The 54,908-nt window shown below is 65.3% G+C and carries 55 protein-coding genes and 1 riboswitch (2 of these 56 cut by a window edge); of the genes, 16 read left to right on the top strand and 39 right to left on the bottom strand.

The window, feature by feature from the left end; translation table 11 throughout:
- Both nadS and FSZ13_RS14810 read left to right on the top strand, forming a co-directional pair.
- Nucleotides 1–213: the 3' portion of a NadS family protein gene (gene nadS / locus FSZ13_RS14815; protein ID WP_145481007.1), read on the top strand. It extends 84 nt beyond the left edge of the window; only the last 213 of its 297 coding nucleotides appear in the window; the start codon falls outside the window, past its left edge; the stop codon is at nt 211–213.
- A gap of 133 nt (nt 214–346) precedes the next feature.
- Nucleotides 347–1,303 carry a cation diffusion facilitator family transporter gene (locus FSZ13_RS14810; RefSeq protein WP_145481005.1) on the top strand — a complete coding sequence of 319 codons (957 nt, stop codon included), beginning with the start codon at nt 347–349 and terminating at the stop codon, nt 1,301–1,303.
- 12 nt (nt 1,304–1,315) lie between these two features.
- Here FSZ13_RS14810 and FSZ13_RS14805 read toward each other — a convergent pair whose 3' ends face one another.
- A complete protein-coding gene (locus FSZ13_RS14805) occupies nt 1,316–2,146 on the bottom strand; it encodes an AraC family transcriptional regulator (RefSeq protein WP_145481003.1) in 831 nt (276 codons plus the stop codon).
- 111 nt (nt 2,147–2,257) lie between these two features.
- Here FSZ13_RS14805 and FSZ13_RS14800 point away from each other — a divergent pair, with 111 nt between their 5' ends.
- Nucleotides 2,258–2,683, top strand: a complete 426-nt coding sequence (locus FSZ13_RS14800) for an organic hydroperoxide resistance protein (protein ID WP_145481001.1) — start codon at nt 2,258–2,260, stop codon at nt 2,681–2,683.
- A gap of 167 nt (nt 2,684–2,850) precedes the next feature.
- On the opposite strand, the gene mmsB is transcribed toward FSZ13_RS14800, so the two are convergent.
- From mmsB to FSZ13_RS14775, 5 genes are read right to left on the bottom strand one after another with little or no spacing between them, the layout of a single operon-like run.
- Nucleotides 2,851–3,741: a 3-hydroxyisobutyrate dehydrogenase gene (mmsB, locus tag FSZ13_RS14795; protein ID WP_145480998.1), complete on the bottom strand. Its 891-nt coding sequence runs from the start codon at nt 3,739–3,741 to the stop codon at nt 2,851–2,853.
- Nucleotides 3,738–4,913 (bottom strand): enoyl-CoA hydratase/isomerase family protein, encoded by a 1,176-nt coding sequence (locus FSZ13_RS14790; protein WP_145480996.1) that lies wholly within the window; start codon nt 4,911–4,913, stop codon nt 3,738–3,740. Before FSZ13_RS14790 ends, mmsB begins: the two co-directional genes overlap by 4 nt.
- Nucleotides 4,910–5,710 carry an enoyl-CoA hydratase gene (locus FSZ13_RS14785; protein WP_145480994.1) on the bottom strand — a complete coding sequence of 267 codons (801 nt, stop codon included), beginning with the start codon at nt 5,708–5,710 and terminating at the stop codon, nt 4,910–4,912. The genes FSZ13_RS14790 and FSZ13_RS14785 overlap by 4 nt, the downstream gene beginning before the upstream one ends.
- A complete protein-coding gene (locus FSZ13_RS14780) occupies nt 5,707–6,873 on the bottom strand; it encodes an acyl-CoA dehydrogenase family protein (RefSeq protein WP_145480992.1) in 1,167 nt (388 codons plus the stop codon). The genes FSZ13_RS14785 and FSZ13_RS14780 overlap by 4 nt, the downstream gene beginning before the upstream one ends.
- Before the next feature lie 25 nt (nt 6,874–6,898).
- On the bottom strand, nt 6,899–8,404 hold the full coding sequence (locus tag FSZ13_RS14775) for a CoA-acylating methylmalonate-semialdehyde dehydrogenase (protein WP_145480990.1): 1,506 nt from the start codon (nt 8,402–8,404) through the stop codon (nt 6,899–6,901).
- 113 nt (nt 8,405–8,517) lie between these two features.
- Here FSZ13_RS14775 and FSZ13_RS14770 point away from each other — a divergent pair, with 113 nt between their 5' ends.
- Nucleotides 8,518–9,888 carry a helix-turn-helix domain-containing protein gene (locus FSZ13_RS14770; protein ID WP_145480988.1) on the top strand — a complete coding sequence of 457 codons (1,371 nt, stop codon included), beginning with the start codon at nt 8,518–8,520 and terminating at the stop codon, nt 9,886–9,888.
- A 321-nt stretch (nt 9,889–10,209) separates the two neighbouring features.
- Here FSZ13_RS14770 and FSZ13_RS14765 read toward each other — a convergent pair whose 3' ends face one another.
- The 12 genes from FSZ13_RS14765 to FSZ13_RS14710 form a co-directional block, all read right to left on the bottom strand.
- Entirely contained in the window at nt 10,210–12,093 is a 1,884-nt protein-coding gene (locus FSZ13_RS14765) for a patatin-like phospholipase family protein (RefSeq protein ID WP_145480986.1), read from the bottom strand.
- Between the two features lie 77 nt (nt 12,094–12,170).
- Nucleotides 12,171–12,713 carry a lipocalin family protein gene (locus FSZ13_RS14760; protein WP_145480984.1) on the bottom strand — a complete coding sequence of 181 codons (543 nt, stop codon included), beginning with the start codon at nt 12,711–12,713 and terminating at the stop codon, nt 12,171–12,173.
- Nucleotides 12,714–12,733: 20 nt separating this feature from the next.
- Nucleotides 12,734–13,807 (bottom strand): SAM-dependent methyltransferase, encoded by a 1,074-nt coding sequence (locus FSZ13_RS14755; RefSeq protein ID WP_145480982.1) that lies wholly within the window; start codon nt 13,805–13,807, stop codon nt 12,734–12,736.
- Nucleotides 13,804–14,598, bottom strand: coding sequence for a DUF1295 domain-containing protein (locus tag FSZ13_RS14750; RefSeq protein WP_145480980.1), 795 nt, complete (start codon nt 14,596–14,598; stop codon nt 13,804–13,806). Before FSZ13_RS14750 ends, FSZ13_RS14755 begins: the two co-directional genes overlap by 4 nt.
- A complete protein-coding gene (locus FSZ13_RS14745) occupies nt 14,595–15,149 on the bottom strand; it encodes a DUF2878 family protein (RefSeq protein ID WP_145480978.1) in 555 nt (184 codons plus the stop codon). The genes FSZ13_RS14750 and FSZ13_RS14745 overlap by 4 nt, the downstream gene beginning before the upstream one ends.
- Before the next feature lies 1 nt (nt 15,150).
- Nucleotides 15,151–16,407 carry an SAM-dependent methyltransferase gene (locus FSZ13_RS14740; RefSeq protein WP_145480976.1) on the bottom strand — a complete coding sequence of 419 codons (1,257 nt, stop codon included), beginning with the start codon at nt 16,405–16,407 and terminating at the stop codon, nt 15,151–15,153.
- Entirely contained in the window at nt 16,404–17,171 is a 768-nt protein-coding gene (locus tag FSZ13_RS14735; RefSeq protein WP_145480974.1) for a DUF1365 domain-containing protein, read from the bottom strand. Before FSZ13_RS14735 ends, FSZ13_RS14740 begins: the two co-directional genes overlap by 4 nt.
- On the bottom strand, nt 17,168–18,448 hold the full coding sequence (locus tag FSZ13_RS14730; protein WP_145480960.1) for an NAD(P)/FAD-dependent oxidoreductase: 1,281 nt from the start codon (nt 18,446–18,448) through the stop codon (nt 17,168–17,170). The genes FSZ13_RS14735 and FSZ13_RS14730 overlap by 4 nt, the downstream gene beginning before the upstream one ends.
- A gap of 1 nt (nt 18,449) precedes the next feature.
- Nucleotides 18,450–19,409 (bottom strand): acyl-CoA desaturase, encoded by a 960-nt coding sequence (locus FSZ13_RS14725; protein WP_145480958.1) that lies wholly within the window; start codon nt 19,407–19,409, stop codon nt 18,450–18,452.
- A 95-nt stretch (nt 19,410–19,504) separates the two neighbouring features.
- Nucleotides 19,505–20,281, bottom strand: a complete 777-nt coding sequence (locus FSZ13_RS14720; RefSeq protein WP_145480956.1) for an anti-sigma factor — start codon at nt 20,279–20,281, stop codon at nt 19,505–19,507.
- Nucleotides 20,278–20,847: a sigma-70 family RNA polymerase sigma factor gene (locus tag FSZ13_RS14715; protein WP_145480954.1), complete on the bottom strand. Its 570-nt coding sequence runs from the start codon at nt 20,845–20,847 to the stop codon at nt 20,278–20,280. Before FSZ13_RS14715 ends, FSZ13_RS14720 begins: the two co-directional genes overlap by 4 nt.
- 70 nt (nt 20,848–20,917) lie before the next feature.
- Entirely contained in the window at nt 20,918–21,697 is a 780-nt protein-coding gene (locus FSZ13_RS14710) for a hypothetical protein (RefSeq protein WP_145480952.1), read from the bottom strand.
- A 269-nt stretch (nt 21,698–21,966) separates the two neighbouring features.
- Here FSZ13_RS14710 and FSZ13_RS14705 point away from each other — a divergent pair, with 269 nt between their 5' ends.
- The 5 genes from FSZ13_RS14705 to pncA all read left to right on the top strand — a co-directional run bounded on the left by FSZ13_RS14705 (nt 21,967) and on the right by pncA (nt 26,758).
- Nucleotides 21,967–22,203 carry a type II toxin-antitoxin system RelE/ParE family toxin gene (locus tag FSZ13_RS14705; protein ID WP_145480950.1) on the top strand — a complete coding sequence of 79 codons (237 nt, stop codon included), beginning with the start codon at nt 21,967–21,969 and terminating at the stop codon, nt 22,201–22,203.
- Between the two features lie 41 nt (nt 22,204–22,244).
- Complete coding sequence (locus FSZ13_RS14700) at nt 22,245–22,556, top strand: HigA family addiction module antitoxin (protein WP_343183777.1); 312 nt, start codon at nt 22,245–22,247, stop codon at nt 22,554–22,556.
- Nucleotides 22,557–22,596: 40 nt separating this feature from the next.
- A riboswitch (cobalamin riboswitch) is annotated at nt 22,597–22,828 on the top strand.
- A 210-nt stretch (nt 22,829–23,038) separates the two neighbouring features.
- A complete protein-coding gene (metE, locus tag FSZ13_RS14695) occupies nt 23,039–25,336 on the top strand; it encodes a 5-methyltetrahydropteroyltriglutamate--homocysteine S-methyltransferase (protein ID WP_145480946.1) in 2,298 nt (765 codons plus the stop codon).
- Nucleotides 25,337–25,402: 66 nt separating this feature from the next.
- The gene (locus FSZ13_RS14690) at nt 25,403–26,074 is read left to right on the top strand and encodes an epoxyqueuosine reductase QueH (RefSeq protein ID WP_095362649.1); all 672 of its coding nucleotides are present in this window, start codon (nt 25,403–25,405) and stop codon (nt 26,072–26,074) included.
- A 57-nt stretch (nt 26,075–26,131) separates the two neighbouring features.
- Nucleotides 26,132–26,758: a bifunctional nicotinamidase/pyrazinamidase gene (gene pncA, locus FSZ13_RS14685; protein ID WP_145480944.1), complete on the top strand. Its 627-nt coding sequence runs from the start codon at nt 26,132–26,134 to the stop codon at nt 26,756–26,758.
- 123 nt (nt 26,759–26,881) lie between these two features.
- Here the strand turns inward: pncA and FSZ13_RS14680 are convergent, their stop codons facing one another.
- Entirely contained in the window at nt 26,882–27,793 is a 912-nt protein-coding gene (locus FSZ13_RS14680; protein ID WP_145480942.1) for a CPBP family intramembrane glutamic endopeptidase, read from the bottom strand.
- Nucleotides 27,794–28,542: 749 nt separating this feature from the next.
- On the opposite strand from FSZ13_RS14680, the gene FSZ13_RS14675 reads away from it, so the two are divergent.
- Entirely contained in the window at nt 28,543–29,361 is an 819-nt protein-coding gene (locus FSZ13_RS14675) for a hypothetical protein (RefSeq protein ID WP_145480940.1), read from the top strand.
- A gap of 101 nt (nt 29,362–29,462) precedes the next feature.
- Here FSZ13_RS14675 and FSZ13_RS14670 read toward each other — a convergent pair whose 3' ends face one another.
- The 3 genes from FSZ13_RS14670 to FSZ13_RS14660 form a co-directional block, all read right to left on the bottom strand.
- Nucleotides 29,463–30,125, bottom strand: a complete 663-nt coding sequence (locus tag FSZ13_RS14670; protein WP_145480938.1) for a type 1 glutamine amidotransferase domain-containing protein — start codon at nt 30,123–30,125, stop codon at nt 29,463–29,465.
- Nucleotides 30,126–30,156: 31 nt separating this feature from the next.
- Nucleotides 30,157–35,757, bottom strand: coding sequence for an autotransporter-associated beta strand repeat-containing protein (locus FSZ13_RS14665; RefSeq protein ID WP_145480937.1), 5,601 nt, complete (start codon nt 35,755–35,757; stop codon nt 30,157–30,159).
- Nucleotides 35,758–36,006: 249 nt separating this feature from the next.
- Nucleotides 36,007–36,606, bottom strand: coding sequence for a TetR/AcrR family transcriptional regulator (locus FSZ13_RS14660; protein ID WP_095362551.1), 600 nt, complete (start codon nt 36,604–36,606; stop codon nt 36,007–36,009).
- 75 nt (nt 36,607–36,681) lie between these two features.
- Here FSZ13_RS14660 and bdcA point away from each other — a divergent pair, with 75 nt between their 5' ends.
- Both bdcA and FSZ13_RS14650 read left to right on the top strand, forming a co-directional pair.
- On the top strand, nt 36,682–37,392 hold the full coding sequence (bdcA, locus tag FSZ13_RS14655) for an SDR family oxidoreductase (RefSeq protein ID WP_145480935.1): 711 nt from the start codon (nt 36,682–36,684) through the stop codon (nt 37,390–37,392).
- A 253-nt stretch (nt 37,393–37,645) separates the two neighbouring features.
- Nucleotides 37,646–38,089 carry a RidA family protein gene (locus FSZ13_RS14650; protein WP_145480933.1) on the top strand — a complete coding sequence of 148 codons (444 nt, stop codon included), beginning with the start codon at nt 37,646–37,648 and terminating at the stop codon, nt 38,087–38,089.
- Nucleotides 38,090–38,183: 94 nt separating this feature from the next.
- On the opposite strand, the gene FSZ13_RS14645 is transcribed toward FSZ13_RS14650, so the two are convergent.
- From FSZ13_RS14645 to FSZ13_RS14635, 3 genes are all read right to left on the bottom strand, one after another.
- On the bottom strand, nt 38,184–38,660 hold the full coding sequence (locus FSZ13_RS14645) for a DUF1348 family protein (protein ID WP_025875918.1): 477 nt from the start codon (nt 38,658–38,660) through the stop codon (nt 38,184–38,186).
- 63 nt (nt 38,661–38,723) lie between these two features.
- On the bottom strand, nt 38,724–39,293 hold the full coding sequence (locus FSZ13_RS14640; protein WP_145481200.1) for a TetR/AcrR family transcriptional regulator: 570 nt from the start codon (nt 39,291–39,293) through the stop codon (nt 38,724–38,726).
- Between the two features lie 109 nt (nt 39,294–39,402).
- Complete coding sequence (locus FSZ13_RS14635) at nt 39,403–40,272, bottom strand: SDR family oxidoreductase (RefSeq protein ID WP_145480931.1); 870 nt, start codon at nt 40,270–40,272, stop codon at nt 39,403–39,405.
- A gap of 97 nt (nt 40,273–40,369) precedes the next feature.
- Between FSZ13_RS14635 and FSZ13_RS14630 the strand changes: the two genes are divergently transcribed.
- Nucleotides 40,370–41,266, top strand: coding sequence for a LysR family transcriptional regulator (locus FSZ13_RS14630; protein WP_145480930.1), 897 nt, complete (start codon nt 40,370–40,372; stop codon nt 41,264–41,266).
- Nucleotides 41,267–41,359: 93 nt separating this feature from the next.
- Here FSZ13_RS14630 and FSZ13_RS14625 read toward each other — a convergent pair whose 3' ends face one another.
- The 7 genes from FSZ13_RS14625 to FSZ13_RS14585 all read right to left on the bottom strand — a co-directional run bounded on the left by FSZ13_RS14625 (nt 41,360) and on the right by FSZ13_RS14585 (nt 47,475).
- Nucleotides 41,360–41,878: a hypothetical protein gene (locus FSZ13_RS14625; protein ID WP_145480928.1), complete on the bottom strand. Its 519-nt coding sequence runs from the start codon at nt 41,876–41,878 to the stop codon at nt 41,360–41,362.
- 58 nt (nt 41,879–41,936) lie between these two features.
- On the bottom strand, nt 41,937–42,221 hold the full coding sequence (locus FSZ13_RS14620; protein WP_145480926.1) for a hypothetical protein: 285 nt from the start codon (nt 42,219–42,221) through the stop codon (nt 41,937–41,939).
- A 147-nt stretch (nt 42,222–42,368) separates the two neighbouring features.
- Complete coding sequence (locus tag FSZ13_RS14615; protein WP_145480924.1) at nt 42,369–43,610, bottom strand: ankyrin repeat domain-containing protein; 1,242 nt, start codon at nt 43,608–43,610, stop codon at nt 42,369–42,371.
- 961 nt (nt 43,611–44,571) lie between these two features.
- Complete coding sequence (locus FSZ13_RS14605) at nt 44,572–44,883, bottom strand: hypothetical protein (RefSeq protein WP_145480922.1); 312 nt, start codon at nt 44,881–44,883, stop codon at nt 44,572–44,574.
- A 58-nt stretch (nt 44,884–44,941) separates the two neighbouring features.
- On the bottom strand, nt 44,942–45,271 hold the full coding sequence (locus FSZ13_RS14600) for a hypothetical protein (RefSeq protein ID WP_145480919.1): 330 nt from the start codon (nt 45,269–45,271) through the stop codon (nt 44,942–44,944).
- 502 nt (nt 45,272–45,773) lie between these two features.
- The gene (locus tag FSZ13_RS14595; RefSeq protein ID WP_145480917.1) at nt 45,774–46,115 is read right to left on the bottom strand and encodes a low molecular weight protein tyrosine phosphatase family protein; all 342 of its coding nucleotides are present in this window, start codon (nt 46,113–46,115) and stop codon (nt 45,774–45,776) included.
- A 772-nt stretch (nt 46,116–46,887) separates the two neighbouring features.
- On the bottom strand, nt 46,888–47,475 hold the full coding sequence (locus FSZ13_RS14585) for a hypothetical protein (protein WP_145480913.1): 588 nt from the start codon (nt 47,473–47,475) through the stop codon (nt 46,888–46,890).
- A 177-nt stretch (nt 47,476–47,652) separates the two neighbouring features.
- On the opposite strand from FSZ13_RS14585, the gene FSZ13_RS14580 reads away from it, so the two are divergent.
- Entirely contained in the window at nt 47,653–48,660 is a 1,008-nt protein-coding gene (locus FSZ13_RS14580; protein ID WP_145480911.1) for an alpha/beta hydrolase, read from the top strand.
- 110 nt (nt 48,661–48,770) lie between these two features.
- Here FSZ13_RS14580 and FSZ13_RS14575 read toward each other — a convergent pair whose 3' ends face one another.
- Complete coding sequence (locus tag FSZ13_RS14575; RefSeq protein ID WP_145480909.1) at nt 48,771–49,310, bottom strand: NMCC_0638 family (lipo)protein; 540 nt, start codon at nt 49,308–49,310, stop codon at nt 48,771–48,773.
- A gap of 308 nt (nt 49,311–49,618) precedes the next feature.
- Here FSZ13_RS14575 and FSZ13_RS14570 point away from each other — a divergent pair, with 308 nt between their 5' ends.
- Both FSZ13_RS14570 and FSZ13_RS18775 read left to right on the top strand, forming a co-directional pair.
- A complete protein-coding gene (locus FSZ13_RS14570; protein ID WP_095362538.1) occupies nt 49,619–50,119 on the top strand; it encodes a carboxymuconolactone decarboxylase family protein in 501 nt (166 codons plus the stop codon).
- Nucleotides 50,116–50,400, top strand: a complete 285-nt coding sequence (locus tag FSZ13_RS18775; RefSeq protein WP_260844193.1) for a cupin domain-containing protein — start codon at nt 50,116–50,118, stop codon at nt 50,398–50,400. Before FSZ13_RS14570 ends, FSZ13_RS18775 begins: the two co-directional genes overlap by 4 nt.
- 217 nt (nt 50,401–50,617) lie before the next feature.
- Here FSZ13_RS18775 and FSZ13_RS14560 read toward each other — a convergent pair whose 3' ends face one another.
- The 6 genes from FSZ13_RS14560 to FSZ13_RS14535 form a co-directional block, all read right to left on the bottom strand.
- The gene (locus tag FSZ13_RS14560) at nt 50,618–50,995 is read right to left on the bottom strand and encodes a putative quinol monooxygenase (RefSeq protein WP_186308956.1); all 378 of its coding nucleotides are present in this window, start codon (nt 50,993–50,995) and stop codon (nt 50,618–50,620) included.
- 49 nt (nt 50,996–51,044) lie between these two features.
- Nucleotides 51,045–51,713 carry a carboxymuconolactone decarboxylase family protein gene (locus tag FSZ13_RS14555; protein ID WP_145480907.1) on the bottom strand — a complete coding sequence of 223 codons (669 nt, stop codon included), beginning with the start codon at nt 51,711–51,713 and terminating at the stop codon, nt 51,045–51,047.
- A 97-nt stretch (nt 51,714–51,810) separates the two neighbouring features.
- Nucleotides 51,811–51,999: a hypothetical protein gene (locus FSZ13_RS18645; protein WP_222116621.1), complete on the bottom strand. Its 189-nt coding sequence runs from the start codon at nt 51,997–51,999 to the stop codon at nt 51,811–51,813.
- 1 nt (nt 52,000) lies between these two features.
- Complete coding sequence (locus FSZ13_RS14545) at nt 52,001–52,441, bottom strand: (R)-mandelonitrile lyase (RefSeq protein ID WP_145480905.1); 441 nt, start codon at nt 52,439–52,441, stop codon at nt 52,001–52,003.
- A gap of 304 nt (nt 52,442–52,745) precedes the next feature.
- Nucleotides 52,746–53,954: an MFS transporter gene (locus tag FSZ13_RS14540; RefSeq protein ID WP_145480903.1), complete on the bottom strand. Its 1,209-nt coding sequence runs from the start codon at nt 53,952–53,954 to the stop codon at nt 52,746–52,748.
- Nucleotides 53,951–54,908 carry the 3' portion of an alpha/beta hydrolase gene (locus FSZ13_RS14535; protein ID WP_145480901.1) on the bottom strand. Its footprint extends 101 nt past the window's final position, so the window shows 958 of its 1,059 coding nt (coding positions 102–1,059); its start codon lies off the right edge, out of view — the gene reads right to left on this strand; its stop codon occupies nt 53,951–53,953. Before FSZ13_RS14535 ends, FSZ13_RS14540 begins: the two co-directional genes overlap by 4 nt.

Below are 54,908 nucleotides of genomic sequence, written 5' to 3'. Positions count from 1 at the left end.
GAGCTGCGTGTCAGTGCTGTCCAGGTGCGGGAAATTCGCAAGGCTACCGGCCTCTCCCAACAAAAGTTCGCGCGCGTCATTCACGTGGACGTAGGCACGCTGCGAAATTGGGAACAAGGGCGGCGGGATCCCACCGGTCCTGCCCGTGCGCTGTTGCACGTCATCATGAAAAACCCGAAAGAGACACTCCGCGTGCTGGCCGAAGCAGGTTGACGACGAACCTTAAGAGCCGCAGCGCGCAAGGAGCTAATCCGTTCCAACGAAGGCCCTATTGTTGGCCACCGCCTGACACTGTTCCGCCTCCCCGACGGCCCTCAAGGAGCGAACAAGGAATTCCCGAATTGCCATGAGCGCCCTTCCCACCACCACCTTCGACAGCACCACCGAACAAGGAGTGCTGCGCCTGTCGATCGCCGCCTCTTTCGGTGTCGCGGCCATTGCCGTCGCCTTCGGGCTTTATGCCAATTCGTCGTTGATCATCTTCGACGGCATCTATGGCCTGATTGATGTGGTGATGACCTGGCTGTCGCTGCTGGTGGTGCGGTTGATCAGCATGTCCACCAACGTGGATTCACTGCAGTCGCGATTGAACCAACGGTTCACCATGGGCTTCTGGCATCTGGAGCCGATCGTGCTGGGGGTTAGCGGTACGTTGATGATCGGCGCGGCGATCTATGCAGGTGTGAATGCGGTGGACGCCCTGTTGTCCGGTGGTCGCGAGATCGCGCTGGGGCCGGCCATCGTGTTCGCGTTGATCTCCATCATCGTCGAAGGTGGCCTGGCGCTGTTCGTGCGCCGTGCCAATCGCACGATCGGCTCAGAGTTCATCGCGCTGGATGCGAAGAACTGGGTCGTGGCCGCGAGCATGTCGGCTGCCTATCTGGTCGCCTTCGGTGGCGGCTGGTTGCTGCGCGGCACCGAGTGGGCGTGGCTTGTGCCCTACATCGACCCGGCCATCCTGCTGCTGGTCTGCCTGTTCGTGGTGGTCGCGCCGCTGGGCACGGTCCGCCAGGCGCTGTCGGACATCCTGTTGATCACGCCCGTCGAGCTGCAGGCGCATGTGGACGAGGTCGCACGCGGCATCGTCGCCAAGTACGGCTTCATCGAGCATCGCAGCTACGTGGCCAAGGTGGGGCGTGGCGATCAGATCGAATTGTTCTTCGTGGTACCGGCGAATGACCCGCCGCGACAGCTGGTCGAATGGGACCAGCTGCGTGATGAGATCGGCGAGGCGTTGGGGGAAGAATCGACCGACCGGTGGTTGACGATCATGTTTACCACTGACCGCGAGTGGACGATCTGATCGGTTGGTAAGTCATGCAACCTGCAGCCCCTGCTTCCACTGCCGCGGCGACTGCCCGGTCTGCGACTTGAACGCGCGCGACAGGGCTGCTTCACTGCCATAGCCCACATCAATCGCGATCCGCTTGAGCGGTTGTCCTTTACGCAGCGCCTGCTGCACCAGGCGCGTGCGCCAGCCCTGCAGGTAGTGGCCGGGGGTGCTGCCGATGGTGTCGCGGAAGCTGTCGGCGAAGGCGCTGCGCGACATGCCGGCACGCTGGGCGAGCGATTCCAGGGTCCATTCCTGCGCGGGCTCTTCGTGCATCGCTACCAGGGCGTGACGCAGGCGCGGGTGCGCCATGCCGGCCAGCAGGCCGACCCGTAACTGGCCGCTTTCCATCAGCGCGCGCAGGATCTGGATCATCACCACTTCGAACAGCCGGTCCAGCAGCGCCTGGCGACCGCAACGCTGGGCGAAGGCTTCTTCGAACAGCACCGAGAGGATGGGCTGGCCACCGTACAGTTCGGCGAGCGGCAGGCAGATCACCGGCGGCAGTGCGGCGGAAACCGGGTTGTTGCCGCCGCCCTCGAACTGGAGGTGGGCGCAGGCGAAGTCGGCGCCGGTCTCCGGGTCGGTGACGAAGCGGTGGGCGAGCGGGCGTGGGTATACCAGCACGCTGGGCTCGGTGATCTCGATGACGCTGCCGTCGGCGTGCTCGACGCGGACCTGGCCGTCCCGGATCAGGTGCAGCTGGCCACGCTCGCCGTCGGCTGCGAGGTCGTTGATGCCGCACAACGCGCCGGCGTGGAAGACTTCGGCATTGACCGCGAAGCGGCCGAGCAGGGATTGCAGGCGGTCGACCATTTCGGACTCCAGATCAAGTTTGCTGGATGATATGTTGCCACACGTCCGAACCGGTGGCGCACAGTACACCTCACCAACCGGTCCATTCCTTACACAGCCAGGAGCATTCCCATGTCGATTGAAAAGGTTCTTTACACCGCACACGCCACCGCCACCGGCGGCCGCGAAGGCCGCGCCACCTCGTCGGACAACGTGCTGGACGTGCAGCTGTCCACCCCGCGCGAGCTGGGCGGCGCCGGCGGCCCGGGTACGAACCCGGAGCAGCTTTTCGCGGCGGGCTATTCGGCCTGCTTCCTGGGCGCGCTGAAGTACGTGGCCGGCCAGGCCAAGGTTGCGCTGCCGGCCGACACCAGCATCACCGGCAACGTGGGCATCGGCCAGATCCCGACCGGCTTCGGCATTGAAGTGGAGCTGCAGATCAGCGTGCCGGGCCTGCCGCGTGAGCAGGTGGAGGAGCTGGTGCAGAAGGCGCATGTGGTGTGCCCGTATTCCAACGCGACCCGCGGCAATATCGATGTGACGTTGACCATCGTTTGATGGGAGAGCGTGCCGACCAACGGTCGGCACCTACCGTGGTCGAGACGTCGGTAGGTCACGACCGTTGGTCGTGACGAAAAAAATGGGCGGATGCCGGTCGCGTTGACCGTGCATCCGCCCATCCCACCGCGGTGGATCCCGTTTCCGGGATGCATTCGTTGTCCCGGTTATTTTTCCGGGGTTACCAGCTGCACTACGCTGGAGAAGTCGAGCTTGCCGCGGCCGGCCTGGTGGTTCATCGAGTACAGGTTGCGGGCCAGTTCGCCCAGCGGGATCGAGGCGCCCACGCTCATGGCCGCTTCCACGGCCAGGCCCATGTCCTTGAGCATGAGGTCGCTGCCGAAGCCGCCGCTGTAGCCGCGCGAGGCGGGGGCATTTTCCAGCACGCCCGGCCACGGGTTGCACACTTCGGTGGCCCAGCTGCGGCCGGTGCTGACCGCCATCATCTGCGACAACACCTTCGGGTCCAGGCCGTGGGCCACGCCCAGGGCGATGGATTCGCCGGTCACCGCCATGATCACGCCCAGCGCCATGTTGTTGCACAGCTTGGCGACCTGGCCGGCACCGCTGGCACCGACGTGGAAGATGTTCTTGCCCATCGCCTGCAGCAGCGGGCGCGCACGCTCGAGTGCGTCGGCTTCGCCGCCGACGATGAAGGTCAGGGTGCCGGCAGCAGCGCCGGCGGTGCCGCCGGAGACCGGTGCGTCCAGCATCTGCAGTCCGCGTGCGGCAGCGGCTTCGGATACTTTGCGTGCGGTGGCGGGCGCTATGGTGCTGCAGTCGATGACCAGCGCGCCACCAGGAATGTCGGCCAGCAGGCCGTCGTCGCCCAGGTACACGCTTTCGACGTGACGGCTGGCCGGCAGCATCGAGACGACCACTTCGGCGTCGGTAAGGGTGTCCAGCGCCGAACTGGCGGCGGCGGCGCCGGCGTCGACGGCGGCCTGCACGGCGGCGGGCACCAGGTCGAACACGCGCACGGCGTGGCCCGCTTTGGCCAGGTTGGCGGCCATCGGGCCACCCATGTTGCCCAACCCGATGAATGCAATACGGCTCATGCAAGGCTCCTCTCAGGAACGGTGGCGCCGAGGTCGGCCAGCGGATGCGTGGCGGCGTTCCAGGGCGAAACGAAAAAGGTCTGCGCCCACTGCGGGGTCGCTTCGGCCAGCGTGGCCGGCTGCCAGCGCGGGCTGCGGTCCTTGTCGATCAACAATGCGCGGATCCCTTCGGCGAAATCGCCGTGGGCGGCGCTGTGCAGGGCGGCGATGTATTCGAGGCGGTAGACGTCGGCCAGCGACGCACCGGCGGCACGCTGCTGCAGTTCCCAGGCCAGCCGTGCCGAACCCGGTGCGCCGGCGGCCAGCGTCGCCTGCGCGGTCTGCAGCCAGGCATCGTCGGTCTGCAGCGCGCTGATCGCATCGACCACGGCGGTCACGTCGTCGCCTTCGCACAGCGCGTCCACCGTGGCGGCGTTGCGCAGCAGCGGGCCGGTGGCCGCGTCGCTGGCGTGCTCCTGCAGCAGGGCGCTGAGTTGTTCGTGGTTGCGCTTGGCGTCGTCGCTCCAATGTACCTGCGCCAGCGCATTGAACACGTCGGCACGCTGGGCCTCGGCAACGTGGATGTCGGCCAGGCCGGCGTAGATGGCATCGCCCGCGTTGAGCGGTGCGCCGGTGAGCGCCAGGAACAGGCCGCCCTTGCCCGGGACGCGCGGCAGCAGCCAGCTGCCACCGACATCCGGGAACAGGCCGACGGTGATTTCGGGGAACGCCAGTTTCGAGCGCTCGCTGACCACGCGATGGCTCGCGCCGGACATCAGGCCGATGCCACCGCCCATGACGATGCCGTGGCCCCAGCACAGGATCGGCTTGGCATAGGTATGGATGAGGTAATCGACGCGGTATTCCACGTCGAAGAACTCGGCGGCATAGGCGTTGTCGCGCACGTCGGTGGCGCCGGCGTCGCGGTAGGCGCGCATGCTCTGGTACAGGCTGTGCAGGTCGCCGCCGGCGCAGAATGCCTTTTCGCCAGCGCCCTGCAACACCACCAGCGCGATGCCGTCATCGGTCGCCCAGGCGGTCAGGCGCTCGTGCAGCAGGTGCGCCATGGGCAGCGAGAACCCGTTGAGGGTGCGCGGCGCGTTCAGCGTGGCGATGCCGATGCGCTTGCCATTGGCGGCGGGCTGTTCTTCGAACAGCACCGGCGCCTCAACGTTGGCCTCGGTGGTGCTCATGCGTTCTTCCACTGCGGTGCGCGCTTTTCCAGGAAGGCGTTGACCCCCTCGGCCTGGTCGGCGCGGTCGAACAGGTCGACGAAGGCTTCGCGCTCAGCGACCAGCGCCGAGGCGTGGCTGATGCCACTGCGGGTGGCCTGGACCAGGGTCTTGCAGGCCGCCACGCTTGACGGGCTCTGCTTGCCCGCCTTGTTCGCCCACTCGATCGCCAGCGCCCTGGATTCGCCCTTGCCGACTTTTTCTTCGGCCAGGCCAATCCGCACGGCGGTATCGGCGTCGATGCGCTCGCCCAGCAGGATCAGGCGCTTGGCCCAGCCCTCACCGACCAGGCGCGGCAGGTTCTGGGTGCCGCCGGCGCACGGCAGCAGGCCGACGGTGGCCTCCGGCAGCGCGACCTGGGCGTGTTCTTCGATGATGCGCAGGTCGCAGGCCAGGGCGCATTCCAGCCCGCCGCCCATCGCATAGCCGTTGATCGCGGCGATGGACACGCCACGGAAACCGGACAGCGCTTCGAAGGCTTCGCCGAAGCGGCGCGCGGCCTCACGGGCCAGTGCCTTGTCGCCGGAGGCGAACTGCTTGAGGTCGGCGCCGGCGGAGAAGAACTTCTCGCCGCCACCGGTGATCACCAGTGCGTAGATGCTGCTGTCGGCATTGAGCGCGCCGACCAGGTCGCGCAGCGCGGACAGGCTGTACACGGTCCAGGTATGGGCCGGCGGGTTGTCCAGGGTCACCACGGCGGTGTGGCCGTCGGCCTCGACCTTCAGGCCCACGTGTTCCTGTTTGCGCCAATCCATCATCGCAGTTCCTCTTCGGTGTTGAGCAGGTGGCGGGCCACGATCACACGCATGATCTCGTTGGTGCCCTCCAGGATCTGGTGCACGCGGCTGTCGCGCAGCAGGCGTTCGATCGGGTATTCGCGGATGTAGCCGTAGCCGCCGTGGATCTGCAGGGCATCGTTGCAGACCTGGAAGCCGGCGTCAGTGGCGAAGCGCTTGGCCATCGCGCACCACACGTTGGTATCGCTTGCACCGGCGTCGAGCTTGCGCGCGGCGGTGTGCACCATCTGGCGTGCCGCCACCAGCTGGGTGGCCATGTCGGCCAGCTTGAACTGCAGTGCCTGGAAATCAGCCAGCGGCTTGCCGAACTGGCGGCGCTCGCCCATATAGCGGCGCGCGGCGTCCAGCGCACCCTGCGCGGCACCCAGCGAGCAGGCGGCGATATTGATGCGGCCGCCGTCCAGGCCCTTCATCGCCAGCTTGAAACCGCTGCCCTCTTCGCCCAGCAGGTTGGCCACCGGCACGCGCACGTTTTCGAAGGTGATGCCGCGGGTGGGCTGGCTGTTCCAGCCCATCTTCTCTTCCTTGCGCCCATAGCTGATACCGGCCAGGTCGGCCGGCACCGCGATGGCGCTGATGCCGCTGGCACCCGGACCCCCGGTGCGCGCCATCACCACCAGCAGTTCGGTGGCACCGGCGCCGGAAATGAAGGCCTTGGAGCCATTCAGCACGTAATGGTCGCCATCGCGCACGGCGGTGGTCTTGAGCGACGCCGCATCCGAACCGGCACCCGGTTCGGTGAGGCAGTACGAGGCCAGCTTGGTGCCCGAGGACAACGCCTGGCCCCAGTCGGCGCGCAGCGCTTCGGTGCCCCAGCTGGAGACCATCCACGAGGCCATGTTGTGGATGCTGACATAGGCCGCGGTGGACGGGTCCACGTTGGCGAGCTCCTCGATGACGACGGCGGCGTCCAGACGGCTCAGGCCGCTGCCACCGACTTCAGGATCCATGTACAGGCCACAGAACCCAAGTTCCCCTGCCTTGGCGATCGCCTCGCGCGGAAAGATGCCCTCCGCATCCCATCGCGCGGCGTGCGGCGCCAGTTCTGCCTGGGCGAAGTCACGCGCGGCCTCTCTATAGGCCTGCTGCGCTTCGTCGAGTTCCGTCGTCATCGAGTTGCTCATAAACACTCCGTGCCCTTGCAGGCGCTTACTTCAGGCTGATCGTGGTGTTGACGCCGTGACCCAGGGTCTCGTCGTCGAACCAGCGCGCGGTGATGGTCTTGGTCTGGGTGTAGAACATGACCACCTGCTTGCCATACGGACCCAGGTCGCCCAGCTTGGAGGCGCGCGAACCGGTGAACGAGAACAGCGGCACCGGCACCGGGATCGGCACGTTGATGCCGACCTGGCCGACGTCGATTTCTTCCTGGAAGCGACGGGCCGCGGCGCCGGACTGGGTGAACAGCGCGGTGCCGTTGCCGTTGGGGTTGCTGTTGATCAGGTCGATGGCGTCGTCCAGCGTTTCCGCTTCCAGGATCACCAGCACCGGCCCGAAGATTTCTTCGTCGTACACGCGCATGCCCGGCTTGACGCCGTCGAAGATGGTCGGGCCAACGAAGTTGCCCTTCTCGAAACCGTCCACCTGCGGGTTGCGGCCGTCGAGCACCAGCTTGGCGCCCTGTTCCACGCCGGAGGCGATCAGGCTTTCCACGCGCTCGCGGGCGGCGCAGGAAATGACCGGGCCGACGTCGGTACCGGCCACGCTGCCGGCGCTGACCTTGAGGGTCCTGGCCTTGGCGACCAGGTCCGGCACCCACTCGCGCGCTTCACCGACCAGCACCAGGGTGGAGGCGGCCATGCAGCGCTGGCCGGCCGCGCCGAAGGCGGCACCGACCATGGCGTTGAGGCTCTGTTCCTTGTTGGCGTCCGGCAGCACCACGGCGTGGTTCTTGGCGCCCATCATGCACTGCACGCGCTTGCCGGCCAGCGAGGCGCGGTTATACACGTGGGTGCCGACGCGGGTGGAACCCACGAACGACACGGCCTTGATGTCCGGGTGGTCGCAGATCGCATTGACCACTTCCTCGCCGCCGTGCACGACGTTCAGCACGCCCTTCGGAATGCCCGCTTCCAGCGCCAGTTCGACCAGGCGCATGGTGACCATCGGGTCCTGTTCGGACGGCTTGAGGATGAAGGTGTTGCCGGTGGCGATAGCCATCGGGAACATCCACAGCGGGATCATCGCCGGGAAGTTGAACGGGGTGATGCCGGCGCACACGCCGAGCGGCTGCAGCAGGGTGTAGGTGTCCACGCCGTTGGCGACGTTGTTGGCCAGTTCGCCCAGCTGCAGGTTGCCGATGGCGGCAGCGTGCTCGACCACTTCCAGGCCGCGGAACACGTCGCCTTCGGCGTCGGGCACGGTCTTGCCCTGCTCGGCGCTGAGGATGTGCGCCAGCTCGCTCATATGCTCGCGGATGAGCTGCTGGTACTTCAGGAAGATGCGCGCGCGGGTGCCGATGGGGGTCTTGCGCCAGGTCTTGAAGGCTTCCTTGGCCGAGGCCACGGCCGCGTCCACTTCGCCCACGGTGGCGAACGGCACCTGGGCCAGGACGTCCTGGGTGGCCGGGTTGACCACGTTCTGCCAGTGCGAGCTGGCCGATTCGACGAACTGGCCATCGATCAACATGCGGATACGGGGCGCTGCAACAGTCATGGCAATACCGGCGGGGTGCGAAAGGTGATTGGCATTATTCACAGGCCGGCCCTCGATTTCCGGGCTGTCTGCGCTTAATCTGGCCAACGCCCGCTACGATTCTTGTTAATTCTGTGAATAGCCAGCCTCCCCAACGCCAGATCGGCCTACGGCTCCTCCGCCTGCGCGAGCAGCGCGGCTACAGCCAGGCCGAGCTCGCCCGGGCGCTCGGACTGTCGGCCAGCTACCTGAACCAGATCGAGCGCAACAAGCGCCCGCTGACCCCGGCGGTGCAGTCCAGGCTGCGCGAGGTGTTGGGCGACGTTTCCGGCCTGTTCGATGTAGATGAGCCCGGGGCGCTGCAGGAAGCGTTGGGCGAGACGCTGCGCGACCTGGGCCTGGATGAGGTGAGCAGCACCGAGCTGCGGGCGATGGCGGGCAACCTGCCGCAGATCAGCCGGGCCCTGCTCGACCTGCACCGCCGCCACCTGCTGCTGCGCGAACACGCCGCCGCGCTGGAGTTCCAGCTGGGCGACCCGCAGGCCGGGCAGGCGCTTCCGGCCGGCGACCAGGTACGTGACTTTTTCAACCGCATGCACAACCACATTCCGGAGCTGGACGACCTGGCCGAGCAGCTGTTCGGCGAATGGGGACTGGTGGCCGGGCACGTGGCGCCGCGCCTGCGCCAGCTGCTGGCCGACCGCCACGGGGTGCTGGTGGAAGTGGCACCGCTGCAGGCCGGGCGCGAGAAACGCGTGTACGACGGCGGCAGCCGCACGTTGTGGCTGCCCGATTACCTGGAACCGGGCCAGCAGGCGTTCCAGATGGCCGCCGAGCTGGCGCTGCTGGGCTATGCGGCGCAGATCGATGCAGTGATCGCGCGCGCCGGTTTCCGCGAGCCGGAGCAGATCGCGCAGGCGCGCATCGGCATGTCGAATTACTTCGCTGGCGCGCTGGTGATGCCGTATGCGCAGTTCCTGCGCGCGGCCGAGCACAACGCCTACGACATCGATGCGCTGGCGCATCGCTTCGGGGTGGGTTTTGAAGCGGTGTGCCACCGGCTGAGCACGTTGGCGCGGCGCAGTGCGCCGGGGCTGCCGTTCTTCTTCATCCGCGTGGACCGCGCCGGCAATGTGTCCAAGCGCCACTCGGCCACTGATTTCCACTTTTCGCAGGTGGGCGGTTCGTGTCCGCTGTGGATCGTGTACGAGGCCTTCAACCAGCCGGGGCGGGTGCTGACCCAGACCGCGCGCATGCCCGACGGGCGCCGCCACTTCTGGCTGGCACGGCAGGTGAGCAGCGGCCCGATCGGCCACGGCCAGCCGCGCAAGACCTTCGCGGTGGCACTGGGCTGCGACCTGCAGCACGCCGAGCGGCTGATCTATTCGCGAGGATTGGATATCCAGAGCCCGGGCAATTCGGTATCGATCGGCCCGGGCTGCCGGGTATGCCCGCGCGAGGATTGCATGCAGCGCGCGTTCGCGCAGCTGCCCGGGCGCGCGTAGGGGCTGGCGTGCGTGGGCGGTGAGAGCGTACCGACCAACGGTCGGTACCTACCGGGGGTGGCGGAAGTTACGGTTGTTCACGCATACCGGTAGCGCACGACCGTTGGTCGTGCGGCGGTGAGAGCGTACCGACCAACGGTCGGTACCTACCGGGGGTGGCGGAAGTTACGGTTGTTCACGCATACCGGTAGCGCACGACCGTTGGTCGTGCGGCGGTGAGAGTGTACCGACCAACGGTCGGTACCTACCGGGGGTTGCGGAAGTTACGGTTGTTCACGCACACCGGTAGCGCACGACCGTTGGTCGTGCGGCCGTGAGCGGTCAATAGCTGGGGGTCACCTTCATCTGTGGCAACGGGCGCGGGGCGCCGTCGGTGAGGTCGGGGCCGAGGTCTTCCCAGGTCTGGCCCTGTTCGACCATCAACCGCCACAGCTGCTGCGATTCGCGGCGCTTTTCTTCCGAGCCGAACCGGTACGACGGCGGCGGTGGCGCGCCATGCGCGACCGATGCATAGGCCTCCTGCCAGGCGTCGACGCGCTGCGCTGGGTCGTCGGTGCGCGCCACCTCCAACGTGTAGCGCTGGTACGCCGACGCGAGATTCCGCCAGCGGATCCAGTAATGGTTGGCGAACGAGAAATCACAGAAGCGCTCGCCGGCCACGCTGCCCTTGGCGGCGATGCGGCTGAGCACCGCCTGCGGCATGTCCAGGTTCATGCCGCCTTCGTCGCCCTGCAGGGTGACGTGCACGATGCGGTCGCGGTAACCGGGCGCGCGTGCCTGCAGCACGTCGCGCCAGTTCTGCATGGTCGACACGATGGAAAACAGGAACCCGGACATCTCCGCCGCCGCCAGCGGCCGCGCGATGGACTGATAGCTGCGTTGCCAGCCATGGCGGTTTTCGGTGGGCAGGAACACCGCGGCGTTGATGGCGCCGGGTGAGTCGGGCGCGGCACGCAGCGGTTCGGCGGTGTGCGGGTAGACCAGGTTGATGCCGAAGGTCGGCCAGCGCGGCAGCGCGGCGTCGAACAGGTGGATGGGGAAGTTGCTGCTGATGCCGCCGTCGGAGAACCAGCACACGCGGAACGCGGTGATCGCCGAGCCGCTGCCGTGGCCACCACTGGTGAGGCCTTCGGTGCTGTCGGCCACGTTGCGGTCGCCGTGCTCGGGCGCGGGATCGGCCATCGGTTCGCAGCGGCGCTCGCGCCGCGCCGGCTCATGCAGCGGCACCGCGCTGATCAGCAGCGGAAAGCTCAGGCTCATGCGCGTGGCCACCAGCACCGGCAGCTGCTCGCCTTCGGGCAGCCGGTAGTAGTCCACGCCGTCGACCTGCTGCGGCGCGCCGGCGTGGGCCAGCAGCCAGGCCACCACGCTCGCCGGGAACAACTGCGCGAACTCTTCGCGACGGAACCAGAAGTGCGATGCACCGAATGGCAGCGTGCGCGGCTCGGTGTGCGAAACGCAGGTGGTGATCATCTGCAGGCTGATCGCATGCTCCCCTGCCGGCTCGCCGCTGTAGCGCGGGGCGTTATGCAGGTCGGCGAAGGTCAGCGGCTGGTCCAGCGGCTTGCCCGCCAACGCCTGCAGCTGCGTGTGCAGCCAGTCGGTCAGCGCGGGATGGTCCGCGCCGCCCTGGGTGGACCCGGAGCACAGCCCCAGCAGGTTGCGCCGCGCCACGCGCGCCACGCGCAGCGCCGCGGCCAGCACGCCGGCCCCGTATGCGCACAGCAGCGACGGCAGCAACGTCGCCCACATGCCCTCCACCCCCGCCGCCAGCCAGCCGATGCCGAGCAGCACCACCAGCGCGGCCAGCAGTTCCAGCGGGGCGATGGCGAACACGGCCGCCGCCAGGCACAGGAGCTTGCGCGGCAGGCCGGCCTTGCCGGCCAGCATCACCAGCAGCCGGTAGGCAGTGCGCGCGCCGTATGCCGGCTGGAACAGGCTGTAGATGAAACCGCGCCGCGACAGCTGGGTGGAGACGTCGGCCAACCCGGCAAAACCGGCCTGTGGCCCCATCGGTTCGCCGACCCGGCAGCGCCGATCGCCCAGTGCGGCAGCGGCAGCCACGGCGGCGGCGATGGCCCCGGCCGAGGTGCCACCGATGTTCTTGAAGCGGTATTCCCGGGCCAGCGACAGCACCGCGTTGGGGTACACGATGCCGCTGGTGATGCCGCCCTTCATGACCAGATCGCAGTACTTGTCCGCCATTGCGCCGCCCTCCTCCGCCTTGGGCACCAGTATCGCCCAAGGCCTTCTCAGGGCCTGAGAACCCCGCCGCAGTTACGTCATCGACGGTTGCCGGCGGCCGACTGCGGCACCCGGCGCACCTGCGACAGGTCGTAGCCCAGCGCGGCGATCCGGGTCATGGCCTTCTGGTAGTCCTGCTCGGAGATCTGCGGGGTGCGCGCCATCAGCCACATGTAATCGCGCTTGCTGCGGCCGACGATGGTCTGCTGGTAGTCGTCGTCCAGGTAGACGATCACGTACTCGGCCTTGATCGGCCAGACGAACTGCATGCCCCACTCCGCGCCGTGGGTGCCTTCCTTGACCGTGCCGATCGGGTGCATGGTCTTGATCGGTGCCTCGAAGCTGCCCTTGCGGTAGCGGAAGGTGGTCTGGATACGGCCATCGGGACGCAGTGCGTAGGACTCCACCGCGTCGAACGCCTCACGCTCGGGCCGGCTGGGGATATGCGCGATCACGTACCAGTCGCCCATGAAGCGCGGCACGTCTACGTGGGCCACCGGCGGAATGGGGCGGGTGCTGCTGCTGCAGCCGCCGAGCAGCATGCCGGCGGCGAGCAGGGGAAGCAGGTGTCGTAGCGTCATGGCGATATCCTCGGCGTGGGTCAGGGACGTTCGAACAGGTAGTGGGCCACCATCCACTGCTGGCCCTGCTGGTAACCGAACAGTTCGGCGCAGGCCATCCAGAACATGCGCCAGCGCTGGAACCACAGCGCCGCGGCGGCGTCGCCGTAGCCGGCGCGCAGCACCGCCATCACCGCGTCGCGGTTCTGGTCCTGGCGGGCCAGCCAGTGGTTGGCGGTGCGCTCGTAGTGGGTGCCGTCCAGCAGCCAGCGCTGCTGCAGGTGCAGGTGCTGCTGGAAGTGCAGCAGGGTGTCGGCGGCCGGCATCAGCCCACCGGTGAAGAAGTGCCGCCCCATCCAGTTGTCCTCGCCCTCGGCTTCGAACGGGTACATCAGGGTGCGGTGCACGAAGATATGCACGAACAGCTTGCCGTCCGGGCGCAGCCACTGGTGGATGCGCTGCAGCAGCCGCGCATAATTGCGCACGTGTTCGAACATCTCCACCGAGACACAGCGATCGAAGCTGCCCGGGTCCAGCACAAGCTGGTTCACGTCGCGGGTCAGCACGGTCACGTTGCTCAATCCACGTGCGCGGCACTGCGCCAGGATGTGCTCGCGCTGGCTGTTGGAATTGGACACGGCGGTGATGCGCGCGGCGGGATAGCGCTCGGCCATCCACAACGTCAGCGATCCCCAGCCACAGCCCAGTTCGAGGATGTCCTGGCCGTCGGCGAGCTGCGCGCGTTCGCCGTACAGCGCCAGCATCGCCTCTTCGGCCTGGTCCAGGGTTTCGTTGCCGGTGGGGTAATAGCAGCTGCTGTACTTCAGGCGGGCGCCGAGGCAATCCTGGAAGAAGGCGGCGGGCACTTCGTAATGCTGGCGGTTGGCCGCGTCCACATGCAGGGCCAGCGGACTGCGCGACAGGCCGATGATGCGCTCGGCGAAACGTTGCGACTGCGCTTCGCCACTGCCTGCGCTTTCCTCGCGCAGGCGGGCTTCGCACTGGCGGCGGATACCCAGCCGCAGCAGCGCATCGGGCAGCAGGCCGCGTTCGGCCAGGCCGGTCAACCCGGGAGCGTAGTCCGGCAGGGGCAGCGATTCTCGGGCGACGTTCACGGTGAAGACTCCTTGCGTGGCGAGGTGGTACGGGAGGGGAACCACGGGAACAGCATCGGCGTGCTGCGCTGGTAGTCGCGGTAGTCATCGCCACGGGTGCGCAACGCCTGTGCCTCGGTGAAGGGAATGCCGCTCACCCAGCGCAGGAACACGTACATCACCACCGGGCCGGACCAGGCCAGCCACCACAGCGGCGACTGCACGGCCAGCAGCACGTAGGTGAACCAGTGCAGCCATTCGAAGAAGTAGTTGGGATGGCGCGAGTAGCGCCACAGTCCATCGCGGCAGGTCCTGCCCTTGTTGGACGGGTTGGCGCGGAACCGGGCCAGCTGGCGGTCGGCGAGCGCCTCACCGCCGACACTGAGCAACCACATCGCCACCGCGGCGATGATCCAGCCCACGGGCAGTTCCGCGCTCTGCGACACCGCCACGAACGGCAGTGCGAACAAGACGATCAGCAGCGCCTGGAACTGGAAGAAGCCGAAGATCTTGCCTTGGTGCCCGTTCCAGTGCCGACGCAGGTGCTGGTAGCGGCCATCTTCGTCTTCGCTGCGCACGCGCTTCCACAGGTGCAGCGCCAGCCGCGAACCCCACAGCCCACCAAGCACGGCCAATGCGATGCGCGGCGCGGTTGCACCATCGCCCAGCCACGCCAGCAGCAGCGCCGAGGCGCCCACGCCCTTGGCCCAGAGCACATCCACCACGCCGATGTTCTGGTGCCGGCGCTGCCACCACCAGCCCCAGCACATGATCAATGCCGCATACAGCCATACCCACAGAAGATGGATCATGCATGTGCTCCCTTGGTGGTTGCTGCGGCGTTGCCGGCAGCGTGCTGCCAGTGCTGTGCGCAGGCGGCCAGCACCGGCAGTGCAACGGCCCAACCCGCGGCCAGCATCGCCACGCCCTGCCAGGCCGGCGCGGCGAAGGCCACCGACGACCAGCCGCGCGCCGCGGAGAGATAGGCCAGCGGCGCCAGCAGCCCGACCAGCGCCGCCAGCCACAGACGGTGCTGCAGCGCCTTGAGCGACACCGTGAGCGTCATCGCGAACGCAGCCCACAGCGCCAGGATCCACACCGGCGCCATCCACGGGCTTGGCCCCGCCGCGGCGTACACCACCCGGCCGGAGCCGCCAGCCACGCCGTCCACGACCACGCCGCACAGCAGCGCCACGCCCAACAGCTTCAGGTCGACCGCAGGCCGCGCCGCCCACGCCAGCTGGCTGAGCACGTACACGGTGGCAGCCAGCACGGCCGGCCAGCGCAGTCCATGCCCGGCGCCGATCACCGCGCACAGCCAGACCCCCTGGTTGCCGATCACATTGGCCCAGAAATGGCCCACGTCAGTGGGTTCCCTCGATCGGCGCCGGCCGGTAGCCGGGCCGCGCCAGCAGCAGCTGCGACACGCCGATGGAGCGCTCCAGGAAACCGCCCTCGCAGTAGGCCAGGTAGAACTCCCACAGGCGGATGAACCGCTCGTCGAAGCCCTGTGCGCGTACCGCCGTCAGCTGCGACAGGAAGCGGCGGCGCCATGCGCGCAGCGTGAGCGCGTAGGACTGACCGAAGTCATGCTGGCCGATCAGCTGCAGGTCGCTGCTGCGCGTCTTCGCGCCCAGCATGGCGTGCAGCGAGGGAATGAAACTGCCGGGGAACACGAACCGCTTGATGTAGTCCACGCTGCGCCGCGCCTGCTCGTAGCGCTCGTCTTCGATGGTGATCGCCTGCAGCATGGCCAGCCCGTCCGGCTTGAGCAGGCGGGTCAGCGTGGCGAAGTAGGTGTCCAGGTACTGCGCGCCGATGGCCTCGATCATCTCGATCGAGACCAGTTTGTCGTACTGCCCGTCGAGGTCGCGGTAGTCCTTCAGCAGTACGGTCACCCGGTCCTGCAGTCCCGCCCTGGCCACGCGTTCGGTGGCCAGGGCGTACTGCTCCCTGGAGATGGTGGTGGTGGTGACGTGGCAGCCATGGTGGAGCGCCGCGTACACCGCAAAGCCGCCCCAGCCGGTGCCGATCTCGATCACGCGGTCGCAGGGTTGCAGGCGCAACTGGTCGCAGATGCGCGCCAGCTTGCGCTGCGAGGCCACTTCCAGCGTATCGCCGGGTTCGGCATACAGCGCCGAGGAATACATCAGGTCGCTGGAGAGGAACAGCGAGAAGAACGCATTGCCCAGGTCATAATGCGCGGCGATGTTGCGCCGGCTGCCTTCGCGGGTGTTGCGGCGCAGCCGGTTCCAGCCCTGCAGCAGCCAGCCGCCCAGCCGCGCCGGGCCGCGCTCCATGCCGTCGAGCAGCGCGCGGTTGCGCACCAGCAGCTGCACCAGGGCCACCAGGTTGTCGCAGCGCCACTCGCCGCGGATGTAGGCTTCGCCCGCGCCGACACTGCCCTGCGCGGCGACCGCGCGGTAGAACGCGGGGTGGTCGACCCACACGGTGACCTGCAGTGCTGCATCGGCCTCGCCGAGGGTGACATCGCCCAGTGCGTCGCGCAGTTGCAGGCGGCCACCCTTCAGGGGCGCGAGCTGGGCCAGCAGGCGCCGGCGCAGGAAGGCTTCCAGCGCGCTCGGCTGCGGCAGGGCCAGCGGTCGGGTCATGTCGTTCATGGTTGCTTTCCGGCAATCGAAGGGTGGTCGTGGACAGGGGTGCGTTTCAGCCACAGGCGCAGCGCCTGCCAGTGGATGGCCACCACCACCTGCAGCGTCATCAAGGGATAGCGCAGCAGCACGGCGGCCAGGCCGCGGCCGTCGAGCGGGTGGCGCTGCAGGGCCAGGTCGGCGTCGAACTGGCGCTGGCCGTCGCGCCACACCTGCATGTGCACGCGCAGGTCGTCGCCGGGCGCGGTGAAACGCCAGTGGTAGTGGCAGTCCATGGGCATGAACGGCGAAACGTGGAAGCGCTTGTCGAAGCTCCAGCCGAGCGCGCGGCCGTGTGCATCCGCTTCCGTCACCGGCAGCACGTAAGCATGGCGCTCTTTCCACGGGGTATTGGTGATCTCGGCCACGATGCAGTCCAGCGTGGTGCCGTCGGCCGCGTAGCAGTAGTAGAAGCTCACCGGATTGAACACATGCCCGGCGTAGCGCAGGTGGGTCAGCAGGCGGATCGGGCCGGACGGTGCGCGTCCCATTGCCTCGGTGATGCGTGCCCGCACCGCACCGGCCAGGGGCTGGTCCGGGTCGCCCAGGTAATCGCTGCGGCGGAACTCGGCCAGGTTGCGGCGGCCCACCGACCACAGCCAGCGGCGTTCGAACAGCGTGTCCAGCTCATCCAGGTCCAGCAGCAGCTGCGCGACCGGGTAGGTAAAGGCATGGGCCTGCGGTGCATGGCGGCGGTGCTGCATGCGGCCCCGGTAGATCGCACTGGCGGTCATGCCGACACCCCCTGCGACAGCGGCCAGTAGGCTTCGGCGTCCAGCGACTGCAGCGCGTCCACCACCCGCCGTGCACTGCGGATGCCGTCCTCGTGGAAGCCCCAGCCCCAGTAGGCACCGGCAAACCAGGTGCGGCGCCTGCCCTGCACTTCGGTCCAGCGGGCCTGCGCGCGGACCATGTCGTGGTCGTGCACCGGGTGCGCATAGTGCAGCGTGCGCAGCACCTTCGCCGGGTCGATGGCCTCGGTGCGGTTGAGCGTGACCACCAGCGGCGTGGGCGTGTCGATGCCCTGCAGCAGGTTCATGCAGTAGCTGACCGAGCACGGTGCCATCGGATCGCGCGGCACGTGCGCGTTCCACGCGGCCCATGCCTTGCGGTTGCGCGGCAGCAGGCGGGCGTCGGTGTGCAGCACCACTTCGTTGGGCTGGTAGCCGATCGCGCCGAGCACGCTGCGTTCGCAGGCGTCCGCGTCGGACAGCAACGCCAGCGCCTGGTCACTGTGGCAGGCCAGTACCAGCTGGTCGAAGCCTTCCAGGCCTTCGGCGGTGAGCACGCGCACACCGTGCTCATGCCGCTCCACGCCCAGCACGCGGCTTTCCAGCCGCTCGCGCACCCGCCATCGCCGACGCAGTGCGTCCACGTAGCGCGCCGAGCCGCCGCTCACCACCCGCCACTCCGGCCGCCCACTGACTTGGAGCATCTGGTGGTTGGCCATGAACTGCACCAGGTACCGTGCCGGGAAGTGGGCCAGGCTGGCGATGGGTGCGGACCACAGGGCCGACGCCATCGGCAGCAGGTGCTCCTGGATGAAGGCGCCGCCGTAGCGGCCTGCGTCGAGGAATTCGCCCAGCGAGGGCCCTTCGTCGGCGCTGTGCAGCAACGCCGGCGCCTCGCGGTAGAAGCGGCGCAGGTCGCGCAGCATGCCCCAGAAGCGCGGCGAGACCAGGTTTCGGCGCTGGCAGAACAGGGTGTCCAGCGAGGTGGCGTTGTACTCCACGCCGCTGCGCTCGCTGTGCACCGAAAAGCTCATGGTGGTGGGCTGAGATGCGACGTCCAGATCGTCGAACAGCGCGGTCAGCAACGGGTAGTGGGTCGGGTTGAACACGATGAAGCCGGTGTCCACCGCGTGCACCTGGCCGTCCACCTCGACCTGGTGGGTGTGGGTGTGGCCGCCCAGATAATCGTTGGCTTCGAACAGGGTGACCTCATGGCGCTGGCTCAGCCACCAGGCGCTGGCCAATCCAGCGATGCCCGATCCGATCACGGCGATGCGCATGTCAGTGCTCCGCCTTGGCCAGCACCCAGGCCGGCACCGGTTTGAGGTCGCGCACCAGGCCCAGCGCGGCCATCGCGCGCAGCCCGTACCAGGTGAGGTCCACTTCCCACCAGTAGAAGCCTTGGCGCGCGGTGCCCGGGAAGAAGTGGTGGTTGTTGTGCCAGCCCTCGCCGAAGGTGAGCAGGGCCAGCCACAGGTTGTTGCGGCTGTCATCGCCGGTGGCGAACCGGCGTGTGCCGAAGCGGTGGGCCAGCGAGTTGATGGTCACCGTGGCGTGGAACAGCACCACCGTGGAGATGAAGAAGCCCCACACCAGCATCTGCCCGCCGCTGGTGCCCAGCCCGGGCGCCACCCGTTCCAGCAGCGCGCCCAGCCCGAACAACGCAGCGGCCAGGGCGATCGGCACCAGGGTGTCGAAGCGGTCCAGCCAGCGCAGTTCCGGGTACTTCACCAGGTCGGGAATGCGCGCCCAGTCGGTGCGGAAGCCTTCGGTAGTGAGGAACCAGCCCATGTGGCTCCACCAGAAGCCGTGCACCGTGGGCGAATGCGGGTCCGCGGCGGTTTCGGTGTGGCGGTGGTGGTTGCGGTGGTGTGCGGCCCACCACAGCGGACCGCGCTGCACGCTGGCCGCGCCGATCACCGCGAACAGGAACTGCACCGCGCGCGAGGTGCGGAAGGTGCGGTGCGCGAAGTAGCGATGGTAGAAGGCGGTGATGGCGAACATCCGCAGCGCGTACAGCGCCAGCGCCACGCCCACCGCCACCCACGACACCCCCACCCAGATCACCGCCAGGCAGGCCAGGTGCATGGCCACGAAGGGGATCGCACGCAGCCAGTCCACGCGGTTCCCATCGCTGCCCGCCACCGGCGCGGACGCACCGGTGTCGAACCAGCGCACCACGGTGGCCCAAGGGCCGCGCGGGGCGCGACCGGGGTGATCGGGGGTGGAACGGGACCGCATGTCGCGCTTCTCCTGGGTGGTTCATCAGGAGATACGCAGGTCCGTGGCGTTTGGATGCACCCCTTCCGAAAAAAAGTTTCCGGAAGGGGTGTCGATTACAGGTTGGCGATGTCGCCCTTGGCAATGACCGGACCGGTCGGGATGCCCTGCGGCGCACCGCTGGCCGGTTCCAGCGTGATCGCCAGCACCGAGCCGTTCACGAGGACATCACGCAACGCGTCCGGCACGGCCACGGTATGCGCGCGGTTGATCGACACCAGGCCGAGCGAACGCGGCGCGCCACCGGCCGGAATCAGCCACAGCTCCGGTGCGCGACCGGCCGAGTCGGCCGGTGCCGGCACCGGCACCATCAGTACCTTGCCCTGCGCCTTGTCCACCGACGCCAGCCAGCCGGGCGTGCCGTCGTCGTGCAGCAGCGGCGTGACCGGCTTGGTGGCCTGTTCCGGCTCGGCCGGGGTCGGCGTCGGCGTCGGCGTCACCGCGACCGGTGTGGTCGGTGCGGTCGGCGGCAGCACCTGGCGGTTGAACACCGCCACCAGCGCAATGGCGGCGGCCAGGGCGGTCATGCCCTGCCAGAACCCGGTGCGCTGCCACAGCTTCGGCGCGGCCGACACCGCCGGCCAGCCCAGCTCGCTGCGGATACGCGGCCACAGGTGCGCCGGCACCGCTTCACTGCCCAGTTCCTCCAGCAGCGGCGCAAGCCGGACCTGCCACTGCTCGACCAGCCGGGCGAAGCCGGGATCGGTGGCGATGCGCTGTTCAATCTGGCGCCGCTCGGCGGCGTCGTGCACGCCCAGCACGTATTCGCCGGCGAGGATGTCGGCACTGGGCGGCTGCCCGTCTTCGATGTCGTGAAGGTCGCGGATGTTCATCGTTCCAGGCACACCCGTAGTTGGCCCAGCCCGCGGCGGATCCAGCTCTTCACCGACCCCAGCGGCGAACCGATGCGGCGGGCCAGTTCTTCATAACTGGCGCCGTGCAGGAACGCGCTGCGGATCAGCGAGCGGCGACGCGGCTCCAGGGTATCCAGGCATGTGTCCAGGCGCGCGCGGTCGGAGGCGTGCTCGGCCACCTGCCCCGGTTGCGGCGCGAAATCGGGAATCTCCTCGGCCACCGACAGGTCGTCCAGCGCCCGCGGCGGCGCGGCCCGCAGCCGGTCGATCGCGCGGTTGCGCGCCATCATCGACAGCCAGGTCATGGCCGACGCCCGCGTGGCATCGAACTGGGTCGCTTTGCGCCAGACCGTGGTGAAGACATCCTGCAGGACCTCTTCGGCATCGCCACGATCGCGCAGGGTGTGCAGGCAGATCGCGAACAGCCGGCCCGAGGCGAGCTGGTAAACGGACTCGAACGCCTGGCGGTCGCCCCCGGCCACCTGGACCAGGAGCCGGTCAAGGCGTGCTGACGCGGCGGTATCTGAAGCATCCAGCTCGGGCATCGCAGGCTCAACGTCGGCAGGGAGCGAACCTGCATGGTCGTTGCTCTGGCGATTGGCTGCAAGAGGGTCATCAGCTGTCGCATGTCTTCACCAAGGCCTGCTCCCGCGCCGTGGCAAGCTCTGCCGCCGGGGCGGCGACCGGGGCCGTAGGAAATTCAACGCGCACCTGCGGGTAGCGCCCGCCCCGGTCACGCACATTGCCGGTGCCGCGGAACTCCAACAGGCGCTGGTCGTTGCTGGCGTAGACCAGCGTCACCGCCGGCACCGCGAAGCCGAACCAGGCATCCAGTTTCATCTGCAGCTGCTGTGCCGGCTGGCCTTTCCAGGTGAGCGCGCCAGTGCGCTGCAGCTTCAACGGCACCAGCCTCTGGCGACTGGGCAGCAGGAACTGGAACGCTACCGGCTGCCCTTCGAGCAGGTCTGACCAATGCCGCCGCACGGCCGCATCGAAGCCGGCATCAACCACCGCGCCCGCGGGCACCTCCAAGGCGCGGCTGACCGGCTTGGCGTCCGAAGTGGCACGCACATACACCGTGCGCGCCGCACCATTACCACGCACGCCTTCCTGGTAGCCGTCGCGGCCGTCCTCCAGCGCGAAATCCGGCGTCTGCGGGCTGCCCTGCGGCGTCATCCACTTGCGCGCGAAGGGGCGACCGTCCGGGCAGCGGTACAGCACCAAGCGTGACAACGCCTCGGGCGGGCCCTGCAGCCAGTGCGTCTCGCGATAGAGCAACGCGCCACCATCCGCAGCGAACGCGCGCCCTTCCTGCCGCTGCACGGCCTGGGCAGGCGCCAGCAACGGGAACAGCAGCAGAAGCAGTACAGCGGAGCTGAGAGGGAGGCGGCGCATGCCGGTTTCCATGGGAGGTTGCTGGAGAGAGATACGCGGCAAGTGGGCGCTCGGATGCAGGCGCTCGCTTTGTTTTAGATGCAGCCTCTCGAAAAGCGGATTTCATTACGCAATTTTGATGTCGTGACACGGGTTGCGTTTACGCGGCCAGATGTTGCGCAGCATGTGAGGCCACACGCCCGCATGCATACAGAGCATCTTGCGGAGCTTTTTAATACCGCTTGACGGTACTATCGGATAGCGGTAGCATTCTTCCTCAAGAGAGCTTCATGGCCATCGTCTCGTTCCGCTGCGTTGCTACCAGCGGCCTGTTTGTGGGTAAGCGGATCAGGCACTTCCAGGCCGTTCAGCGTGTCGCGATGCGAAAGCTGGTCATGCTCGATGCCGTCACCCGGCTTGAAGACCTCAAGGTGCCGCCTGCCAATCGTCTCGAGCGACTGCACGGCGACCGAGCTGGGCAATGCAGCATCCGCATCAACGACCAGTACCGGATCTGCTTCATCTGAACGGACGTTGGTCCGGCGGATGTTGAGATCTGCGATTACCACTGAGGACTGCCGCCATGCGTTCCATCCCCTACCCGCATCCTGGTGAGATCCTTCAGGAAGAGTTCCTGGCCCCGTTCGGCCTGACCCAGTATCGGCTCGCCAAGTCGATCGACGTGAAACAGACTCGGATCAGCGAGATCATCGCCGGGCGCCGGGGCATCACGGCCGACACGGCACTGCGGCTCGCTCGGTTCTTCGGTACCAGCGAGGGCTTTTGGATGAACCTGCAGATGTCGTACGACGCAGACAAGGCGCGCGAGGAGTTGGCCGACGTGCTGGCTCGCATCGAACCGTATCAGCCCGCCGCCTGATCCAGGACCTGCCTCCCCTTGACCGCCGCCCCGACTCGGCCTACCTTGTGCTTGCCGAAGGTATCCATCTCTTCATGCCGATGAAGGGATGGGTTTAAACGGGAATCCGGTGAAGGGGCCTTGTGCCCCCATTCCGGAGCTGCCCCGCAGCGGTGAATGGAAACGAATCCTGCCAACAGCACTGGGCGCATGCCTGGGAAGCGGCAGGTACTAGGTGGGCGCCTGCGCCCGTGTCCATCAGCCCGAATACCGGCCCCGGCCGGGGGACACGACCGTCCCCTGATTCGACCTGGAACGTCCGCGGGGAGGTTGCCGGGGCCTGACGCCATGCGCTCTTCGTGGCGCTGCCCCCGTGCGTCCGCCTTGCGGCATCCGGTTCGCCCGCGGGGGCGAAGGTCGCTGGCGGGGCGGCACGGCAGCAATGGCGTGGTGGCCGCGCAGTTCCTTCGTTCCTCAATGCCTACGCAATGAGGACACGTTCCATGACCACTGTTACCAACCTGGGTTTCCCCCGCATCGGCGCCAAACGCGAGCTCAAGCGCGCGCTGGAAGCGTTCTGGTCCGGCCAGAGCAGCGCGGAATCGCTGCAGGACACCGCCGCCAGCCTGCGGACCACGCACTGGCAACTGCAGCGCGAGGCCGGCGTGGATGTACCGCCCAGCAACGACTTCAGTCTGTACGACCAGGTGCTGGACGCCGCCTTCCTGTTCGACGCCATCCCGGCCCGCTACCGCGCGCTGGCCGATGCCGATCCGCTCACCGGCTACTTCGCGATGGCGCGTGGCCTGCAGCGCGATGGCATCGACCTGCACGCGCTGGAAATGACCAAGTGGTTCGACACCAACTACCACTACCTGGTGCCCGAACTGCAGGCCGGCCAGGGCTTCGCCCTGCGCGGCGACAAGCCGCTGGCCGAATACCGCCAGGCCAAGGCGCTGGGCATCGAAACCCGCCCGGTGCTGATCGGGCCGGTGACCTTCCTGCTGCTGTCCAAGACCACCGACGGCAGCCCGGCGCTGGACCTGCTGGACGCCCTGCTGCCGGTGTACGTGCAGCTCCTGGGCGAACTGCACGCCGCCGGCGCGCAGTGGGTGCAGCTGGATGAGCCGGCACTGGTGCAGGACCTCAGCCCGGAAGCGCGCGCCGCGTTTGAACACGCCTACGCCGTGCTGGCCGACGCCAGGCGCCCGAAGGTGCTGGTGGCCACCTACTTCGGCGCCCTGGACGACAACCTGGCGCTCGCCGCGTCGCTGCCGGTCGATGGCCTGCACGTGGACCTGGTGCGCGCACCGGAACAGCTGGATGCGGTGATCAAGACCCTGCCGGCGGGCCGCGTCCTATCAGCAGGGCTGGTCAACGGCCGCAACATCTGGCGCACCCACCTGGACAACGCACTGGTGCTGGCCCGCTACGCACATGGCCAGCTGGGTAGCGACTGCCTGTGGCTGTCCCCGTCCTGTTCGCTGCTGCACAGCCCGGTGGACCTCGCCCATGAAAGGAAGCTGGACGACGAACTGAAGGGCTGGCTGGCCTTCTCGAAGCAGAAGCTGGAGGAACTGCGCGTACTGGCCGACGCCATCGACGACCCGGCCCGCGCCGAGGCGCCGCTGGCCCTGTCGCGCGAGCGCATTGAATCGCGCCGACGCTCGGCACGCGTGCACAACCCCGCCGTCGCGGCGCGCCTGGCCGCCCTGACCCCGGCCGATGCGCAGCGCCACAGCCGCTATCCGCAGCGCCACCTGGCGCAGGCCGCGGCACTGAAGCTGCCGCGCTTCCCGACCACTACCATCGGTTCCTTCCCGCAGACGCTGGAGGTGCGCGAAGCGCGCGCACGCAACAAGTCCGGCACCCTGCCCGACGCCGACTACGACGCCTTCCTGGCCACCCAGACCGAGCACTGCGTGCGCATCCAGGAACAGATCGGGCTGGACGTGCTGGTGCACGGGGAGTTCGAGCGCAATGACATGGTGGAGTATTTCGGCGAGCAGTTGGACGGCTTCGCCTTCACCAAGAACGGCTGGGTGCAGAGCTACGGCTCGCGCTGCGTGAAGCCGCCGGTGATCTACGGCGATGTGACCCGCCCCCAGCCGATGACCGTGCGCTGGTCGCAGTACGCGCAGTCGCTCACCGACCGCCCCATGAAGGGCATGCTGACCGGCCCGGTAACGGTGCTGCAGTGGTCGTTCGTGCGCGATGACCAGGCCCGCGCCGATACCTGCCGGCAGATCGCGCTGGCGCTGCGCGATGAGGTACTGGACCTGGAGGCGGCCGGCATCGGCGTGATCCAGATCGACGAACCGGCCATCCGCGAAGGCCTGCCGCTGCGCCGCGCGCAGTGGCGCGAGTATCTGGACTGGGCGGTGGAAGCGTTCCGGATCAGCGCCAGCGGCGTGCGCGATGCCACCCAGATCCACACCCACATGTGCTACTCCGAGTTCAACGACATCATCCACTCGGTGGCGGCAATGGACGCCGATGTGATCTCCATCGAGACCTCGCGCTCGCGCATGGAACTGCTGGATGCCTTCGTGCGCTTCCAGTACCCCAACGAGATCGGGCCGGGCGTGTACGACATCCACTCGCCGCGCGTGCCGGACAAGGAGGAGATGCTCTCCCTGCTGCGCAAGGCCGCCGAGGTGCTGCGGCCCGAGCAGATCTGGGTCAACCCGGACTGCGGCCTCAAGACCCGCGGCTGGCCGGAGACGCGGGCTGCGCTGGAAGCGCTGGTAGCGGCGGCGCACCAGCTGCGCGCCGAGACCGCCGACGCCAACGCCGCCTGACCTTTCCACTGTTGCACAAGGACCCCGCTGCCGCCGTTGCCGGTCGCGGGGTCAATGGATTTCCGCATGACCGATTTCATCCGCCCCACCCTCACCCTGCCCGGCGGCCACGACAAGCTGCTGCTGCATTCCTGCTGTGCGCCCTGCTCCGGTGAGGTCATGGAAGCCATCACCGCCTCGGGTATCGACTACACGATCTTCTTCTACAACCCCAACATCCACCCGGCACGCGAGTACGAGCTGCGCAAGCAGGAGAACATCCGCTTCGCCGAACAGCATGGCGTGCCCTTCATCGACGCGGACTACGACACCGACAACTGGTTCGCGCGCGCCCGTGGCATGGAGAACGAGCCCGAGCGCGGCATCCGCTGCACCATGTGCTTCGACATGCGCTTCGTGCGCACCGCGCTGTACGCGCATGAGCATGGGTTTCCGGTGATCAGCAGTTCGCTGGGCATCTCGCGCTGGAAGGACATGAACCAGATCAACGACTGCGGCCACCGTGCTGCTGCCCACTACCCAGGCATCCAGTACTGGGACTACAACTGGCGCAAGGGCGGTGGTGCCGCGCGCATGGTGGAGATCAGCAAGCGCGAGCAGTTCTACCAGCAGGAGTACTGCGGCTGCGTGTACTCGCTGCGGGATGCCAACCGCCACCGGCGCGAGAACAACCGTGAGCGGATCAAGATCGGTCTGCTGTATTACGGCCAGGACAACGACACGCCCAAGGGCGATTGACGTACGCGCGGGGGGCCGCCACGCTGGTTGCCCCTCTTTCGTTGCGCTGGACCTGCCATGACCCCCCTGCCCGCCGATGTCGCCCTGCTGGTAATCGACCTGCAGCCGGACTTCATGCCCGGCGGCGCGCTGGCCTGCGAGGAAGGGGATGCGCTGGTGGCGCCGATTGCCGACCTGCTGGCAGAACGCCGCTACCGCACGGTGGTGGCAACCCAGGACTGGCACCCGGCTGACCATGCGTCGTTCGCCAGCCAGCATCCGGGCAAGCTCCCGTTCGAGACCATCCTGTTGCACGCGCAGCCGCAGACCTTGTGGCCGAACCACTGTGTGCAGGGCAGCGAGGGCGCCGTGCTGCACCCGGGCGTGGACTGGACCGTCGCCGACCTGATCCTGCGCAAGGGCACCCGCCGCGAGGTGGACTCCTACAGTGCCTTCCGCGAGAACCATGGGCCTGACGGCACCCGCCCGGCCACCGGCCTTGCCGGCTGGCTGCACGAGCGTGGCATCCGCGAGGTGCATGTGTGCGGATTGGCGCGCGATTACTGCGTGTTGTGGAGCGCGCAGGATGCGGTGAAGGCCGGCTTCCGGGTGAAGTTCCACTGGGAGCTGACGCGCCCGGTGACCGAGGCCAACGACGGGATGGTGCGCGAGGCGCTGGCCAAGGCCAAGATCGAGGTGATCTAACGCACGGGACTGGCACGCCGCCGAATGGACCTAGCCGATGACCCCGCATCCGGTAGGTCACGACCGTTGGTCGTGACGGACCATCAAGGGCCCGGGCGGGGCGATGCCGCCCGGGCAGTGGCGTTACCTGCTGGTCGGCGAGAAGTTCTGAGCTCCGCGCGTCTTTCGCCACTGGATCCACGCGATCGCCGCGACGAAGAAGACGCTGCACAGGTAACTGCCTTCCGGCCCTTGCGCGCCACCGGTCAGGGCGTCGGGACCATACGGGCGCAGCGCCACCAGTAGCGCCGGCAAGTGCGCATCCATGCCGGTGACGGGCAGTTCGAAGCCGGTCGCGAGCAACCAGTTCCACCCGGCGTGCCAGCCCATCACGCCCCAGATATTGCCGGTCCGCAGCGCCCAGGCGCAGGCGAACAGCGAGAACAGGAACGTGCCGAGCATGACCCGGGGCGGCTGGTGCGGACTGAAATGCAGGAAGCAGAAAACGAGCGATACCAGCAGCACTGCCACCGTGACATTGGTCTTGCGCGCAACCACCGACAACATCCAGCCGCGAAAGATGACTTCCTCCACGCTCGCCTGGAACATGAACCCCAATAGCAGCAGACCGATGTGCAGCAGACTGACGGGCGACCGCCAGGCCGGCCCCAGGTCTGCCGCCTGCATGCCGCCAGCCATCCAGATCGCGACTACGACCAGCGCGATCGTGCCGAATCCAACGGCTAGCCCGTGCAGGAAGGTTTTCAGCGGCGCCGGACCGGTCAGCCCGATACTCGCCAGCGAGCGCCCTTCGACGAAACGTACCCAGGCGAGCACGGCCGCCAGCGTCGGCGCGAAGCCGATCCACAGCAGCGCATGCAAGCCAGCGAGGCCGATTGGATCGCCGCGCGGCGTCGACCAATGCTGCGATTGCATCCACCCGTCCAGGGCGATCACCGGTGCCGCGTTGAACAGGATCATCAGGATCGGCGTCAGCCAGGCCCAGGGCAGCCAGCCGCGGGCCGGATCGGGCGAATACAGGTCAACGGGGGTCATGCGGGGCTCCAGGTCGACGTGATCGCCGCTGCAAGTTGCCATCCGCGCGGGGGTGCGGCAACCCGTTTGCGACCAAGCCACAGAAGCCGCCGATGAATCACCCGGATCGCCGACGAAATGTCGCTGAGTCGTCGCCGGTCGTGTCCGCTTTCGGGTGGCGGTTTCATATGTTCGATGAAACACAGACAGCTGCCGAAGCAGCCGGCGATGTGACGGAGAGGCGGCACGCTCCCCAGATGCGCGCATCAGCCGCTTCCATTAAGCGAGGGGCCGGGAAAAAGTAGGAACCCATCGCGGACAGCGCTTGCTCAAAGCTCACAGTTTGCGCTCTCATCCTTGAGGCATCCGCAATATTTCCTCACTACGTCTGCTGTCTGCTGGTTGGAACTGCGTCACACTTCTTGATTGCCGGATCTCTCAGATCCGCAATGAGCGGCTGCTCACCTCAGATCAAGAGGCGTATTGACTACGGCTTCCGCTTGAATATACTCCGCGACGAGCTGCGATCAGGCGCATCCAAGGACAGGGGTCAAACCGCTTAGCTAAGTGACAGGCCGTGACAAGGAAGGTCGGGTTGCATCAGGCATGGGGCAAGGTCGCTCCAGTCGCCTCCTTTCCCACTTGTCTTTTGCCTCATCGCTCATGCGGTGCGCTTTGCGCTACCGGCGAGAAGGGGCTGCCACTTGCGTCTACGGACAGCGAACGAATTAGAAGTTCAATCGACAAGGAGTAGTTAAGGAGTCGAATTGATGAAGAAGTTAGTTGTTGTGGGCGCAGTTTCGCTTGTCGCGATCTTCGGCGGGTGGCTTGTTTATAGCAGGACTGACCGGACGGCCCCAGCCAGTGGCGCTGCCCAATCGGACAGCGGCACGCTCGAAGAGTTCGCCGCTCGTGGCAAGGCCTTGACTGAGGCTGCAGGCAGTAAGAGCCTGACGCCAGGTCCTGTAAACACAAGCCAAGTGGATTCCTCCCAGCTGCCGAACGCTGATCCTCGACTGGTTGCGCTGTCCAAGGCTGAACTTGCCTGGCTTGAGAAGCACTATTACCCAACGCAGCGCGAGTTGGATGGCTTGGACGCCATGTCCATAGACGAACTTGGTCGGGCGGATGACCCCAAGTCGCGCACGCTGTACGGATTGGCCTTGATCAAGCGCGGAGAGGTGCCAGCGGCGATTGCTGCATTGAACAATGCCGCGTCGCAAGGGGCCGTCTACGCCTATGAGGAGGGCGCGATCGCTGAGCATGCAATGCTCAAAGAGCGTAACGGCGACCCGCAGACGGTGGACGCGATGCTTCGCGCAAAGCTAGAGGTGGCCCGGATGATGGGGGACCACAGGGTCGACTATCTGCTTGAGAAGTATCTTCCGAACCAGAGCTCGACCGATCCGGCGACTGTCCAAACATATACGACGGAGTTCATGCGCCAGTTGGGAAGTAACGCTCAGCTTCTTGGCGTTCCCGCTGCTGGTCCGGATCCAAGACCGAACCTTGACCAGTGGAACGACATCTCCAAGCTGGGTCAGTCCGCAGGCGCATCGACCCAGGTCGACGTGTACAGACGAGACTGAGCAACGCGATGCGACCGGCGACGAGGTTCGCGCGTAGGTAGAAACACCGAGGCTCCTGCCAGACTCTTTCATTAATAACGACTGCAGCATTTCCGCAGCCCTCAACCACCGGTCGGCGGGCCCTTGGGTACCGCGTCACCCTGCGCATCCAGCTGCTGCACGATCGCGGCAACCACGCCACGGGTAGATTCCCAGTTCATACCGGTAATGAGCCGCCCATCAGCTTCCACGTGGGACGTTCCGCGGGCACCGTGGCGGAACTGGCCATTGCTCTTGCGCAGCCGTTGTTCAATCGAGAACGGGAAAGTCCTGTAGTAGGCGGCCGCCATGTCCTCGAAGGCATCTGGATACCCGGTGACCCGCTTTCCTCCGACCAACGCCGAACCATCGGACAGGGTCAGGTTCACAAGCCCCGCGCTGCCGTGGCACACCGCCGAGACGATGCCACCCCGCTGCTCGTAGATGCGCACCGCCAGCGACTGCAGGCCAGGGTGCTCGGCAACGCCGTACATTGCCGCGCTGCCACCGATGTACATCAGCGCGGCGTAACCCGCCGGATCCACCTCGTCGGGCCGGCGCGTGTTGGCCAGGGCCCACATGAAGTCGGCGTTGTAGACCATCGCCTTGTGCTCGCGGTTGCGGGTATCGATGTAGGCCAGCGGCACCGCGCCGCCCTCGGGGCTGACGAACTGCACGCCATAGCCGGCCTCACGAAAAAGGCCGCGCACCCCAGTGGGCTGCGCGGCCTCGATTGCATGCCGCATCGGGAAGGCAGTGCCCTCCCGCTGCCTGGCATCACAGCGCGATGCGGATACCCGCGTTGACGCTGTTGTTCTCCACGCCCGACCCCTGCTCGGTGCTGACGCCACCGTAGAGGTAGGTCGACGCTCCCAGGCGCACGGTGCCCTGCAGCTGGGCCCGACCGAAGGCCTTGCCCGCTTCGGCGGCGGACAGGTCCACGCGCTGGCCGGCCAGTGCGGTGGTCACCGTGGCCTGGCGGGCCTGGCCGTGGTTGATGCCTGCCTGCAGACCGAACTGCCAGGTCCCGCGCGCTGCCAGCGGATCGTTCCGCAGCGAGCCGACCGACAGGCCGAGCGTGGCGCGGCTACCTTCCGCCTGGAGGCGTGCAACGTCCAGCGCCGCCAGCGAGTTACCCCCTTCGCGGTAGGCGTTGCGCTCAACCTTCTGCCAGTTGCCGCGCAGTGAGGGCTGCCAGCTCAGGCCTGCCGCGGTGAAGGGCAGGCTGACACCGGCGCTGGCCATGCGGGTAGTGCCCGAGGCCTTGCCGGAAAGCGGACCATCGGCACCCAGGGCGTCCGGACGCTGGCTTTCCCAGCGATCGGCCGAGTAGGACAGCATGCCGTCCAGCACCACCGCACCTGCCCTGGCCGCGCCATAGGCAAAGAACGCGTTGCTGTCGAGCGTGTTGTCCAGCGGGCTGCGCTCCAGTTCCGACGTCGTGCGACCCAGGCCGGCGCCCCACGCCACGTTGGAAGAGCGGTACACGTCGATACCGGCCGTGGCACGACGCTGGCGGGCATCGAAGCGGTCGGCGCTGGCATCCGCGTCCACCGACAGATCCCCGTAGCCGATGTTGGCCCACAGCAGCTGGTCGATACGCGTGCTGGAGGCATCCAGCAGCACACCCTGGCCCAGTCGACCGGTCACGTCGTCGGCCAGTGCGGTCGCATTGGACTGCGCCAGCGCGGCCAGCTTGGCGTGGCTCTCGCCGGTCAGGGCGGTCACCAGCACCGGCAGCGCCACCGCATCCTGCTGCCATACCGCGCGCAGCAGATCGGTCTGCTCGGCGGTGGTGGTGCCGGCGTCGCTGGCTTCCACCAATGCATCCAGTGCAGCCGCAGTGGCCAAGCCGTTGCCGTTGACCTTGCCCACCAGGTCAGCGCTGTAGGCCGTCGGTGTCACGTACAGATCGATGTCGAAACCGGTGGTGTAGTACACCTGGAAACGCGTGCGGGCGGCCAGGCCCTCGGTCGGCTGCAGGATCCTGTCGAAGGTACCGGTCACGCCGCCCTCGCCACTGACGATGCGGAACATGTCGCCCACCTTCGGGGTGAAGGTGTTGCCCGCATTACCACTGATGCCGCGCAGCAGGGGCTGCAGGGTGCCGTTGGCGACGAAGCGACCGGCCGCGCCGGACACCAGCAGGCGCGAGTAGTTGCCCGCGCCGGCGCCGGTGCCGTACCCGTCGATATCGATCTGCAGCGTGGCGTCGTCGGTCAGCGTGACCGTACCCGTCACTGCCAGCGTGCCCGGCGAGTTACCCGGGGCCAGCGTGCCATCGACGCGCATGTTGCCGGCGATGGTGCCCGTGCCACGCACCGTACCGTCACGTTCCACCTGCACATTGCTCATCAGCACGCCATTGGCACTGAGGGTGCCTTCGTTGACGCACGTGCCATTGGCCAGGACCGCGGTGCCTGCCATGTTCAGGCGACCCGCACCACTCTTGATGAAGCAGCCGGTGCTGCGCGAACCGTCCAGCATGCCGGTCAGCTGCGTGGTGGTGCCCGAGGCCACATCCAGAGTAGCCTCGCCCATCACGAGCAGCGGCTGCGTCACCTGGGCGTCGACCGTCGTGCGCAGGGTCGCGTCATTGATCGCTACGGCGCCGGAACCCAGCCCGCCAGCATGCGCCAGCACGACCGTGCCGCCACTGATCAGCGTGCCGCCTGCGTGGGTGTTGGCCGCGCCAAGCACCAGCGTGCCCTGGCCGTCCGCCACCAGGGTGCCGCCGCCGCTGATCGGGCCGTTGACCGTCAGGGTGCTGCCTTCACTGCTGCGCAGCGCGCCCACGCTGTCCAGCACCATCGAACGGCCGGTGGTCATCGACGAGGATGCCTGCAGGGTGCCGCCATTGAAGGTCAGGCCGCCCGTTGCATCGCCCAGGTTGCCATCGCTGCTGATGTTGAGCACGCCGCCATTGAGCGTGGTGCCACCGGTGTAGGTGTTCTGGCCCGACAGGGTCAGCTCGCCTTCGTTGACAGTGGTGCCACCGCTGTGGCTGACCGTACCGGTCAGCTCCAGGCCGCCTTCGCCGTTCTTGATCAAGCCACCGGTACCCGACACGTCGCCGCTGTTGGTCAGCGTGGTGTTGGTGTCGGTATTGAAGGTGCCGTCGCCCGCAAGGACCACGTCGCGATCGCTGTTGACGTCGCCGGTGGTGTGCAGGGTGCCGCCGTTGAAGGTAAGGCCGCCCGTTGCATCGCCCAGGTTACCGTCGCTGCTGACGTTGAGCACGCCGCCATTGAGCGTGGTGCCGCCAGTGTAGGTGTTCTGGCCCGACAGGGTCAGCTCACCTTCGTTGACGGTCGTGCCGCCGCTGTGGCTGACCGTACCGGTCAGGTCCAGGCCACCTTCGCCGTTCTTGATCAAGCCACCATTGCCCGACACGTCGCCGCTGTTGGTCAGCGTGGTGTTGGTGTCGGTGTTGAAGGTGCCGTCGCCCGCAAGGACCACGTCGCGATCGCTGTTGACGTCGCCGGTGGTGTGCAGGGTGCCGCCGTTGAAGGTCAGGCCGCCCGTTGCATCGCCGAGATTGCCGTCGCTGCTGATGTTGAGCACGCCGCCATTGAGCGTGGTGCCACCGGTGTAGGTGTTCTGGCCCGACAGGGTCAGCTCGCCTTCGTTGATGGTGGTGCCGCCGCTGTGGCTCACCGTACCGGTCAGGTCCAGGCCGCCTTCGCCGTTCTTGATCAGGCCGCCCGTACCGGACACATCGCCGCTGTTGGTCAGCGTGGTGTTGCTTTCGGTATTGAAGGTGCCGTCGCCGGCAAGGACCACGTCGCGATCACTGTTGACGTCGCCGGTGGTGTGCAGGGTGCCGCCGTTGAAGGTCAGCCCGCCTGCGGCATCGCCCAGGTTGCCATCGCTGCTGACGTTGAGCACGCCACCATTGAGCGTCGTGCCGCCGGTGTAGGTGTTCTGGCCCGACAGGGTCAGTTCGCCCTCGTTGACGGTCGTGCCGCCGCTGTGGCTCACCGTACCGGTCAGGTCCAGGCCGCCTTCGCCGTTCTTGATCAGGCCACCATTGCCCGACACGTCGCCGCTGTTGGTCAGCGTGGTGTTGGCATCGGTGGTGAAAGTGCCGTCGCCCGCAAGGACCACGTCTCGATCGCTGTTGACGTCGCCGGTGGTGTGCAGGGTGCCGCCATTGAAGGTAAGGCCACCCGTTGCATCGCCCAGGTTGCCATCGCTGCTGACGTTGAGCACGCCGCCGTTGAGCGTGGTGCCGCCGGTGTAGGTGTTCTGGCCCGACAGGGTCAGCTCGCCGTCATTCACCGTGGTGCCACCGCTGTGGCTCACCGTACCGGTCAGGTCCAGGCCGCCTTCGCCGTTCTTGATCAGGCCACCATTGCCCGACACGTCGCCGCTGTTGGTCAGGGTGGTGTCGGCATCGGTATTGAAGGTGCCGTCGCCCGCAAGGACGACGTCACGATCGCTGTTGACGTCGCCGGTGGTGTGCAGGGTGCCGCCATTGAAGGTCAGGCCGCCTGCGGCATCGCCGAGGTTGCCGTCGCTGCTGACGTTGAGCACGCCGCCGTTGAGCGTGGTGCCGCCGGTGTAGGTGTTCTGGCCGGACAGGGTCAGCTCACCTTCGTTGACGGTCGTGCCGCCACTGTGGCTGACCGTGCCGGTCAGGTCCAGGGCGCCTTCGCCGTTCTTGATCAGGCCGCCCGTACCGGACACATCGCCGCTGTTGGTCAGCGTGGTGTTGGTGTCGGTATCAAACGTGCCATTGCCCGCAAGGACGACGTCACGAGCGCTGTTGACGTCGCCGGTGGTGTGCAGCGTGCCGCCATCAAGCGTGAGCTTGCCTGCGGCGTCGCCCAGGTTTTCATCACTGCTTACCTGCAGCACGGCGTTGTTGCTGACCGAGGTACCGCCAGCGTAGGTGTTGTTACCCGAGAGCACCTGCGTGCCGCCCTTGATGGCGACGTCACCCTGCCCGCCGATGGTGCCTTCGAACTCGTCGTTGGCATCGGTGATGGACAGCGTGTTGTTGCCCAGCGCCACATCACCCTTGCCGTCCAGCGAGGTGATGTTCACGACGGGACCGGCCTGGGTCACGTCCAGCGTACCGTCGATCACGAGCTTCTTCGACTTGTCGATGGAACCATTGCCGGACAATGCCAGCGTGGCGTTCTCGTCGACTTCGGTGGTACCGGTGTAGCCGTTGGTGTTGGTCAGCGTGACCGAACCGCCGTTGCCGCTGTTCTTCACGATCAGCGAGCCAGGGACGCCATTGGTGGCGTCGTCGATCTTGCCGGTGAACGTCGAGTCGTGGCCGTTCTGATCGATGGTGCCGGGCTTGTCGTCGATCTTGAAGTCGACATCCACGTTGGTGTCCTTGTCGACCACCAGCGTACCGCCCTCGAACGAGGCCTCGTCTTCGTTGCCCAGCTCATCGGTGCCCTTGGGCCCATCAATGACGATCGGGCCGGTCGGGGTCGTCGGCGTGGTCGGCGTGGTCGGCGCTCCGCTGCCCGGATTGGGCGCGACCGGACCGAAGGGCACGCCCTTGTCGAATGTCAGGCCCGGCGCTTGGTCGACGAACAGCACGGGGCTGTACGCCGTGTCCTTCAGATTCAGTGACAAGAACCCCAGGCGGTATGTGCCTGCCGTGCTGACCTGGTACGTTGCGACCTGCCAGCCGGTCGCACCATAACTGCCGGTGGAGTAGCTGCCCGTGCCGAGGTTGGTTGCACCCAGCAGCGCGTACTGCGCGTTCTGGTTGTTCACCGTCGCGAACACCGAGGCGTCGCCGAGGTTGATCAGCGAGGTCAGCGAGGCATCGTTGAACGGCTCGTAGTCGGTCGAGACGTACTGCCACGCCATGCTGAAGTAGTCCCCCGCAGCGAGGGTCAGGTCCTGATACAGCCACGATGCATTCCTGGGCGCCCCGGCCATCGTGCTTTCCACCAGCGCACTGCTCGCAGCGTTCAGCCCAAGTGCGGCTGCAGCCGTGGCGAACGTGTCCGAGCCATTACCCGCCTGCAATGAGGCCATGTTGTTGCCGAAGGGCGTCACCGTCCAGGTATGGCTGCCGTTGTCAGCCTCGAAATCGGTCATGCCGGTGACCACCGCGGCGCCGACACCAGTGGTGCCATAACTGGTAGAGCCCTGGGTGCCGGTCTTGGAGTACGTCCAGCCGCTAAGCGTGCCGGTTTCGAACCCGATGTTGGTGATGTCCACCGCCGCCATCGCGGAGGGACCGTACAACGCCAGCGCGGTCATCAGGCTCAGGGCCGCCAGCGGGCCGGTGGTCAAGCGGTTGGCCGTGCGGCGGGTGCGGCCACGTGCGGCCGTGCCGAATTCGGAGGTCACAACCCACTGACCCACGGCCTTGCTCCATACCACCTTGAATACTTTGTTCATTCCTTGGTCCCCTGATGACGCAATTGTTTAAAAAACGTGAAAGTGTGCCGTGCATCACATCATCGGCATCAGGGGACCAATCTTTAGTTTTTCCTGCAGATGCCCGGCGCCATCCGTGAATGGTTAAGTAAAACAGCAACTTGGAGGCGCTCGCGGCCTGGCGCCATCGACCTCGAAGGTGATTTCGGCCCATGAAAAAGGGCCGCACGAAGCGACCCTATGACATGCACGGTCACGTACCAGCGGCGGCTACCCGGGGCCGGCCATCGCCCGCTCCAACCCCCCAACCGCCAGCCGCGCGGACTCCAGCAGCCGGGCATGGTCATGCCCTCGGCGCGCATTCGTGGACAGCCCCATCATCACCGTGGTCATGTAGTCCATCACCCGGTCAGCGGCTTCCGGGTGGCGCGCCGCTACGAAGTCACGGATCGCCGCTTCAGCGCCGACCAGGAACACCATGGCCGCCCGCTTGGCGTCCTCATCGATGGACTGCACCCCTTCAATGACCATGCACCCGGACGCGCCCGACTTGCCGGCGTATCGGCATGCAGCTTCCTCAAGCACGGCGGCCAGGCAGTCGATGACGGGCCGGGCCGGATCCAGCAGTTGCCGCAGCGGGATTGCCCCGTCGCATGCATACCGGTCGAGTACCCGGCCAAACAGCTCCGCCTTGCTGCCAAAGGCGGCGTAGAAGCTGGGCGGATTGATCCCCAAGGTGCCGGTGATGTCCGCCACGCTGACGTCGTCATAGCTGCGCGCATGGAACAGCTGCTGCGCGGTGGCCACGGCAGCGTCGGGGTCGAACGCCCGGGGCCGACCGCGGGGTCGAGATTTTTTTGTATCGACCACTATTAAATTCCTTGACAGGTGCCGAATGCCATTTCTATAGTGGATGCTACATTACTCACTCAGGCGTGTCCAACAATGGCTTTTGAGAACAAGAAGGTGCTGGTACTGGGCGGCAGCCGCGGCATCGGCGCGGCGATCGTGCGCCGCTTCGTGGCGGACGGAGCTTCAGTGACCTTCACCTACAGCGGGTCCCCGGATGCGGCGCATGCGCTGGCCGCGGAAACCGGGGCGACGGCCGAGAAGACCGACAGCGCGGACCGTGACGCGGTGATCGCACGCGTCCGCCACACCGGTCCGCTGGACGTGCTGGTGGTGAACTCGGGCATCGCGATCTTCGGCGATGCGTTGGAGCAGGACCCCGACGCCGTGGATCGTCTGCTGCGCATCAACGTGCATGCGCCGTACCACGCCTCCGTCGAGGCGGCGCGCACGATGGGCGATGGCGGTCGCATCATCGTGATCGGCTCGGTGAACGGCGACAGGATGCCGGTGCCGGGCATGGCGTCCTACGCGGTGAGCAAGTCCGCGTTGCAGGGGCTGGCACGCGGCCTGGCACGCGACTTCGGGCCGCGCGGCATCACGATCAACATCGTTCAGCCCGGCCCCATCGATACGGATGCCAATCCCGAGGATGGTCCCATGAAGGATCTGATGCACAGCTTCATGGCGATCAAGCGTCACGGTCGCCCGGAGGAAGTGGCAGGCATGGTGGCCTGGCTGGCCGGGCCAGAGGCAAGCTTCGTGACTGGCGCGATGCACACGATCGATGGTGCGTTTGGGGCTTGATGCGCGCACGCTGTTGGCGAGGCGCACTGAGTCGAAATGACCAGACGCTGCGGCATTGATGGACAGCGCTTGGGTACCAGGGCGCGGCATTTGGGCCTGCGACGATCATCGCTTGCCCCTCCCGCCCGTATCCGCTTTCGGCCAGAAGCGGACGCCAGCGGCCTATGCAGCTGCTCCTGCATTACCCTTTCGGGGCAGGCGCGCGGCCATGCCTACCGGCAGACTGGCGTCTTCACTCTGGGAAGAAAGCGAAATGAGCACCTCCAACCGCAAGACGGCCAGCTTCGGCGTGCCGTGGGAATCGGCCTATGGTTACGTGCAGGCCGTGCGCGTGAACAATTCGATCTTCGTGTCGGGCCAGCTCTCACACACGCCGGAGGGACAGCTGGTAGCCCCAGCAGCTCTGGGTGCAGACGGAAAGCCTGCCAACTTCGACACCATGGAGGCGCAGATGAAGCGCACCTATGAGAACGCCGAAGTGTTGTTGGCCGAGCTGGGCGGATCGCTGGCAGATGTGGTGGAGGAAACTCTTTTCGTAATCGATGTGCCGGCCGCGTTCGCCGCCAGCGGCAAGGTCAGGCCCGCCGTCTATGGCCAGCCTGTTCCCCAGGTGGCCAGCAACCTCATCGGGGTTTCAGCGCTCGCCTTCCCCGAACAGTTGATCGAGATCGCGTTCCGCGCTGAAGTGCAGTCGTAGCCCGACCCCTGAAGCGAAGGAGCACCCCGGCGCTGACATGGAAGGCCCGCGGGCGCATTCACGCCCGCGGGTCTTCCTCACGTTGGCTCCCAGCTTACATACCCAGGTCGGACAGCCCCGGGTGATCATCCGGGCGGCGCCCCAGGGGCCAGTGGAACTTGCGTTCGCTGTCCTTGATGGGCATGTCGTTGATGCACGAGAAGCGGCGCTCCATCAGACCGTCCGCGCCGAATTCCCAGTTCTCGTTTCCATAGGAGCGGAACCAGTTTCCAGAGTCGTCGCGCCATTCATAGGCGTAGCGCACGGCAATGCGGTTGCCGGTGAATGCCCACAACTCTTTGATCAGCCGGTACTCAAGCTCTTTCTTCCACTTTCGGGCAAGAAACTGCCGGGCTTCCTCGCGGCCGTTGGTGAACTCGGCGCGGTTTCGCCACTGGGTGTCGAGCGAATAGGCAAGCGCCACTTTGTCGGCATCGCGGGAATTCCAGCCATCTTCTGCCAAGCGAACCTTCTGGATCGCCGATTCGAGAGTGAACGGGGGAAGGGGGGGACGGGGTGCTTCTGCGGACACGGTGGGGCCTCCAATGGAAATGGATGAACGGGGTACTGCGGCGGGATTTCGGTTACTGCGGCGTTAGCGCGTGGCTTGCTTCAACAACACCTGGGCAACATCCCTTGCGGTGTCTGCGGCGTCGTAGTCACCCATCACGCGCGATACGGTGATGGCGCCTTCCATCAGAACCAGCAGCTGCCGCGCCAGAACGGCCGGCTGCGCGATGTTCAGTTGCCCGGTGAGCTCCAGCGTGTAATCGAGCAGTTTCTGTTTGTGGTGCTTGGCGATCATGCGGATCGGGTCGTGGGAATCGCCGACCTCGCCTGCCGTGTTGATGAAGGCACAGCCGCGATAGCCCTCGGACTCGAACCAGCCTTTGAGCACCGTGAACATGCCCAGGATGCGCGCTTCCGGGCTGCCGGCCTTGTCGCATTCCTGCCTGAACCAATTGAGCCAGCGCACGTCCCGCGCGTTCAACGCGGCTGCGGCAACCTGGTCCTTGTTTTCAAAGTGTCGGTAAATGCTCTTGCGCGCAACGCCTGAGGTCTTCACCAGCAGATCCATGCCGGTGGCATGTATTCCGTTCTGGTAAATCAGCGCCTCCGCCGTGTCCAGGATCTTCAGTCGGGTGTCGGTCGTTGTCTTATCCATGGCGCCAAGGTAGAACGATCGTTCTACCTTGTCAACCATCGCGTGCATCCAGAAGGCGAAGGCCGAGGCTCCAAGGGCTGGCTGTTCAACCGCTGCCCAGGCTCGGCCTTCAGCCCGCTGACGCATGCTCCGCCGCAAACGCGGCGTACGTACGCAACGGCCGACCCAGCAACTGCATCAACCGCTCCACGTCACCCGCGCCCGGCAGCATGCCGTCGCTGATGAAACGCTCGGCCATCTGTCGCATGTCGTAGGCCATCCACGCCGGCATGAACTGGCGCAGGTTCTGCTCGAAAGCGGCCGTGTCATCACCGCCGTACGCGATCGGGCGGTTCAGCACATCGCTCCAGATTGCGGCCACCTTTTCTCCGGTGAGTGCTTCCGGGCCCACCAGATTGAGTCGGGTCAGTGCGCTGTTGTCCGGCGCCTGTTCGCGGTTGAGCAGTTCGATGGCGGCGATCTCGGCGATGTCGCGGGTGTCGATCATCGCCAGCCCCTTGCTGCCAATCGGCATGGGGTACACACCGTAGCCCTGCACCACGTCCTTGATGGTCAGGTCGTTATCGATGAAATAGGCCGGGCGCAGGATCGTGGCGCTGAAGCCCATCTGCTCGATCATGCGCTCCACGCCGAACTTGCCCGCGAAGTGCGGCACGTTGACGTAGCGGTCGCTGTGGATCACCGACAGGTACACCACGCGCTTCACCCCGGCCTCGCGGGCGACGTTGAGGGTGATGAGTGCCTGGGTGAATTCGTCGGCGACCACGGCGTTGAGCAGGAACAGCGTGGAGACGCCCTTCAGCGCTTGGCGGAGGGCATCGACATCCAGCATGTCGCCCTGCACCAGCTCCACGGTGGCGGGCAGGTTGGCGGTGGCCGGGGTGCGGACCAGTGCGCGAACGCTTGCGCCGCGCTGGATGAGGTGCTGGACGACCTGACGGCCGATGGTGCCAGTGGCGCCGGTAACAAGAATGGTCATGGGGTACTCCGGGTAGGTGGTGAGGCCTCATGGTTGTTGATCCGCGTGCGGGCCGATAGCCCATATAGTTGGACCACCTGTCTCGCTGGTGGAACACATGGACCTGCTGGCCTTGGCCGACTTCAACCTGGTGGCGCGCCACGGCGGATTTGGCCGTGCCGCGCGCGCAGCGGACCGCCCGAAGGCAACACTCTCGCGCCGCGTGGGTGAGCTGGAGGCCAGCCTGGGGGTGCGGCTGTTCGAGCGTGGCTCGCACACGCTGAAGCTCACCGAGGAAGGTCGGGCGCTGTTCGAGCGCACCGAGACGCTGCTTACCGAACTGGACGAAGCGGCCGCGTCCATTGCCTCAGGTGGCGACACGCCCCGTGGGCGTCTGCGCGTGAGTGCACCGATGCTGTTCTCGCAGATGGCGCTGGGCAGGATTGCAGCCGAATTCGTAAAGCGCTACCCACAGGTGCGGCTCGATGTCACCACCGAAGACCGCGCCGTGGACATGGTGGAAGAAGGCTATGACCTGGTGATAAGGGTCAATCCGGATCCGGATGAGCGGCTGGTGGGGCGGGTGCTGATCCGGGACCGCCTGGTGGCGGTGGCGCACCCGGACCTGCCCCTGCCCGCGATGGGCGAGACGGCGCCTGCGGTGTTCCGTCCGTCCAGCAATGCCACCGGCTGGGACGTGGTGACGCCGCGTGGCGAGATGCGTATCGCGGTGGATCCGGTGCTGCGCCTGGGCGCACTGACCATGGTGCGCGATGCCGTTCGTGCAGGTACCGGCGCGGCGATGCTGCCCTTCTCGCTGGTTGCCGACGATCTCAGGGAGGGCACATTGGTGTCGTGGGGAGATGCGAAGGCGCCGCCCATCGAGATATGGGCGCTGTACCCGTCGCGACGGCTGCTCAGCTCAAGGGTGTCGGCGCTGCTCGACCTGCTCAAGGAATGCTTTCCCGAGGGTCAGGCGGAGGAGCTGGCCGCGTTCGCGGGCTGGGGCCGCTGAGGGCCAGCAGCGCACGTTCGTGAGTCGGGAACCAAGCCGGCCTGCGGAGCGGCTTCGGCTTGAATGAATTGTTAGGCCGAGACCTGCCAATCATTAATGACTGATAGTGACTCTAGCCCTATAAATCTGCGTTGTTGCTGGCGCCGTGAATTGGACAACAACAGCCTTGGCCGGATCTGTTGCAGCGAGATCGGTCAAACTTGAGCGACATCCAGCTGCGTCCTGCCCAGCTTGCACCGGGTACTCAAATGTAAGCATGTATTGGCCAGCCTTCTCAGGGTTGAAGGTCAGTGCCACGCCGCATTCTTGAACTTGACCAAAGCTTGACTCCATGGTGTGCATGACAAGCTGGATCTTGCGACCAGAGCGAAGCATGACAGTCTGATCTTTGCTTTTGGTCCGGAACTTAATTATTCCGAGCATCTCTCCTGCAGGATTGTCTGTGAAGTCCCACACAGTAAGATTGGACCATTCGTCCAGCCCTCTCTTTTCCTGCAGCCAAGGGACTGAAACTTGAACTCGTGTGTCGGCGTCCGACGGCGCGGTATAGCGCTTTGCGGCGACCGCGGGCCCTGCCAGCAAAATCAGTACCAATAAGACCCAATAGCGCATTTGATTTCTCTTTGAGGAGGTTCCATAAGTGTCAAATCACTTATGAGGCAGTACCAGATCAGTCCCACACCAAACGCAATGGCAAGGCGACCTTGCTGGCATCAACGTCCATGCATTCTCCATGGTCGCCCAAGAACAAAAATCGATTGAAACCGGTCGCCGCAAAGAGTGCGTCGCCAACTTCGGCATACTGTGCCGGCGGGAGGATCAACAAAACCTGCTCTGCGGTCAAGCCGGCCAGCTTCATCAGCCTGGCTGCATCTGAATCGGAGATCAGCTGGGGATCGCGCGGCGTGCCGTAGGACCATCCGGAGTAGCCGTTGTGGACGAAGTACCTGGACATTGATTCCCCCTTTAGACATTGACTCCCCTAGGAACCGACGGTGCACAGCGGCGATGCTGCGCAGCCTGTAAGGATGGGCCGATAGCGAAAGCTAGCACCGGCCGGAGCGCCGTGAAAGCAGGGAGGCCCGCTTACGGCCACAAGCGGTCATCCAGGCGATTGAAGCATCGCGAGAATGTCATTCCGGCCTCGGCCTTCCGCCAGCGACCGAGGAGTATGCCCTTCGGCATCGACGTCAACGGTCGCGCCTCTATCCAACAGCAAGCGCACGATGTCGGCGAGCCCCATTTCGGCCGCGCGATGTAATGCCGTGAAGCCGCGCCCGTCTCGTGCGTTCGCATCGGCGCCTCGATCGAGAAGCAGCGTGGTACTTTCCACGCTGGCGGCCTGTACTGCGTTCATCAGTGGCGTTGCACCCTGATCGGAGCGCACGTCGACGGACGCACCGCGGTCTAGCAGCATGCTGATAATCGCGCCGTCTTGAGCGGCGAGCGCCCAATGTAGCGGAGCCAGCCCGTCGGCTGCCAACGCATCGATTGGCGTTCCTGATCGCAGGCAGGCGTCGACTGCTTCGGGCTGCCCACGCGCAACGGCAATGTGCAACAGCGAATGAGTCCGTAACGGACGCTCGGGATCGGGTCGGGTAAAGGAGCACGGCGTCGCGAGCTGCGCGAGATTGCCGAACGCAGACATGCACCACATGGCTGCGGCCTTCAGGTCCGCCTCGATGCCGGGCGGTAGGGGCGCTGGGTAGATAGCGCCGAGTACATGGCTGCGCAGAAGGTAGTCGAGTCCCCTGACCGTGAACTCGGGCGTCTCGTCAGTAGCACACAAAGTGCCGCGGATACGGGTGATCTCGATATGACGATCATGCGTTTCCACACGCGCGACCAGCATCACGGCGCGTGTCCAGCTGCGCACAGCGATGATCTCACCATGATGAAAGAAAAGTGCCCACTTGTGCTCCATAGCCCGCGGCGCGAACAATACGCCATCGGACAACACCTGGTCGACGGGAAAGCTCAGTGAAGTCTCAACGTTGCGTTCGGTAACGGGTGTCTTCCCGATGAAGCCAGTGCCGTCATCCTGCTCGAACGACATCGCATTCGCCGCGCATTGTGGATCCTGGCTCGTGGACAACATGGTCAGGGTTACGGGCCGTACGTCGAGCACGCGGACGCCCCAAGGATTGTCCGTCGCTTCAATCCAGTTCAAGTCGGGCACTTGCGGTGCGGGCTTGTCTTCCGTTCGGGTTGGTGCTGACGTCGGGACGGGCGTGGTTGGCTTGCCTTGGCTGCCAAATATTCCTTTGAGCCTTTCCCACACCATGATCCGATTCCAAATCGCCTTAATATTGGAGCTTTTAGCCGATTCAGAGTTCGCTTTCAAGCTTTGAAACCGTCGGCTGCGAGTCACCGCTTTGGGTCGGTAGCCGACATCACCATCCTTCCCGGCGGTCGGACTCGGCACGGTGTCCGCTTCCGGCCAGAAGCGGACGTTGGCGTGCTAGCTGTCGGACGGCGGCTTAGCCGCCCCATCAGGCTCTCGAAGGCCGGCTCGGATTTCCTCCGCGACCCGCTTGGCCGATTCTGGCCAACAAGCTCCATGGCCCCCACGCAGCCCCAGCAATCTCCGCCGCAATCGGCAGATAGCAGATCGGCAGAGACGTCAAGCTTTCGACCGCAGATGTTGCACAGCGCGCTGACCATCGACACATTCCTCATCAGAGAACCGAGCTACCAGAGAGACTCACGTCCGCTATCGGCCGGCAGCAGTCGTCCATTTGCGTCAGGTGCAGTTCCCTTCGCATTGCAAATACTTCATGGCTCGTGCCCGCATTACCCCATACGTTCTGAACTGCCTCCAGGACTCCGATGACGGCAAACTCCTGCACCCAAGGCGCTCAACAGCCAACGCGAGTATCGGAGACGAAGATGAATCTCCGGCCCGATATCGCTCCAGCAGGTTGAGTGGCAACTCGCCGCCGCGGAGCTACCACACAGACATCCAATCGCTCTCGTCCAGGTATGAATTGAATGCATCGATCGACTCCGGAGCCACGTCAAAAGTGATTCGATAACCGCCCTTTGGATGCACCTCTATGATCTTCACACGCTCTACGCCAGGTGCGGTACTGAGCACCTGAAGTAGTTCTCTGCGCTCCGCGTCGCCGTGTTGAGTCGATGTATGGCGTCGCATCAATCGATGGTACTGCTTCATGTCACTTCTCAGCCCGGTCACTTCTGCATTGTGTCCAAGGTGGACATCTCGAATCCAGCCCTCAACAGGACCGGCTAAGGTTAGCTTCCTTCAGTTGGCCAGCGCGCTGGGCGATCACTCTGCTATACCGCTACCTGTGCTCCAACCGTGCCAGCCACGACTGATAGCATTCAGCATCCAAGACCCTACCCTTGGCGTTCAAAAAATCTGTCTCAAACCGCATCGCGACTTCGTATGCAACTTCTCGCGCGCTCTCAACCTCGACGTGCGCGCTCCTGACTTCTGTCCAGATATCTATTGCAGCGAACAGCTCATAGCACCAGTCAGCGATGGCTTGGTCAGTGAACCTCGCCTCCTCTCCGTCTCTTCCCTCGCGCAGGAGCTCGACTAGGCTGTGCACGGACAGCGGGAAGTCAGACAGGGTAATTTCGGTGGCGGCCATATTTCCTTCAATTGTCCGATTAGGTTCAAACGAGAACGTTGGCGCTTGGCGCGCTCGCCTACGGGTTCCAGATGGCGAAGCTTCCGTCGGAGTTCACGCCGCAGAGGGCGAGCTGTCCCCGCCAGTCAACGAGGATCAGACCTTCCGCCGAATGCAGCACCGCAAATGCTTTGGAGAGTTGAATATCGTCGCCGTACAGCAGTGCGCCGAGCGCCGTAATGCCGCGATCATCTGCAAGCCCGTACGGCAGCAGGTCCGGTGACGGCATGATCGAGAATCCCCCTCCCACTTGGCCAAGCGGTCGAGACGTGGTGGTCAAGATCGGGGCGTTGGTCGGCGCAGCACCAAACAACTTGGCGACCCTTTTAATTGCGTCGGCGCCTTCCACTACAACGGCCCGGGACAGCTCGCGTGAGAACAGCTCCGACCATCCATGTTGGAGTCGATGGGCGAGCTCAAACGACTTGTATCGTGCAAGCGTGGCCTAGATCGCGGCGAAGGCATCCCGGGGCAGGAACTCGATCTGGCACCACTCGTCCTCGTGTAACTGCGGCGCACCTTCGAACGAGGCCTGTGTCGGCATCGCGAAGACCAATGCGTCAGCCGCAACCGTGGGCATGCTGTAAGCGATCGAGGCCAGGTCGACCCTCGTAGGCTCCCGCTGCTCTTCGATCCAAGCGATGACTTCAGTCGATCCAGCCAACCCATGTCCATCCCCCATTGAAGCGCTTGAGATTAGCCGATCTCCGCCGCCGCATCCATTGGGCGCAGCGGGGCGAATGGGCTGTGACTTTAGTTCTTTTTAGGCCTTGGTCAGCCCTCCCGAATCCGAATACCGGCCGGTGCGACGCCCCACCCACGCAGGATGGCAGCTCGGCGCGGCGAACGGGTCACTCGGCCTGGCAGTCCATCACCAGGAGTGACATCACCTTGGCATCGATCAGCTCCACCAGCCGAGGATCCATGTAGCGGTAGTCATCGGCAATATCGAGGCAGTGCAGCCGCTTGTACGCAAGCAGTCGCGGAAAGCCGGCCTGCAGACGATGCAGGTGTTTGGCTTCCATGACAAAAATGACATCGGCCCAGCGGATGTCCGCTGGGCCGATCGGTCTACGGGCGTGCGGGCTCGTGCCCGCCGAGCGAGCGCTGAAGCCCGCACGGTGTTGCCAGACGGCCTCACCGGTTGGACTGCGCAGCTGGTTGCGGCTGCATACGAACAGCAGATTGGTCATTGTTGTTCCAACAACTGCCGGGTGCTGCGAACCGGATAGGCGATGCCCAGCTGCCGCGCGCGGACAAGCTTGCACCCACGCGTATACAACAGCTTCCAGTTCTTCTCGGGCTTGAACTTTGTCGAGTGCACCGCTCGATCCCCGCCACAGTTGCGGGCCTGCGTACGCCTCCAGGCGCGGTTCCTTTCCATTTCCATGATCCTTCTCTCGTAAGTACCGGGTTCAGCAGCCGCGGTAGTACGAGTTGGCGGATCATATCCCAAGAGCGCCTCCGTGGTACAGGCGGTTCAGGAACTATGCTTCCACTTGGAGCGACCATCAATCTGGCAGTTGAACCACAAAACCTTCGATAGCGCGAATGGAGAAACCAAAGAATGGCTGCGTGCACGATTGCGAAAGGAATGTATAGGTCCCAGTACAGTGTCAGACCTATGCCCACGCCTGGTATCAGGTAGATCGCAAACAGCGTCGGCCACTTACCGTTGTGCCCTTCGGCCATTGACTCGCCGTGCTCGAGGGTCGACCCAGAGATGAACCACGCGGCGACAATTGGGGGCGATGCATAGGGCCCACAAGGGGACGTGATATCGCCCACCGAGCTGGTCGCTTAAGAAGTAGTTGGCAGAAATGTCAAGAAACAGCACTTGAGTAATCAGGAACATCGCAATGAAGATCGACCCGCCCACGCGCCGAGGTCCAGCCTCGAATTCCTCGAGCAGCTCCAGATTGCTCGCGACCAGGAAGGCATATGAGTAAGGGGATCGCAGAAGCCTCACCACACCTTGTACCAAGGCTTTGACGCGGGTGGCTTGACGACCTCTTCAAGACGAGGCGGCACGGTCTTGCTTCCTTCCACGAATCCGAAGGCGGCCACATTGAAGCCGACCTCCCCGCCAATGGATGCACTGCATTCCTTGACGATGAAGGCCGTTGCCAAGGCGGCAGCCTCTGCGGCCTGCTGCAGCGAGAGAGAATGCCGTGCCGCGACAGCCAGTGCCTCCGCCTGCAATAGCGACAGGGACTCCAGGGTGGTCAGGTTGGGCTCTGTCCCACGGTGCTCCGTTGCCCCACGGAGCTTGGTTGGGTCGAGCGAAACCTGGTTCTCAGCAAGGAACGCACCCAGCAGACTGATCAAGGCAGGCCCTTTCTCATTCGCTTCGTTGGATAGCAGTGCCGTTCCGGGTTCTGACGATCCGAGATCGAAGCCGAATGATCGCAAGAGCAGGCTGCCTGAAATACGCGCAGCACTGGCAATCGCAGTTTCCGGATGGATCGCCCTTCCCGAGCCCAGCCGACCTGCAATGAGGTCAACAAAGTCCCCAGCCGCTTGATTCTGCTTTTCCGTGATCAGCAAAGACACTCCCCTCAGAGTCCTGATTAACTGTTAAACCGATCGGCAGGCCGATTTATAAAGCTTATCCTGGCGGGCCACAAGCCAGACCAGCGCCAGATGGCGTGCTGGCCAAGGCTGGCGCCAAGGCAAGTTACTTCGTACTGGCGCAGTAAGATCAGAGCTCGCTCTCACGGAACACGCTGGATGAAATGGACCACCGCCCTGGGCTGGCTCTTCGCCTTGATCGCCTGCGCCCCCTGCCAGGCTGCTCGCACCGGTGCGGAGCCGCTGATCGACCCGCAAGATCGCGCTTGGCATCCCCAGGCACCCGCCATCGAGCAATCGCTGTGGCCGGACTCCTTGGCTATCACGCCGCCCGCCACGACCGGTGCCGAACGCTTCGGCCGCAGTCGGGGGACCATTGCCGGCCAGCCGGTCACCATGGTCCAGCTGGTCTCCCGGCCCAGCATGACGATCTACAGGCCTTCCGTGGCCAATGCCGGCGCGGCAGTCGTGGTCTTTCCTGGCGGCGGCTACCGCGTGCTGGCCATCGACCTGGAGGGTACCGAGGTCTGCGACTGGCTCGTCGCGCAGGGCATCACCTGCGTACTGCTGAAGTATCGCGTACCCGGCTCCGGCCCGTATTGGGCTGACGAATGCAATTGCCGGCGCATCCCCGAGGTACCAATGGCACTGCAGGATGCGCAGCGGGCCATCGCGCTGTTGCGGGCCCAGGCCCACGAACTGGACGTAGATCCGCATCGAGTGGGCGTCATCGGGTTCTCTGCCGGTGGGCGCATGGTGGCGGACGTCAGCAATGCCCCGGCCCGGAGTTACGACGCCGTAGATGCAGCCGACCAGCAGCCCACGCGGCCGGACTTTGCCTTGGCGCTGTATCCGGGGCATCTGTGGGACAAGGGCAAGCCGGGCCTAGCGCTGGATGCGGGAGTGCAAATTGCGAAGGACTGTCCGCCGACCTTCATCCTGCAGGCAGGCGATGACCCCACCGATGATGTTCGTCACTCCATGACGTACTACCTGGCACTGCAGCAGGCTGGGATTCCCGCTGAGCTGCACCTTTACCCGCATGGCGGCCACGCCTTCGGCTTACGCGTAACGAACACACCGCTGGCGAACTGGCCGTCGCTGGCGCGCACGTGGCTGGGCGCTATCGGCGTACTGTCTGATGGGTCGAAACTGCCAGCAGAGTGAGCACCTTTGGGTTCAATCCTTCCAGAGATGGAATCAATACCCGCGCACCACGCACATGCACCATGGTGCCACCATACGCGTGAGTGAACCGATCAGCATCGAGCTGATGGCTACTTGGCCCTCTTGACCCGCGACATGGAGGCCATGGTCTGCGCCGTCACCTCCTCACTCGATGATGTTGTCAGCACGAACAGAAGCTCTTCCTTGTCTGCGGGAGGTGCCCACGAGCGGGCGACGGTTCTGGCAAGATCATTGTTTGGCCCCAGCCCAGCAGTGTCCGGCGCCTGGGCGACCAACAGCGCTGGCGCCGTCCCAACCAGTTTCAGGAATCCCGACTGGATCTGCTCCGGGTTTCCGCGCTGTGCGAACACCGAGCAAACGGAATTGTTGCTGAGTGAAATGACATATCGCGTGCTTGGAGCAACAAGGATCCAGGCGGTTCCTTCTTTACCGCCGAGGAACAACCCAGCCTGGTCTGGCGGCAGAACCTTCAATCCGTGGCTTTTCATCTGGTCACGCAGCGTGTCCTGCGCGTAGTAGTACTTCATGCAGGTAGTGGCGAACAACGCGTTGAAATCGTCTGGAAGCGGGTTCACTGCCGCAAAGGCCGGTGCGGCGGTTGTTGCCATCAGAAGTAGAAGGCTGCGCATACAACTCCCAGGGGTCTTACTGCCGTTGAAGGGAAGCCGGAACCGCATTGTGACTTACAGCCGCACCCCGAACCAGATCACGGCTTCTGCCTCGCAACAACGAGGCTGCGAGGCCAGGATCTGGATACCGGTCCGCCTGGTTACTCCGTGGAAGATAGAAGCTCCAGCGCACAGTGGTGTGACGCTTCCATTGTTGCGATGGAGTAAACAGCGAAGTTACCCGCAGGCGTCTACCGGGAGGGGGTGGCTGGGCATACCGTGGCACCGCGCTGCAGCCCCCCCCGCGACCCTTCCCAGGACCCAAGATCATGACCCAACGTCTCGACTACCAGCAGCAGTCCCCCGAGCTGACCAAGAAGCTCATGGAACTCAGCATGGCTGAAGCAAAGAGCTCCATCGAAGCGTCCATCCGCCATCTCGTGCATATCCGCGCCTCGCAGCTCAACGGCTGCGCGTTCTGCGTCGATATGCACGTCAAGCAGGCCACCATCCACGGTGAAAGCGCACTGCGGCTTCACCACGTGGCGATCTGGCGTGAATCCAACCTGTTCTCGCCGCGCGAGCGTGCGAGCCTGGCGTGGACCGAGGCGCTGACCTGCATTCCGAGCCAGGGCGTGCCGACCGAGCTGTATGAGCGCGTTCGGGGTCAGCTCGCTGAGAACGAGATCTCCGATCTCACCTTCGTGATCGCGGGCATCAACGCCTGGAACCGCATCAACGTGGCTTTCCTCGCCGTGCCCGGCTCCTTCGACAAGGCATGGGGATTGGACAAGGCTGGCCTGTCCGTCGCACCGGCGGTGGCGCAGTGAACGCGCGCGCGATGTGGGCGGCAATCACTCTCTCCATGGGCTTCTGCCTGCTTTCCGGCGCCTCCTTCGCGCACGGGGGCGCGCCTGCAACCGATGCGCCGCACGCGGTTGTTGCCGAGGTGGCATCGCAGGCGCTGCAGGACTACCCGGGCAAAGAGATCACGCTCATCACCGTGGACTACCCGCCGGGTGCGGTTGACCCCGTGCATCGCCATGATGCGCATGCCATCGTGTACGTGCTCGATGGCACCATCATCATGGGTGTGAGGGGAAAACCCTGAGCAGACCATCAAGGCCGGCGAGACGTTCTATGAAGGCCCGAACGATGTCCACACCGTGGGCCGCAATGCCAGCCAGACTAAGCCCGCCAGGTTTGTGGTCTTCCTTCTGAAAGACAAAGAGACGCCGCTGCTTATTCCGGCGGAGTAGTCCAGCGCACGTACCGCATGCACATAGGGCCTGCGGTACGCAGCCCCTCGGGACGCTTCCAGGTTCACGCTACTTGATCTTCAGCTCCGGCAGAAGGGGATCGACGTCGACCAGCTCCAACGATTTGACCATGTGCAGCGTCCCGTTCTTGTATTTGAGGAAATGCGGACTCTTCACGTGCTGTTCGTATGCCTGCCGACTCGCATATATTTCAAGAATCGTCAGTCTGGTCGGGTCGTCTTGGTCGAAGACGGCGTACAAGGACAGCACGCCTGGCTCGAGCTCCATTGAGGCGCGAACCTCTTCAGCCAGGGCGTCTCGATAGGCGGGCAAATGATCCGCGTTTACGGTGATCTTTGACAGCCTGGTCATTTGTAACTCCTCAGCTCCAGCACTGGAGGAGCATGCAGCCATGCCGATCAAGGTTCCGATCAGTATCCTTTTCAATCAGCCCTCCAACGTGCGCGTGAAACCCGGCGCATAGCTTTCCTGAAGATCATTCCTGCCGAGCCTCGAGCTGGCGTTGAATACCAACGCGGACACGTTCGGCAGCGTCCAAGCTGGAGTGGGCTTCGAGAACATCGGCAAGGCTGGACAGCTGCTCAGGGCGCACGCCTATCTTCATGCTGATTCCTATGTGAGACTGCAACTGGGGTTCCACCCCGGACATGGCAGCCAGCATGCTGACCGTGGCCAGCTCGCGACTCTGCCAATCAAGGTTGTCGCGCTCGAAGATGTCGCCAAAGAGATGCGTACGCAGAAACTCATTTGCTTGCGGTGCGAAATCGAACAATGGCCCTGAGACTGGACCACCCACCAGCTTGGTCTGGTTGGCGGTGCCTGCAGCGAGCAACGCGTCGCCCTTGGGAATCGGCTTGCCGGGCTCGCGGCCGGCTTCATCCTGGATGCCACTCTGCCTGCGTGCCTCCGCCACCTTCATCAGTTCGCTCAACGCGTTCAGGCTCCGCGGAAAGCCCGCATAGGCGTAAACCTGCACGAGTATCTCTCGCACTTCGGCCAGACTCAGTCCCGCGTCCAAGCCTTGATTCAGCGCGCCCCGAAGGCTATCCATGTTGCCGGCCGCTGCTGAGGCGCTGATCGGAATAATGGCTTGCTGGCGAGTGTCCAGTTCGGTGGTGGAACCCGTGTTTGATTTGACGTTCATAGCTGCTCCTTCGTGTGCGAAAGCCATCTGTCCCGGACCGGAGGCAAGCATCGCCGCACCCATCAGACAGACGAGACGACTGGACCGCCATTTCCAATCAATCGCCGTGGTACTGGGCATCGGTCACTTTCTCCAACCAGTTCACGTTCTGACCATCGCGCACGCCGGTTACGGCGAGATGGGTCATCGTCGTACCGGGCGCCGCGGCTTCAGCCTCATGGGGAAGGCCAAGCAGCGCCCAGACAGAGAGGGCCAAGAGCCCGCGAACCGCGGATCGAACCAACATGTCAGCCGCCTCCGTCGGAGCGGGCCGGTGCGTCAGCAGCGGGAGGTCCGGCCAGGTACTGCTCTTCGCTCACATGCTCCAGCCAGTCAACGTTCCTGCCATCCAACGCCTCCTGGACCGCGATATGAGTCATGGCGGTGGTGGGCGATGCACCGTGCCAGTGTTTGTGACCCGGCGGGCACCAGATCACGTCACCCGCCCGGATCTCCACGATCGGACCGCCTTCGCACTGTGTCCAACCGAAGCCGGCAGTAACGATAAGCGTCTGCCCCAACGGATGGGTGTGCCAAGCAGTGCGCGCACCCGGCTCGAAGGTGACCGCGGCGCAGGATACCCTCGATGGCGCAGAGGCGGCATTGAGCGGATCGATGCGGACCATGCCCGTAAACCAGTCCGTCGATCCTTTGATGGACGCTTGGGTGCCAAGGCGTTTGATTTCCATGTAGCTCACCTCTTTGTGGTGTGTTGGGTATGCAACCAACGGCTAGTCGCACTCAATCCGAACCGCGAGCGGGCCTTCCGTGCGAAGGACCTGCAGTCGTCCTTCTATTCGACCCAGTCGAATCAGACCGACAGCATCTGATCGTTGATGATCAGTCGAATCTTCATGGAATGAACCTCCGGGTGTGACTCTACCTTCCAGGCTGAAATGGCGTGATGAGTGGACTCGGCAGAGCATGCCGCTACTGCCCCGAACGCAAGCAGGAGGCAAAGCAGTGCTCCTGTGATCGACGTAACGCGCCTCATCAGCCCCGGGGTTCCACAGCGACCACCGACCCCGACGTGGACGCCCGGTCGTACGACGTGGCATAAGCGAGCAGCGCGGCGCACAGCAACAGGCCAGCACTGGCCAGGAACGTGCTGGCAAAGCCGAGACTGTCAAACAACAGTCCGCCCACGGTCGAGCCGAGTGCGATGGAGCACTGCACCACCGCCACCATCAGCCCGCCACCGGCCTCTGCGTTGTCAGTGAAAGTGCGGGCCAGCCAGCTCCACCAGCCCACCGGCGCGGCCGTTGCCAGCAGGCCCCATGCCGAGAGCAGCGCGGCGGTCGGCCAAAGCTGGGGCCCCAGTGCAACCAAGGCCACGGCAATGAGCGCCATCAAGGCCGGAATGGTCACAAGCGTTCGGTAAAGCCCACGCCTGAGGAATGCGCCAATGACGAGCGTGCCCACGAAGCCGCTTACGCCGATGGCCAGCAGCACCAGTGGTACAGCAGACGTTCCCGCACTGGTCACCCGCTCCAGGAACGGCCGCACGTATGTGAACAAGGCAAATTGCCCCATGAAGAAGGCACCGCAGGCAAGCATGCCAAGTGCCACCACACGCCGCTGGAACAGCGCGACCAGCCCGCTTTGTGACTGCCCGCTCTCCGCGGGCATGGAGGGCAGACAAACCCACTGCCATGCGAGGGCTATTGCAGCCACCGGCAGAAGGCACAAGAAAGCGCCGCGCCATCCGATCATGCCGCCCAGGTAGCTGCCCAATGGCGCCGCAACTACCGTTGCAAGCGCGTTGCCGCTGTTGAATATCGCCAAGGCGCGCGGAACCTTCGCAGCCGGAACCAGCCGCATTGCCGTTGCGGCAGAGAGCGACCAGAACCCACCGATCACCACGCCAATCAGTGCACGCCCCATCATGTAGGCCGGATAGTTCGGAGCCAGGGCCACCACCACACCGGACACTGCCATCAATGCGGTGAGGATCAGCAGCAACGTTCGTCGGTTCATGTTGCCCGCCAACCGGGAGATCGACAGGCTGGTCAGCACCGCAAAGGCTCCCGAAATGGCAATGCCGTACCCGGCAAGCCCCTCGGTCACGCCCAGATCTGCCGCCAAGGGAGTAAGCAGGCTCACCGGCATGAATTCCGAGGCTATCAACGCGAAGACGCATAGCGTCATCGCGAGCACGCCCCCCCAGTTTGAGCGATCTGCGATTGCGTGTGTGCGGCTCATTTCCCGGCCAGGCCGCGCTGGAAGAACGTCGTCAGTTTCTCGAAGGGAATCAGGTTGGCACGGTCATACAGGTCCACGTGACCCGCACCCTCCACCCAGTAGAGTTCCTTCGGTTGGCCGGCCCTTTGGTATGCGTCTTCGCTGAACTCGCGGGAATGCGCCGCGTCGCCAGAAATGAACAGCATCGGCCGGGGCGAAATGGTCTCGATGTCATTGAAGGGATAGAAGTTCATGAATTTGACCAGGCTGCTGAAGAGCGGCTGCGTGGTCAGCTCTGCAGTATCTGCCTTTGGCGTGTAGGCGCCGCGCGGCGTACGGTAGAAATCGAAGAACTCGCGTTGAATGGCAGGGGTGTCAGCATCGAGTTTGTTCACTGTGCCTGGCACGTACACAGCCGCCCCGCCCTTGAACTCGGCCAAGCGCTGGTCGGTTGCCGACTGGATCACCGTCTTGCGCTGTTCCAGCGATTGCCCGTTGTTCAGCCCCTCCCGTGCCGCCGCACCCATGTCGTACATGCTCACCGTGGCGATGGCCTTGATGCGCGGGTCGATCTTGGCGGCGCTGATCACAAAGCTGCCGCTGCCACAGATACCCAGGCCGCCAATCCGATCCGGGTCCACATAGGGCTGCGTACTCAGGAAATCAACGGCCGCACTGATGTCGTCTGAATAGATTTCCGGCGCCACCAGGTGCCGCGGGGTGCCGCCGCTCTCTCCCCAGAAGGAAAGATCGATTGCCAGCGTAATGAAGCCCTGCTCGGCCAGCTTCTGCGCGTAGAGCTGCGAGCTCTGCTCCTTCACCGCGCCCATCGGGTGGCCAACCACCACGGCGGGAGCGCGGCTGCCGCGAGGCAAGCCCTGAGGGCGGTACAGCGTGCCCACCACTTCCATCTGGTACTGGTTGTGGAAGCTGACGCGCTCACCAGTGACAGTGGGGCTGCGGTAGAAGTTGTCT

Source organism: Stenotrophomonas rhizophila, from assembly GCF_007667275.1.
Classification (GTDB): domain Bacteria; phylum Pseudomonadota; class Gammaproteobacteria; order Xanthomonadales; family Xanthomonadaceae; genus Stenotrophomonas; species Stenotrophomonas maltophilia_AE.
This window is presented reverse-complemented; position numbering and strand designations above follow the sequence as displayed.

What these genes read in the sequence shown, in the direction of transcription:
- FSZ13_RS14625 (WP_145480928.1), bottom strand. Translation starts at nt 41,878, where the DNA reads ATGCGCTATTGGGTCTTATTGGTACTGATTTTGCTGGCAGGGCCCGCG.
- FSZ13_RS14690 (WP_095362649.1), top strand. Translation starts at nt 25,403, where the DNA reads ATGACCGATTTCATCCGCCCCACCCTCACCCTGCCCGGCGGCCACGAC.
- metE (WP_145480946.1), top strand. Translation starts at nt 23,039, where the DNA reads ATGACCACTGTTACCAACCTGGGTTTCCCCCGCATCGGCGCCAAACGC.
- FSZ13_RS14790 (WP_145480996.1), bottom strand. Translation starts at nt 4,913, where the DNA reads ATGAGCACCACCGAGGCCAACGTTGAGGCGCCGGTGCTGTTCGAAGAA.
- FSZ13_RS14570 (WP_095362538.1), top strand. Translation starts at nt 49,619, where the DNA reads ATGACCCAACGTCTCGACTACCAGCAGCAGTCCCCCGAGCTGACCAAG.
- FSZ13_RS14635 (WP_145480931.1), bottom strand. Translation starts at nt 40,272, where the DNA reads ATGACCATTCTTGTTACCGGCGCCACTGGCACCATCGGCCGTCAGGTC.
- FSZ13_RS14620 (WP_145480926.1), bottom strand. Translation starts at nt 42,221, where the DNA reads ATGTCCAGGTACTTCGTCCACAACGGCTACTCCGGATGGTCCTACGGC.
- FSZ13_RS14780 (WP_145480992.1), bottom strand. Translation starts at nt 6,873, where the DNA reads ATGAGCAACTCGATGACGACGGAACTCGACGAAGCGCAGCAGGCCTAT.
- FSZ13_RS14670 (WP_145480938.1), bottom strand. Translation starts at nt 30,125, where the DNA reads ATGCGGCATGCAATCGAGGCCGCGCAGCCCACTGGGGTGCGCGGCCTT.
- FSZ13_RS14680 (WP_145480942.1), bottom strand. Translation starts at nt 27,793, where the DNA reads ATGACCCCCGTTGACCTGTATTCGCCCGATCCGGCCCGCGGCTGGCTG.
- FSZ13_RS14735 (WP_145480974.1), bottom strand. Translation starts at nt 17,171, where the DNA reads ATGACCGCCAGTGCGATCTACCGGGGCCGCATGCAGCACCGCCGCCAT.
- FSZ13_RS14605 (WP_145480922.1), bottom strand. Translation starts at nt 44,883, where the DNA reads ATGGCCGCCACCGAAATTACCCTGTCTGACTTCCCGCTGTCCGTGCAC.
- FSZ13_RS14760 (WP_145480984.1), bottom strand. Translation starts at nt 12,713, where the DNA reads ATGACGCTACGACACCTGCTTCCCCTGCTCGCCGCCGGCATGCTGCTC.
- FSZ13_RS14740 (WP_145480976.1), bottom strand. Translation starts at nt 16,407, where the DNA reads ATGAACGACATGACCCGACCGCTGGCCCTGCCGCAGCCGAGCGCGCTG.
- FSZ13_RS14750 (WP_145480980.1), bottom strand. Translation starts at nt 14,598, where the DNA reads ATGATCCATCTTCTGTGGGTATGGCTGTATGCGGCATTGATCATGTGC.
- FSZ13_RS14595 (WP_145480917.1), bottom strand. Translation starts at nt 46,115, where the DNA reads ATGACCAATCTGCTGTTCGTATGCAGCCGCAACCAGCTGCGCAGTCCA.
- FSZ13_RS14810 (WP_145481005.1), top strand. Translation starts at nt 347, where the DNA reads ATGAGCGCCCTTCCCACCACCACCTTCGACAGCACCACCGAACAAGGA.
- FSZ13_RS14715 (WP_145480954.1), bottom strand. Translation starts at nt 20,847, where the DNA reads ATGCCCGAGCTGGATGCTTCAGATACCGCCGCGTCAGCACGCCTTGAC.
- FSZ13_RS14575 (WP_145480909.1), bottom strand. Translation starts at nt 49,310, where the DNA reads ATGCGCAGCCTTCTACTTCTGATGGCAACAACCGCCGCACCGGCCTTT.
- FSZ13_RS14730 (WP_145480960.1), bottom strand. Translation starts at nt 18,448, where the DNA reads ATGCGCATCGCCGTGATCGGATCGGGCATCGCTGGATTGGCCAGCGCC.
- FSZ13_RS14705 (WP_145480950.1), top strand. Translation starts at nt 21,967, where the DNA reads ATGGCCATCGTCTCGTTCCGCTGCGTTGCTACCAGCGGCCTGTTTGTG.
- FSZ13_RS14725 (WP_145480958.1), bottom strand. Translation starts at nt 19,409, where the DNA reads ATGCGGTCCCGTTCCACCCCCGATCACCCCGGTCGCGCCCCGCGCGGC.
- mmsB (WP_145480998.1), bottom strand. Translation starts at nt 3,741, where the DNA reads ATGAGCCGTATTGCATTCATCGGGTTGGGCAACATGGGTGGCCCGATG.
- FSZ13_RS14545 (WP_145480905.1), bottom strand. Translation starts at nt 52,441, where the DNA reads ATGGAAATCAAACGCCTTGGCACCCAAGCGTCCATCAAAGGATCGACG.
- FSZ13_RS14675 (WP_145480940.1), top strand. Translation starts at nt 28,543, where the DNA reads ATGAAGAAGTTAGTTGTTGTGGGCGCAGTTTCGCTTGTCGCGATCTTC.
- FSZ13_RS18645 (WP_222116621.1), bottom strand. Translation starts at nt 51,999, where the DNA reads ATGTTGGTTCGATCCGCGGTTCGCGGGCTCTTGGCCCTCTCTGTCTGG.
- FSZ13_RS14775 (WP_145480990.1), bottom strand. Translation starts at nt 8,404, where the DNA reads ATGACTGTTGCAGCGCCCCGTATCCGCATGTTGATCGATGGCCAGTTC.
- pncA (WP_145480944.1), top strand. Translation starts at nt 26,132, where the DNA reads ATGACCCCCCTGCCCGCCGATGTCGCCCTGCTGGTAATCGACCTGCAG.
- FSZ13_RS14640 (WP_145481200.1), bottom strand. Translation starts at nt 39,293, where the DNA reads ATGGATAAGACAACGACCGACACCCGACTGAAGATCCTGGACACGGCG.
- FSZ13_RS14785 (WP_145480994.1), bottom strand. Translation starts at nt 5,710, where the DNA reads ATGATGGATTGGCGCAAACAGGAACACGTGGGCCTGAAGGTCGAGGCC.
- FSZ13_RS14580 (WP_145480911.1), top strand. Translation starts at nt 47,653, where the DNA reads ATGAAATGGACCACCGCCCTGGGCTGGCTCTTCGCCTTGATCGCCTGC.
- FSZ13_RS14650 (WP_145480933.1), top strand. Translation starts at nt 37,646, where the DNA reads ATGAGCACCTCCAACCGCAAGACGGCCAGCTTCGGCGTGCCGTGGGAA.
- bdcA (WP_145480935.1), top strand. Translation starts at nt 36,682, where the DNA reads ATGGCTTTTGAGAACAAGAAGGTGCTGGTACTGGGCGGCAGCCGCGGC.
- FSZ13_RS14665 (WP_145480937.1), bottom strand. Translation starts at nt 35,757, where the DNA reads ATGAACAAAGTATTCAAGGTGGTATGGAGCAAGGCCGTGGGTCAGTGG.
- FSZ13_RS14540 (WP_145480903.1), bottom strand. Translation starts at nt 53,954, where the DNA reads ATGAGCCGCACACACGCAATCGCAGATCGCTCAAACTGGGGGGGCGTG.
- FSZ13_RS14630 (WP_145480930.1), top strand. Translation starts at nt 40,370, where the DNA reads ATGGACCTGCTGGCCTTGGCCGACTTCAACCTGGTGGCGCGCCACGGC.
- FSZ13_RS14800 (WP_145481001.1), top strand. Translation starts at nt 2,258, where the DNA reads ATGTCGATTGAAAAGGTTCTTTACACCGCACACGCCACCGCCACCGGC.
- FSZ13_RS14765 (WP_145480986.1), bottom strand. Translation starts at nt 12,093, where the DNA reads ATGGCGGACAAGTACTGCGATCTGGTCATGAAGGGCGGCATCACCAGC.
- FSZ13_RS14805 (WP_145481003.1), bottom strand. Translation starts at nt 2,146, where the DNA reads ATGGTCGACCGCCTGCAATCCCTGCTCGGCCGCTTCGCGGTCAATGCC.
- FSZ13_RS14720 (WP_145480956.1), bottom strand. Translation starts at nt 20,281, where the DNA reads ATGAACATCCGCGACCTTCACGACATCGAAGACGGGCAGCCGCCCAGT.
- FSZ13_RS14710 (WP_145480952.1), bottom strand. Translation starts at nt 21,697, where the DNA reads ATGCGCCGCCTCCCTCTCAGCTCCGCTGTACTGCTTCTGCTGCTGTTC.
- FSZ13_RS14555 (WP_145480907.1), bottom strand. Translation starts at nt 51,713, where the DNA reads ATGAACGTCAAATCAAACACGGGTTCCACCACCGAACTGGACACTCGC.